The sequence below is a fragment of the Streptomyces sp. NPDC004610 genome (genome assembly GCF_040609715.1).
Lineage (GTDB): Bacteria > Actinomycetota > Actinomycetes > Streptomycetales > Streptomycetaceae > Streptomyces.
Map to the genome: position 1 here is coordinate 163,579 of NZ_JBEXLA010000011.1, position 54,861 is coordinate 218,439.

The following is a 54,861-nucleotide window of genomic DNA, read 5'->3' on the forward strand; positions in this document are numbered from 1 at the left end:
TGGCCGTGGCGGCTGTCGCGGCCGTCGTGTCGCGAGGATGTTGTGCGGCGGCGCGCTGCGTCTGCCGGGCACGCAGGCTGCGGCGCTGCTCACCGCGGTCCCCAGCGCCGTCCGCATCCGTCGCCCGCCCGTGCTCCGCGCCCCCCGGGCCGGACTCCCGGCCCGCCTCCCGCCCGCCGTCGTCCAGGAAGGCGGCCAGTGTCCGCACGGTGGTGTGCTCGAACAGTGCGACTCCGGGAACGGGCCGCCCCAGTGTCTCGCCGAGCATGCGGCGCACCCGGGCGAGCAGCAGCGAATGACCGCCCAGATCGAAGAAGTTGTCGTCCAGCCCCACGACGGGGGCGCCCAGCACCTCACTCCACACCCGGGCGACCAGTCGCTGCGCGGGCCGGGAGAAGGGGTCAGGGTCCCCGGAGGGAGGGGTGGTGACGTCGGCGGGGAGTGGCAGCGCCGCCGCGTCGATCTTGCCGTTCACCGTGACGGGCAGCGCGTCGAGGAACACGAAGTCGCCCGGGATCATCGCCGAGGGCAGCGTTTCGGCCAACTCGGCACGCAGGGCGGCGCCGTCACGCCGGGTGGCGCCACCGGCCGACGCCGGGTACTCCGGCACGACGTAGCCGATCAGCCGGGTGCCCTCGTCGCCGGGGACCGCCCGGACGTGCGCCTGCCGGACGCCCGCGCAGGTGAGCAGCGCACCGGTGACCTCCGACGGCTCCACCCGATGGCCCCGGATCTTGACCTGGTCGTCCACTCGGCCGAGGCAGGTGAGCACCCCGTCGGCGTCGGAGACCACGAGATCCCCCGTGCGGTAGAAGCGTGCTTCGGGGCGGTCCGGGAGGGGGTACACGAACCGTTCGGCGGTGTCCTGCGGCCGGTTGTGGTACCCACGGGCCAACCCGGGGCCACCCAGGAAGAGTTCGCCGGGCACGCCGACGGGCACCGGACGCAGTTCCGCGTCGAGCACCTGGGCTTCGACGCCGGGGAGGGGCTTGCCGATCGGCAATCGCTCGCCCCGCGGGATCTCGGCATCGGCGGTGTAGGTGGCCAGCACCGAAGTGATGGTGGTTTCCGTCAGCCCGTAGGCGTTGATGACGGGGACGCCGCTGTGCCGGCGCCAGCGGGCGAGGGTCCGGGTGTACACCGCGTCGCTGCCCACGACGAGAAGCCTCAGTGAGGCGGGCAACGGCCGGGGATCCGCGTCGAGATCGGCCACCCATTCCTGCCAATAGGAGGCGGGGATGTTGGCCACCGTGACATTCTCCTCGGAGAGGAATTTCTCCAGATCGGCCGGAGTCCGGCGTTCGTCGGGAATCACCACCACACAGGCACCGGAGATCAGCGTCGGGAATATCTCCTCGGCCGCCACGTCAAATCCCGGAGCGGCGAACTGAAGCACCCTGTCATCCGGTCCGAGTCCGAATACGGTCTTCACCGCGCTGGAGTGATACGACAATGCCGCCCGCGTCACCGCAACGGGTTTCGGTCGGCCCGTGGAGCCCGAAGTGAAGAGGACATAGGCGAGGTCGTCCGAGCCGGCGGGCCGGGTTGCCGTGACGCCGGGATACTCGACACCGGTATCCGGCACGGCGAAGTCCAGCACGCCGGAGTCGGGCACGCCGAAGTCCAGCACGCCGGAGTCGGGCGCCCCGGAGTCGGGCACGCCGAAGTCGGGCACATCCATGGCGCGAGCGGCGTCCACGTCTCGTCCACCCGTGCCCCGTGCGTCGATGTCCCGCGCGGAGGAGTCCGCCACCTCGACCTGTTCCGTCCCGACCAGCCGTCCGTGGTTCGAGGTATCCGTGACCACGAGCCGTATCCGCGCCTCGGCCACCATCGAACGCAGCCGTTCCACCGGCAGGGCGGGGTCGAGGGCGAGGTAGCCCGCACCTGTCTTGAGCACCCCCAGCAGCGCTGCCACCAGTCGGCTGCCGCGGTCGGCGAGGACACCCACCACCGTCCCGGGTCCCGCACCCAGAGCGGCGAGGTGACCCGCAAGCCGAGTCGCCGAGGAATTCACCTCGGCGTAACTTACGGATAGCCCGCGATCACTCACAGCAGCCGAGGCCGGGTCGATATGGAGCCGCAGCCCGAAAGCGCTCACTATGTCGCCGCCGCACCGCTCCTCGGCATTCATCGCCGTGCCTGCCTTTCTCCGCGGACGTCAGGAAACCCATGAGACTGCCTGCCGTGCCTGTCCCGGCAGGAGAATCCCCTCGACAGGGAAAAGACGGTTTCCGGAAATGATCCACTTCAGTAAATGCGCTCGCCAGGTTAGCCGGAAAACGGTCGGTGGCGGAATCTGACCCCTGGGTCTACCCGAACGGGCAGGCGCCGGACCGGAGGGGAAATCGCTGGACGGCCCAACTACTGAAGGGGGCGCATCGGGCCGAGTCGGCGGATAGAGGTGAATACGGTCGGATGGGTGACCGGGTGGGCCGACATCACTGCGCGCCTGCCCCGCCCACCCGGCCGCCCATCCCCTCACGTTCGAGATGTCGCAGGTCACCAAGGCTGGGGGAAATCAATGGAGTTCCTGTGGGGTCCCTGGCTGACTCGCCGCCGGCTCCTGCCCTCCAAGAGAGGGCGACGGTATGTCTCCCCATCCGGATCACGTCGACGCGGGAGCGGGCGGGTGGACAGCCGGGCTTCTTGGAGGGAGAACGCGGCTGCCCGTTGATGCAAGTCCGTCAGGCATGCCCTGGCCCTACAACGGTCCTTTCTGCGACGGTTGAGGAGTCTTGGGTGCCTTCGCTCGCCTCTGCGGCGACGGGCCGCGGCGGACAGGATCAGCCGGTCGAAGTCGGCATCGGCGCGATGCCTGGACTCGACCGCGCGCAGTTCCGCCTCTACGACCGACCGGGCCATCTCGGCGGACTCACGTGCCGTGGGCCCGCAGGCGTATGGGTGACTGTGGGGTCCGGCGGCGGCCGGTTCCCATCCCGGGGTGGCGCACCGGAACGGACTCCTGCCGCATCGGCCGGTGCCGGCCGGGGCGCGTGCTGCTGTCCCCGCCTGGTGTTGCCGTGGTAGGTGGGGGAGGTCCGGACGGTTTGCTGGCCATCAACGCGGCGGTGCTGCCCGCGGTCGTCGTGGTCGTGCGGCTGTGGCGGCGTACGCAGGCCCGCAGCCGCTCCGACGCAGTCGGCGGCGGTGCTTGCTGCTGCGGCGGCGGCAGGCGGGACGTCCTGGACACGGCTTCTGAGTACTACAGCCGGCCCCGAGTCGTCTGCTCCGCAGAGTGAGCCGAGCCATACACCGTATCCAGGCCCGCCAGATCTACTCGACGTGCCAGGGCGGGCCGACCTCGCACTACCCCGAAACCGTGGTCGTGCGCTCCTACGAGCCCGGCTCGCGCACCGTCGAAGTGGCCGACGAATCCGGCCGGGACCGTCGCACCTTGGACATCCCCGCGTCCTGCTTCCATGCCACGAACACCACAACTGCGGGCCGCCGCCGGATCACCGACTACTACCTCACGGGCACCCGGCGCCGGTGACCACGGCACCTCAAAAGCACGTCCGGGTGCCCAGCCGATCCGCAGACCGGCCGGATCGGCCCGGTCTCCAGGGCGTGGTCACTGCGAACGCCTTGAGGACCGGCTGATGAGTGAAGAGGCCGAACGGCGCGGCGCCGCGTGCGGCCTGCCTTCGTCGGGGCCGGGCGGCAGTGGCGCCGCCGGGGGGGGACAGGGGACTCGCCGGTACGGGCCCCCTGGTGGTCTCGACCGAGGGAGGCAAGGCGAGCGTCGCCGCAGACCACATCGGGTCTTGCACCATGGACGAGGTCCTGGTGGCTCGGCCCCGAGGACGCCTGCCACCGGACTGAGCTGATCGGGGCTCTCGTGACGAGCCCGGATCCGGGTGTCCCGCACCAGCGGGCCTCGCGCCGACCGGCGGTGGTGCTCCGGGAGGCAATGGACGAGCGGGCAGACCACCGCCCTCACCACAGCGTTGCCCTCACCAACGACCCCGTCGGCTGACCTGGTGAGGACTTCTCAGGGGTGGTGCGGTCCGAAGGAGATGTACAGAACGGCTACGGTCACAGCGGCGACGGCGAGGACGGTCCGGCTGCGGAGGATCGATGTCATGGTGCGTATGCGCCGGTTCGATGCGTAGTTCTGGGAGATTGCCGCGGTGGCCGCGTAGTGCGCGGCGATGCGGGTGGCAGCGAGCCCTGCGGTCAGGGACACGGTGATCAGGATGACGCTGTGCAGCAGTGTGGCGGCCCATCCGCCGAGGGGGCTGATCAGGTAGAGGACTCCGATGAGCATGGAGAGGACCAACCAGCCGAAGCCGGTGGCTCCCATGAACGATTCGATACGGTCCCACTCGTCGCTGGTCTTGGTGGAGAGCCGACCCGGCTTTGCCCTGACGCGCTTCCAGGCAGCCGCGAGTACCTCGGTTCCCGGCTGGTCGGCAGGCTCGTAGAACCTGTCGCCGATACGGTCCAGGAGCCAGGACGCGAATGCATCGGCCGTGGCCGCCAGATCGGGGATGCGTGTCCGTGGGCGGATGGGCATGAGGAGCTCTCTTCTTGGGTTCCGGGTGAGCGGGTGGGGCGGGGCTGCGCGCGCAGCCCCGGCGGGCGCCGGGTCGGCGGGCAGTTCCTCATCTTCGGGGTCGGCGGCGCGGAACCGGGCGTCCTTGAGGGCCTGCGTCTCGGCCTGGTCCAGCATCAGGTGCTGGACAGCCGCCCCGAGTACGGGGTGGGCGGTGAGCTGCACCCACCGCTGGGGGCAGCGGGCCAGCATCGCCCAGCCGACGCGGCAGCCCAGCTCCAGTGACCAATCGGTCGAGCACGGACACCGCCCCCCAGCCCTCTTCGGGCTCCGGGTGGTGCAGCAGGTACGCGGCGAGCGGCGTGGGGCAGGCTTCCAGGACGGCGTCGAACAGCTCTGGCGGCACGGGCAGGGGCGGCGCGGCGGCCTTGGTGCGGGTGTAGGGGTCGGGGTCGCAGTCCCGGACGACCTGCTCCACCTCATGCTGGGGGAGGCGGGGCAGGAGCGCGCTGGCCGCCTCGATCGGGCCGGGGTGCCGTGCCAGTGCGGAGATCAGCCCGGCCCAGGCCCGGCGGTGCTGCAGGATGGCGGGGTACGTCGGCGGCGGTCACGGTGCCGTCGGCCGCCAGGGCGGCCAGCGTCTTCTCGTCGGCGTGCACCAGGAGCCGGCCGCGCAGCCGTCTGGCAGGGGTCCGGGCCAGCAGCGCGGGCAGCGCGTCCTTGAGAGCTTCCTCCCGCCACCGGTCGGCCTGGACATCGAAGCCGTCCGGTGTGGTCGCCGGAGCGCACAGGGCCTCGATCACCGTCTTGAGGGCTTCCTCGGGGAGGTCCTCGCTCATCGCGAGATCCCGCCCCAGCGGATGCGTACGGGCGTTGACCATCCTCGGCATCCCCTCCCACACCTGACCCGGCGTCACCGCCTGGTCGCCATCCGTAGAAGCGACCTTACGGCGCACCCGGCCCGAGCGGGGGGTGATCCACGAAGTCGCCTCGTCGCCGCTCAGGCCCGTGCCGGAGCCGCAGCCACGCAGCCCGAGGGCCAGGTCCCGGCCGCACCGGTGGCCCCGGTCGTGCTGCCCGCGCCCCGACCCGCCGTCGCCCCCGGCCCTCGGCTCGACAGCCCCGCCGGGAGCGGCGGCGGCCACGCGCCCGATCTGACCGTGGCCCGCTGCGCCGCCCCGGCCGGGACCCGCAGCGAGGGGTCGGCGGCGGGTGCTCAGTACAGCTTCTTCACCGCGGTGTTCAGGGTGTTCTTCCACGGGATCACGGGCGGATCGCCCCAGTAGCTCTGCCACAGGACCAGCGTCACCGTGTCGCCGTCGCGGCCCACACCCCACAGGTAGTTGTAGTCGGGGCGCTCGGTGGCGTTGGAGTCGAAGGTGTGCATCCCCTGAAGGGTGGCACCCTCCTCGACGCTGATCACCCCGTGATCGCGGTAGGTCGCGGTCACGCCGGGCCGCTGCGGGGCACGCGCGCAGGCGATGTAGTCCTGCCGGGCCTTGTCCGCGAAGGCGATGGCCTCGGCCTCCGTGCCGAAGACCGCCACCTTCTGCTGGGCGAGCGCGGTCTCCGCGGTGGTGAAGTCCCGGTGCCAGACATTGACTTCGGCCGGCTCGGCGGACCAGCCCACCGCACAGCCGAAATCGTCGCCCCACCCCCGGGCGGTCGGGTTGGCGCGCCACGACTCGGTCTTCGGCAGGTCGGAGATGTACAGGGTCCCCGGCTGCGGACGCCACTGGTCGGCAGCCGCCGCCCGACCCGGAGCCGCCCCGGCCCCCAGGGCCCCGACCGCCAACACCGCGGCCCCCACCGCGACCGCGCCCCCGCGCAGCCTTGCACGTACCCCCATGGCTTCCCTTCCTCCGTGCGCTTCGATCACCCCGTTCCGTCCCGGACCGGGGCGAATTCCCCTCCACGGTAGGGCGTCAGCGCCCGTACGGCAGGGCCTTTCGGCCGAAATGACCGAGAAATCCAAGTGTTCGATGCCCCCCTCCTCCAGCGGTGGCTGCACCGCAGTGGTCCGCTGACCGCCGCGTACGCCGACTCACTTGTCGACGTGATCCTCAGAGAACACGCGCTTAGCGTCACCGGCTGTTCCATTGGTCCCTGCCGCCGGGGCCCCGCCCATAGCGGCTACCGCTGGGTTTCCGTGTGCTCCCGGATCGCTGAGGGGTCAGCCGGAAGGCGGACCGCCTCGGTCGCCGGGTCTCAGCAGTAGGTAGAGGAAGGTCATCACGGCCATGGCGACCAACATGGCATCCGGCCGCAGGGGTTTCGATGGGCAAGTACATCGCCGCACTCATCCGGCGCGACCAGCTCGACCAGAGCAGCCGTCTCGTGTGGGCCAGCGAAGCGTTCAGTGAGCCCCAGGGGGAACTTCCCATGACCGGCTGATCGTCTGAAGAAGCGCCAGAGGGCGCCAAAAAGCCAGGCCGATCAGCCACGACCGATCTGGTCCAGGCTGCCTGAGTCAAAGATCCTTGCGCCACAGAGGGCCCTGTACTGGTGGTCGAATGACGCGGCTCTCCAGATGGCGGTAGGACAGCTGCTGGTCGTACCAGCGCTCATGCTCCGCATCGCAGAAGTTGAGCTTGCACCAGCGGGAGCCCTGATATCCAGGTGCGGCGTGCCAGTAGCCGGCGAGTAGGCAGAGGGTGTTCCACTCTTCACGGAGGCGCTCCAGCCGCTCCTCCCCACGTACCCGCCGTTCTTCCTCGGGGAGCGGCGGAGGCAGTGGAATCCCGACCGGGACGCGGACACGGCCGGGCGTTCCGCCGCTGATGGCCCACTCCAAAGTGACGACCAATGTCACTACCGCTTCGGCGAGTGCCGAGGCGGTGATGCCCTCCTCGCTGTCCACCGGGTGGGTACTTGCCGCTCGCTCCAGTCGAGGGAGAAGGAAGTCGCCGATCTCCCACACCATGTCGGTCGTCAGTTCATCGGCATACCGCGGACCGCTTCCCGCAGGGTTGACACTGCTCGTCAAATTTCCCCCTCCAGTTTGGGCTTCTGCTTGGGCTTGGGCTTCAAAGAAGACCCTCGCCGGTTCACCTCTCGCCCCGTCCACTCTCAGGCGAGCCGCGTGAGTAGCACGAACGCGACGGAGACGAGACCGTCATCTTGCGAAGTCAATGCTCAAGATCGGCGTTCTTCAGCATCCGGTATCAGCGGGCGCAGTTCCTCGGGCAGGTCGGGCGAGTCTCGCCACACAGCCGCGATCGTGAGAAACACTTCCCACGCGGCCTCAGCCGAGGGCCCGGGGTGGCCCTCTTCCAGCTCCGCATACAACTGCATGCTCAAGCGGTGCACCACGTCATACACGGCCTGAGAAACCCGGTGCACCTCTGACATGGCTGAGCCCTCAGGATGAGCGGGCTCCCCTCGGAATCGGATAGCGGCGGAACTGGCGTGGTACGCCCGGCCGTGAACGAAGTCCCGCAAAGCGCACAGTTGGGCAACGGTTGGCAGAGGCGCCGAGGCACCGTCATCAGCAGTCACGCCATCGACCCTACCCACCTGTCATGACCGAACCAGAAACAGGTACTCAGGGCATCGACGTAACCAAGCACGAGCTCCGGTGAATTCCCAATCCGTTCCATTCGACGTCATCCCCCCTGAGCCCATGGCTGAAGGGATTGTTCCATGGGCCGCCGGCGTCTCCACAGGACTGCATCCTGAAACGATCAGTTAGTCGCCCACCATCAGCAAACCAGTGATGATCAGGGCTGCGGATGCTCCGTAGCCGAGGGCGAATCTCAGCGCGATTCCGGACGTCACCGGCTCGGCTACTCGCTGGCTCTTCCTGTCGTAGAAGCCGGCAGCGGCTCCTACGGCAGCCCCTGCCGCAATGAGCCCGATTCCTACGGATTTCATGATGGCATCCTGTCAACTGAGCTGCAATGGAGTCTCGTTGAGGCCCCCTCCTCCCGCCGCTCCCAGCTCGCCGCCGCCCCTGCCGGGGTCCGCATCGAACTGGCGGGACCGGACGACATGAAGCGTCTCATCCGCAGGATCGTGCAGAAGACCGGCCGCGGCGGCGGCACCGACGCCGCGTTCAGCGCCGTGTAGGACCCGGTCTACGGATCAGGCGTGGGCACGGCGGCGGGCCCGCAGCAGGCGGACACCTTTCACCGTGTAGGCGCCGGCCATGACGGCGAAGCCGGTCAGGGCGAGCGGGAACCAGGAGTCCGACACCAGAAGGCTCAGCATGATTCCCGCGAACAGGAGCAGGCTGCCGACGGCGTCCGCCAGATCCAGCCCCGCCGCCGCGCGCCGTGCGGGATCGGCCCCGCGCAGCCGGCGGATGAGAGGCACGAGCGCCAGGGCCTGCAACACGGCCAGAGCGACAACTGTCCAGATGAGCCAGTCGGGTATGTCCACGGCGCACTGTATCGCCCGCGCGCGGCCCACCGGACGCAGAACCCGGAGAAGGGGGCGGTTGTGCCGTTCGACATCCCGACCGAGTGCGGGGTCTCGCTTCGTGTCCCCGGATCTTGTGGGAACCGGCAAGCCTATTTGGTCTGCTGGCCGGCGTTGATGACGATGTGCAGGATGTCGTTGACGAGTTGTTGCGGGTGGGCGTTCTCCAGCGTGGTGCTCAGGGTCTCCCAGCCGCTGAAGACGGTGGTGCCGTCGGGCAGGTTCTGCCCGTCCGATTCCCGGGTGAGTGACCACTCGGATTCGCCGCGGTGGAAGTTGTGCGTTTCGCCGTCACCGGTGAGCGTGATGTCGCACCCGCATCCGAAGCCGTCGTCGGTGTCCTCGTAGGCGCCGTCGAGGTGACGCCGGTTCAGTGTCACCGCCCGGTCGTGCTGCACGGCGGGGAGAGCGGCGACGGCCACCACCGTCTCGTGGACATCGCCCGGCAGGACGACGGTGCCGGGAGCGGAGTCCAGGGCGCGCACGGTGGTGGAGGCGTGCCGGTCGACCAGGCCGTGGACCGTGTCGGACGCCTTCCGCAGTACCGCCAGGGCGTCGGCGAGGTTCGCCGGCTGTCCGGGCCCGGCCGGGGCGGGCAGTTCGGCTCCGCCGCGCTCGGTGATCCGGCCGGCCGAGCACGCGAGCTCGGCGAGGGCGTCGGCGCTGTGGCGGAGCTGGACGAAGAGCGCGGAGGCGACCGCTGCGGCGTCCTGCGGGGTGTAGAGGAACCACTGGCCCGACAGGGGCCGGGCTGAGGCACCGGCCGTCTCCGCAGCCGCGCACGCCATCGCCATCGCCATCGAGTCCTCGGGATCGTGCAGGCCGTACTCGACCGCGCTGCGTACCGCCGAGACGTAGTTAGTCACTGTGCGCGTCGCCGGTCCGCTCGTACAGGGCGATCCAGGGGGTGTCGTCGTCGAGAGCGGTCGCGGGGGCCTGGTTGGTGAATGTAACCGGGTCCTCCCAGAGGCCGGCCCGGCGAAGCGCCGTGCTCACGGCTCGACCGAGCTCGATGAGCGGGCGTGGACTGGGCAACCGCCCCGGACCGTCGGCGGTCCGGGGCTCGCGTGCGCCGGCCGGTTGGGCCTGGTGCGGTACCCCCCGTTGCCCCCCGCCCCGCTGCTGAGCACCGGACCCCGGTCCCCTTGAACCAGGGCCCTGTACTTGTGAAGTTCCGCGAGTGCAGGGCCCTTGCGGCTGCTCCGGGCAGATGTCGGCCCCGCCTCGACCTGCGTGCGGGTCTGCTGGCCCCCGGTTAGAGCAGGCTCTCGAAGGCGTGCTGGAGGGTGCGGGCGGTGGGGCGGCGGGCGGGGTCGGTCTGGAGTCCGCCGGTGATGATCTCCTCGAATGCGGGGTAGGGGCAGGGCCGTGTGGCCGCCCAGGGTTTGACCTGGCCCCGGGCGAGTTCCGCGCGTAGTTCGGGGGTGCTCTGTGTGGTGTCGCGGGTGCTGATCGGGTAGGTGCCGGTCCAGCAGGCGTAGAGGACCGCGCACAGTGACCACACCTCGGAGGCGGTGGTCAGGGGCAGGTCGTCGGCGGGGGTGGTGGTCAGGCGGGCGTGCGCGAGTTCGGGGGACATGAACCAGTCGTAGGCGCCCCGGTAGGTCACGGGTCCGGTGCCCGGGGTGCGGTCGGGGGGTGGGCCATGGCGAAGTCGAGGAGGTGGGCGCGGCGGGTGCTGGTGCTGGTGCTGTCCAGGATGAAGTGGGCTTCCTGGAGGTCGCCGTGGCGCCAGCCGCCCGCGTGGAGGTCGGCAACGGCCTCGGACATCGCCGCCGCGTACGCGGCGGCTGCCGTGCGGTCGGGGCAGGGCCGGAGCTTGGCGAACGCGGTCTCGGCGTCGTCGCCGTCCACCCAGCGCAGGGCCAGCCACGACCCCGCCGCGGGGCCGCCGGGCAGGAGTCCGTGGTCCTGGTAGAGGCCGGGCGGGGCGACGGGCCCCATGGCCGTCAGGAGTCCGGCTTCCACCAGGGCCAGTCGCCCGGAGTCGACGTGTCCCTGCGGGTCGGCGCACGGGACGGTGATCTTCAGCGCGTACGGGCCGGACCGGGCCTGGACGCGCCACAGGCAGGTGCCGCGCCGGTCGGCGACGAGGCGGGCTGTGGCCTCCTCCCCCCACAGGCGGGCGGTCAGGCGGTGTGCGGTGGTGGTGTGGTGGTGGGAGTCGGTCACGGGTGCCCATCCGGCTGGTGTGCTAGCGGTCGTCTGAAGGGTCGAGAGTACGGAGGCCGCGCTCGACCCGGAGCTGCCGGTCGCCCTCGACATGCCCGGCAACGTCGCCGACTACCTCCGCGCGGTCGACCTGGAGCCCGCCGAGCGGGCCGCGCTCGACCAGGGGATGACCGTACGGCGCAGCCAGGGCTACACCCTGCGCGTCAGCGCCGTCCTCGCCGTGCACCACCAGCTCCTCGACCGCTGCCAGCCGCTCGACAGCACTTCGAGGATCCCGGCACGGCGTAAGGCCCGCCGCGATTACGCCAACCGTGTCAACGCCCTTCGGTGCTACCGCCCAACCATGATCGATCTCAGCTCCACCCACGGTTCATTTGATCCCCGGGACAAACCGCTGTACAGGCCTCAAGTCTGCGGCCCAGTCCTATCGTTGGCTGATGCGCGCACACCCTATTGACCGCCCAGCCGACCTCGACGTGGTCCGTGAGTCCTATGACCGCGTGGCCGAGAACTACGCCCACATGGTGGTGACCAGCGGCATGGGCGACATCCGTCGCCATCCCTGGCTCAAGGCGTCGATTGACGCTTTCGCCGACACCGTGGGCGAGCTCGGGCCCGTCCTCGACGTCGGCTGCGGACCCGGCACGGTGACCGGCTACTTGGCCGAACGCGGACTCGACGTATCCGGGGTGGACCTCTCTCCCCGCATGATCGAGAACGCGCGCCGTCTGTATCCGCGATGCCGCTTCAGCGTCGCCTCCGCCACGGAGCTCGACCTCGGTGAAGCCTCCCTCGGCGGCGTGCTGGGGTGGTGGTCACTGTTCAACCTCCCCCGTGATGTCCTTCCCCAGGTCCTCGCCCATTTCGCGCACGCCCTGAAGCCGGGCGGGCACCTCATCGCCGGCACACATGTCGGCGACGAGGACGCGGTGCGCACCGAGGCATACGGAGGAGTGCCCGTTCGTTGGACCACGCACAAGTGGCGGCCGGAGCAGCTCGTGGACCTGATCGAGCAGGCCGGACTGCACCCGGTCGCCGAACTCCGGCTCCCCGCGGATGAGTGGAGCGGGCCGGGTGTGGTTGTCATGGCCAGGCGTCCCGGCTGACGATCAGCGTCGGAAGCGGCACAGGAGGCTCCTGCCGGGCTCCACCTGACGCCTAACGCTAATTTCCGTTCGGTACAGGGGCCGAACCCGTCCGTCTCCCAGGGCTGTCATTGCGCGTGTCTGCGGAGCCGCTTCGACGGATAGCGGGAGTGAGCGGCGCGCCGGCCAAATGTACGGCGGCCAGATAGGCCCGGTGGTGTCAAAGGCCCTTCAGGACACGATCAAGCGCCGACCGGCCTGTGGGTGGCCGATGGGGCGCCGGTGGAGTGGGGACCTGCGTCGGTGCGGCGTACCGTGGTTTCCCGCGAAATCCGGTGGAGTCTCAGCGGCCGGAAATGGTTGGGTCCTGCTCAATGCTTCGCTGACATGGCCGGGCACAGTGCGAGGCGCAAGGTCCGAATCGCAGGCGCGGTCCAGGTCGCGTGTCGTCGAGTGATGGAGGTAGTCGCGGTGGCTGGTTATGGGGCGCTTTCCGACGTGTACGAGTGGCTGATCGGGGACGACAGGTTGACCCCCGCCAAAGCAGCCGCGGTCTACTACAGCGATGTCGTGGGCTCGCTGCCGCCCAACGCGCGCGTCCTCGACTGCGCGTGTGGAACCGGCCAGCTCGCCGTCGGTCTCGCGAGTCTTGGCCTTGACGTGGTCGCCGCGGACGCCAGTGATGGGATGGTTCGCCGGACCGAGAAGGCCGCCGACCAGCAGGGTGTCTCGCTTCGAGCCCTCCGCGCGAGCTGGGCCGAACTGCCCTACCACCTGGAGGACTCCACGTTCGATCTGGTGTTCTGCGTCGGCAACTCGCTCGGGCACGCCGAGGGCGCAGCCGGGCGCCTGACCGCTCTGAAAGCGATGTCGCGGCTGCTGAGTCCGGGCGGTCGCCTCGTGCTGACGTCACGCAACTGGGAACTCGTGCGCTCCGCCGGCTCACGGGTGGACGTCCGCGATCGACTCGTCCGCCGCAACGACCGCGATGCGGTCGTCAGCTACTACTGGCAGATCGAGCAGCGCTGGGAGCAGGAACACTTCCTCGAGATCGTGGTCGCCCAGATCGAGCCGGATGGGGCAGTGCGAGCCTGCTCGGAGCGGTTGTCCATCTGGCCCTACCGGTACGAGGACCTCGTGGCGCAGTTGCGCAGCGTCGGGCTCACAGTGCAGTCCACCACCTTCGCCCCCCGACAGCGATGGATACCTGGTGGTCGCCGGCCGCGACCTGGCGCGAGGCAGGTCTGGGCCGGCGCGCTGATCCGCCTTTGGTCGTTGTCGTTGCCGACCTGGACGGCTCGCTGCGGTCTGGAGCGGGTTCTTCGCGAAGTGTTCAGCGCTTGAAGCGGTTGCTGCAGGTGCGGTCCTCGACGCGCTGGCTTCCGCCCTGCGTCCGCGGCCTGCACCGCCTCCACCAGGGCAATCGTGATCCTGGACGGCACGCTGCTGCCGATCGGCCGAATCGCGGCCGGCGAGCCCTTCTGCTCCGGGAAACATGAGAAGCACACCCATGAACGTGCAGATCATCACCGATCCCGCCGGGCGACTGGTGTGGGCATCGCCTGCCGGGGCGCCGGTCACCAGCCTGTCGAGATGGCCGGACAGACCAGGTGCGGCACTCACGTCGAGAGGGAAGGGGAAGCCGTTCATGAGCACGACTGCGGGCCCGACCCCGGCCAGAGGGGTACCCGGATACCTGGCGACCGCGCTCCACCACCCGCCGTGGACCCGGACCACGCGTTTCACCCGCTGCGCCGCCCAGGAGTCGAACCCCGCCACCGCTCCCACCGCGGCCGGACTTGCCGCCGCGTACTCGGCGGCGTACTTCCCGAGTTTCCCGGAACAGCCCGATCACGACCGAGTCCTGGACCGGGGCGGGCACGGCGAGGTCGGCGAGGTGCTGCTTGCACGGATCGAGGTCGGTGATGCCGTCGTTGTACTCACCCCACAGATACAGCTCGCGGTGCGCATCCCAGGGGCGCCAATCCGCGAGTTCCCGGACGACTTGGTCGGCCAGTTCCTGACGGGCCACGACCGCTTCGTCCCGCGCCGGCGAGGCAGGGGGGCGGGCGCCAGAGGACCGGGCTGCTCCGGCGTACGGCGCTTGCGGCGTCTGGCCATGCCTCCCACCGCGACACCGTCCCCGCCGCAGCGGCAGAGGGCACAAATGCACGAGGCACTCAAGCCCGGGCCGGGTTCGGCGGGGCGATCGGTCCGATGTGGCCGGTTCTGGCTTCGCCGCTGCCGGACGGTGGGTAACTTCCCGCGGTATGAGCCCACACCGAGCATCCCCGGGCGAGCCGTGGCCCGGCTGGTCGACCAGCCGGGCAGCCCAGGCCGTGTACGGCAGGCACCTGGTCCGCATCGGCGAACTCATCCCGGTCCTGCTGTACACCCACGCCCTTGACCGCGGCAGCCTGGCGGCCGCGCACGCCGCCGGTCACCAGGACTCCGTCACCTCCCAGGTCGACGGTCTGGCCCTGGAATGCCGGGACGACCTGCTGGAGACCGCCGCGGTCCTGGACGCTCGCCCTGTGCCACGGACATGGCGGCTACCTGCCACGCCCGTACTACGAGGACTCCCACAGCCCGGTACCGAAGGACGTCGAACTGCGCACCGACGCCTCCGACATCGCCGACGAACTCGTCAGCCACGACCACCGGCACGGGACCAGCACCACCGGTGACATCCCGCCAGCCCTTGAAGACGGCTGTACCGATGCCGAACGCGACGCCGTCCGCGCCTACGCCCGCAGGGAATGGATCACCGCCCAGGAGAAACGGCCGGGCATCTGACCGCAACCCATGAGCGGGCCAGTCTGGGCTCTGCAGATCGTCGTGCGTGCCTAGCGGCACGCCGTCGGTGCTCCGATCGAGCCGTCGTCGGTCCATCGCCCGCACGCCCAGCGCGTCAGGAATCACGAGTACTAGCGTTCTCGGTTCCGATGCTTCAGGAAATCAACCAGAGAAACCAGGGCGAGTTCGAATTCTCTCCTATCCAGCATGCACGTCTCGAACTGCCGATATAGATCTCCGATCTCGACCAGGTCACCACCAACTGCCCGAGCGGTCGCGGCAGCCGTCCCGAGCACAAATCCGCCCGAAGTATCCTGCTGGATTTTTCGCCACTCCCGAAGGAAAATCTCTACAATTTGCGCTTGAGTCCCGAACGGGATGACGAGAGTCTCAAAGGCAAGTCTGACATTTTCGTCCGTCCCGGTCGGGCCCTCAGGGATCACAAGACCGTCCTGATCAACGGTGAAGGACCATGTGGCATCGTCCATCGTCACACCTACTGCCCAACCGGGAAAGGCTTGATGGTGTAGGTGCCATCCGCCTTCTTTTGAAGGAAACCAATCATCCTGACTCCACGAAATGCGCTGACAACCATGATTCTCCCACGCCTGCGTGCACCATCGTCGAACAAGTTCTGACCTTGACATTTAACATCCGGCGTCGAGCAGGTGGGACCTGGAGTGGCAGGCTGGGGACGTGAAGACCCCGAGGAACGACCAGCCAAGGCCTCTGTCGACGCGCTGGCTCTACTGAATGGCAGTACCGACCGGGGACCAAGCGCTCCCGCTACGGAGCGGCGCAGGCGTACTACTTCGGTACACAGATCGACGGCTCGGCCTGGCTGATTGCGGAGAACGGGGTCGTGGTGCGGCGGTACTGCGAGACCGGTGAGGTCGAGGACGGACTCCTCACGCTGGGACAACCCCTTGTGCAGGAACAGGCAGAGCGGGAGCGGATCGGCCTGCCACCCGCCTGGAACGACAGCGAGCGCCACGATGAGGCCGAGGAAGAGTGGAAGTGGCGGGCCTTCGACATGGCTCCCGAGATTGCCTCGGCCCTGGGTATCAGTCCGCTCGCGCTGACCGCAGCGATGCGAGTACGCGGCGTCGGCGTTCTTGCGGAGACACCTGTTCCGGTGGGCTGAGCAGTGCGCTCAGCTCTCCGTAGCGGTCCTTCTCGGTTTGGTCCCCTTCTTGTGGTGGGCGGGCGTGAGTTTGTTCGACGGGGTCGGCTTCTCCCAGGGTCTCCGGAGGTCGGTGGCCAGCGGGCGGGCCAGCCGGAGCTGGGCATACGCCGCGATCACCAGCCACGTCCACCGGTCAGCTGCTTCCGAGCTGCGAAGCCGGGGCTTGGTCCAGCCGAGTGTCTGCTTGAACAGGCGAAACGTGTGCTCCACGTCGAAGCGGCGAAGGAATGACTGCCAGCAGCGATCCACATCGTCGGGGGTGGCTCCGGTCTGTGATCACCACAGCCAGACCGGCTTGTTCACCCCGCCGCTGGGCAGTTCCTCGACGGTCAGGCGGCTGACGGTGCTCCCGATGATGGGCAGCGGTCCGTCGTGGTCGAGCCAGGCCGCCCGGCGAGTCAGCCGCGGATGCGGCCGGTCCCATGCCTGCGCGGTCGCCTTCCCTCAGAGGCGGGTATCGGTGGCGGTCATGGCTTGTTCGGCGCCCCAGGTGTCGGGGTCGCGCCGAAGACGAACTCGTCGCCGTGCTGGGCGGGCCGGCCGCGAAGGCCATTCCGCGGTGGTGCCGACCGCTGCATGACGCGGTTGGATCGGAGCCGTCCGAGGATCTGCATGGGCAGACCCTCCAGCAGGTGGGCGATGCGGGGTGAGTCATATCTGGCGGCCTGCACCACCAAGCCCTCAGGATCACTCTCCTGCTACTGGCCAGCGGTGATGAGCCGCTCGATGACCTCGCGGATCTGGACCGCGGTGATCGCGGCGGCATCGGCGCCGGGCTCCAGGCGGGCCGCATCCAGCACCGCGGTCCAGGAGGTGCGTCCGGTCTCCAGCGCGGCGACGATCGAGTACGGCCAGCCCGGGACCATCTGGTGCTTGCCCTCGCCGCGGCCGAACGTGTGGCAAAAGGAACGATCAGCGCATGTGTTGGCATCCGGCCGCAGCCACGGCGAGACGTCCACGGCCAGCACGAGCCGGCCGTCCGTCCGCCACCCGCGGCAGCGGCCATCCTGCCAGGGCCCGGCGCAGCCGGGCAACGTCGATCTGCCCCTGGTTGAGCCCGCCGTGAAGGGCTCCGTGACCGTGACGGTACTCGGGCGCGAGCGCGAGATCGACCAATGTTCGAACCGGCCCGTCGGTGCACAACAGCGCGCCGCACAACTCGAACAACGCGTCGGTGCGGGCCCCGTGGCGCAAGACCAGCACCGCCCGGCAGCTGCACGACGCTCCGCTTGCCGCCCGGCCCGAGGTACGCGCCACGCTGCTGGTCGACCAGGAGCACCTCAAGGGCCTACGCCCTGTACGAGTCGTGAGGTCGGCGCACGCTGGGAGACCTACGCCCGCGCATTCCCGACGCGGCTGTGTTCCACGCCATGCTTCTGCTGGACCCCCGTGAGGCGCGTGGGTTCAGGGAGAGCGAAGTCTGTTCAGCGGGAACTCGTGGGTCGGTCCGTGTGTATCAGCTGGGTGAATCCGTGGGTCCGGCGGGAATTGTGGGGTGGGCTGCGAGGCGGCGGGCTTCGGCGGTGATCTCGGCACCGAGCTGGCCCTCTGTGCTGCCGCCGTCCGCGAGGACGTCGTACTCATCGTCGAGTTCGGCGAGCCGCTCGGTCAGGGGCAGCTCATGTCCGTAGCGCTGGTGAATCCGGGAGGTGAACTCCCGGGGCGTGAGCTCGCCGGCGAGCATGCGGCGGGCGAGGGCTCGGGCGGAGGCCTCCTGACAGGCTCCGCTGCCGACCGGACAGAAAGTGAGGCCGAGTTCGTCGAGTGCTGCGGGAAGCAGGTCGTGGATGTCGTAGTCCGCCTCGGCGCGCGTGCAGGCGGCGAGCATTCGGAGGCCGGGAGCGTCGAGTCCGGCGACGAGCGCATCACATGCGGCAATCACCACGTCGCTCGCTCGGATTTCCCCCATGCTCCAGAGAGCGGCATGGTCCTGTAGAGCGATTGCTGCTGCTTCGGTCGACGTCACTCGGCCATGATTTCCTTCACGGTGCGTCCTGGTCGAGCAGATTTCATCGAAGATGCTGTTCAGCGGCCAGTTCCAGCAGGGCTCGGATGCGTAGTGCCGCTATCACCGCACCTGATACGCCCCCCGTCTCGCGGCCCGAACCGCACCCGGCCGACTGGCGGGTACACGCGATGGGCTGCAGTGCGGCGCTCGGCGAGCCAGCTGCCCGGGCTCGGCGTGGGAGCTACTGGGCCGCTGGCGCGCTGCGGAACGGCGGGCTGGCCATCGCTCTCCTATGGCCAGCCGTGATCCCGGGCCTCTCCAACTGGTCAGCCCGCCAGTCCGTCGGGCCGTGTTGCCTGGGGTCTGGTTGCCGGTGGTTCGTCGGCGGTGAGGTCCAGGAGTTGGCCGGAGATCGGGGCCGGCCTCGCCGCCGCCGAGCAGTAGCTCGCCGCCATGCGCGACCTCGCGGTCCGGCACACCACCGTCCACCCGGGCATGCCCTGATCCCGGTGCGTCGTCGTGCGCCCCGACTCCGGGCAGCGGAACGAGGATGCGAAGGGGTGGTCCTGAGCACTACAACGAGGGGATGACCGCCTTCCTCTGTTCCAGGTGCGGCACCGCGATCACGCTGGAGCTGGCCGAGGTTGCCGCCGTCCCTGAGGTCTCGGACGGCGAGCGCGACCAGGAGACACGCCGGGCCCCTTCCACGGTTCCGCGGGGCCACTACGCGATCGATCCCGAGCCCTGGGGACCTCCCTACGTCGTGCAGGACGATCAGGAGGATCCGAAGCCGGCTCAGTCGCGCGGACCCGTGGTCTGTGGTGAAGAAGGTTTCGTCATCTCGGCCGGCAGTCGGCACACGGTGCTGGTGCACGCTGATGACGCCGCCGGTCTTCAGCCACTGCCCAACTGGGAGAACAGCAGTGGGTGCTGCGGACCGAGAGGCGACGAGGGACTCAACCGGGCCTGCCCCTGCGGCGCTCCGGTCGCGACCCTCGCAGCAGACTGTTCCGGGCCCTTCGAACTGCACCTCGACCCCGTCCGGACCAACGCGTTCTCCCTGTAAGAACGCGAAGCGCGTGCGGACGACATACCCGACACGCCCGACGGAACTCCCGGTACATCGACGCCGCCGTCGCCCGGCTGTCCCGCTGAAGCTCAAGAACCTCGACGTCCCGGGCGGCTACAGCGTCACCGCCACCCAGCCGGCGGGCGGCAACCTGCACCCGCTGCGTGCCCCGGACGCGGCCCGGCTCGACGACGAGGACGGCACGGAGGCCTGACGGTGCTAGGTACCGGCCGGGGCGCCGATCAGCTTCTGGACCACCGCCTTGGTGAGCCGCTTCGCGGCCGTGGCGGCTTTCTCCCGGGGCCGAAATAGCATCGGCCGTTCGACTGCGGTCCGCCAGGATGTCTTCCTGTGAACCATGTACTGTGCGGCCTCGCCGTCAATGAGGCTCTGCCCTTCGAACTGGTCGGGCGTCTGATCGAGGTCGCGGACGAGGACATCGCCCATGGCCTCGCCGGCCGCGCGGACCTCACCCGCGAGCAGGCGGTCGACCTGGCCGCGCGGTTCGAGGAGAGCACTGTGCGACTCGCGTACGAGGGCCGGCTGGCAGCTGCGGACATCAACCCCCTCACACAGCCGCAAGCCGCGCTCGCCCTGCTGGACGAGGCTGGAGGCGACCCGGAGTGGGCGCGGCTCTTCGCCCGGGACCCCGACGCCGATCGCCGGGTGAAGCTGGCCGCCTGTCCCGGGCTTCCGGCCGATGTGAGGGAGACGCTCGCCGCCGACCCGGACGTACAGGTCGTCGCGGAACTCGCGTTGTGGACCACGGCGGACCTGGCCGCCCGTCTCGCGCGCCACCCGCATGCCGAGGTCCGCCGCGCGGTGGCGGCCAACGAGGCGACACCACCGCAGGTCCTGGCCATGCTGATCACCGGCGAGGGGCTGCCGCCGGCAGAACGGTGCCTGGTCTGCGAGGGCGAGGAGACTCCGTACCGGCACGATCCGTACTGTCCGCGGCCCGAATGCGACCTGCGGTCGGGTGCCTCGTGCGCCGGCTCGCACGAGTCCGCCCTCCACGAGCTGGCGGAGCAGGCACTGCGGAACCCCGCCACACCGGTCGGTGCTCTCCTCGGGTTCACCGACCACCCCTCGTCGCTGCTGCGCTGCCGGCTCGCCGCCCGCCCCGACCTGCCGCCGGAGTCAGCGGCGCGGCTCAGCGGTGACCCCGTTCCGGGCGTTCGGGCTGAACTCGCGGAGAACCCGGCGATCGGCGACGCCCTGATCCGTGTGCTGGCCGTCGACCGGGGCCACGACGTACAGCGCAGACTGGCGCACAACCCCCGTGTGCCGCTCGACGTACTCTCCGGCCTGGCCGCCGCCGCCAAGATCGGCCCGTCCCTGCTGCCGCGGATCGCCGCCGCTTCTCCCTCAGAGATCGAGGACCTGTCCAGGTCGTCGAATCCGGTGATGCGCATGCTCCTGGCCGAACGGCGCGATCTGCCGGCCGAGATCCGCAACGTGCTGGCCGACGACCCCGACGCGAAGGTGGTCAGGTCCATCGCGGCCCACCCCGGCCTCCCGGAGACTCAGCTGCGGTCCATCGTCGAACGCCACGGAGTCCGGGTCGTCGCCAAGGTGGCGGCCAACCCGGAGACCCCGCCCGCCCTGCTGGAGGACCTGACCAGACACACACCGCCTGTTCAGAAGGCACTGCGTGAGATCGCCCGGCACCCCAACGCGACCGGCCCGGCACTGCTCGCCTGTTTGACGGACAGGAAGGCGCGACGGGTAGCGGCAGGCCACCCGGCCCTGCCGCCGGAGGCCATCATCGAACTGCTCGCCGACCACGACTGGCACGTGGTGGAGGCCGCTGCCGCCAACCCGTCCCTGCCACCGGCCGTAATGGCGGAGCTGGCACCTGAACCCGGGCGACCGCCACCCCGGTGACGATCTCCATGGGCCCGTGGACGCCTTCACCGACGACGCCTCCACGGTCCGGGGAACCCCTTTCCACTCCCTCCAAGGCGGCCGAGGATCGCAATTTCGCGACGCGGGCGGCGGCCTCCCGCGACCACTCTGGTGACGGTCGCCCTCCGGGACGGGCCGCGGATCGCAGCTCCAAGGCGATCGATCTAGTGCGCGCGGATCCCGGCAGTGGCGGTCGTCCTGCGCGGCGGCCGGTCGGCCTCACGCTGCGGGGTTGGTGTTCCCGCCATGGGTGCGGTGGGCGTTGTGGTCGGCCCCGCTACTGCGGGGGTGTTCCGATCGGCTCGGCGGCCAACGCGCGTACGCGTACGTCGGTCGGTGACCGGTCTTCAGCAGAGATCGTCAGCAGTGACGACGGCGTCAGTACGCGCCCGGGAGCTTGCCGGACACGTCGTGCCGGTCGGATTCGCCCCGGACAACGGTCGGCTCACCGTATGCCCGAAGTCGGCTGGCTGCGACGAGGGCTCGGCTGGAGCAAACCCGGATCGTCACGGCCGCCAATGAATCGGCCGGCCGGGCCTTGCACGTCCTGTCCGGTACGGGGAACGAGCGGGCTGGGGCCGGCCGATCGTCAGCATCCCCGCAGCTGCCGAAGAAACTCCGCCCACTCGGCGGTCACCGCATCGACCGCGGGCCGCTCAGCGGGGGTAAGGCTCTTGCGCCGTGCCGCACACCGGCGCTGTTCAGCGATCAGCCTCCCGACAAGCCCGTTGTCGGCGGCCGACCTTGACGTCGTCGCTCGGTGTTCGCGAGCGCGGGCCCTCTTCGGCCTCGGGGATCAATCGGGTAGCGGTGGCGGTGGGGCCCGCTCCCTGGCTTCGGGGTCAGGGGACGGTGGCCCTGGCAGTGAGGCGAGCGGTGAAGACCTGGTGGGCCTTGCCGCGCCGCGGGTCCGGCAGATTCGGCGGCCAGGTTTGCGCTCTGCTGGAGAGCGGCGTCGTGGAGTTCGAGCGGGGCGATGAGGCGAACCGAGTAGCGCGTGCCGCGGGCCAACGACGAAGGCGGGCCAGGCGGCGGTCTGCTGCCCACTCCAGGAGTCGAGTGGGGCGGAATGTCGGACCGGATTAGGATGGATCGGCGGGCTGTTACCGCAGGTGGGCAGGCCGTGCCGATTGGATTGGCGAATGGGGGCGGAATCGACCGGCCGCTGACGGGGTCCCGGAGTCGGCTCTTGGGGACCTTGGCGACTCTCCCTCACCCCGTTGCGGCCTCGATGGTAGGTCTCTGCGACTCTCCCGGACTGGACGCGGCAGGCATCTCCCTGGCTCGGCTCCGCACACGCGGCAGGGCCGCGCTTCGAAGGGGGGCGGCCTCACGCTCCCTTCCGGCCTCCAGCGCCGCGAAGTATGCCCGGTCAGCGGTTCCGGAGCGGATGTGGAGTGCGGCCAGCAGTCTCGCGCGATCCTCGACCGTGTAGGTGTCGGCCCGGTCTTGGCGGGACCGGAGAGCAAGGAGCACGTCCTGGAGTTCCAGGACGGCGAGCACGGCCTGCTTCTCGGGCTGCAGTCTCGTCTGGGCAATGACGCCGTCGGTACCAATGCGGATCAGGGTCACCGCCTTGCCCGCGAGGGGCAGCTCCGGCTCGGTCTCGGCCTTGGGCACAGCTCGGGTGCCGAAGTACACCGCCCGAACGTACTGCGCGGCCCAGTCAGATTCCGAGAAGGACCAGAATCGCCATGACCTGGTGTGTTGTCTCTGTACCGACAAGGGCTCAATTCCGCCCCCAGGGGTCGATCGAACCGCCCTGGAAGTCTTGCCGGGAGGATTCCGAGGCTGGGATCGTGGGCCCATGGTCGACACCCACTCGCGTGGCTACGAGAGCGTGGCGCGCTGGCTGTTCTACGCCGGGCCAGCTCTCTTCCTCCTCGGTCTGGTCGTGGGCTGGAGTGTGAAGCGCCACCGTGACAATGCGTGGATATGCCGGGAGACATGCGAGCCCGGGATGAGTCCGGCGTGGCAGGCCATCGAGATCGTGACCCTCGTCATCCTCGTGCTTGGGCCCGTGCTCGCGTCGACCGGACTACTGATGGCCACGCTCCGCAAGCCGAAGGCCCGGCCGCCGCGGAGCAATGGCGAGTAGGACCGATTACGCCCCCCCCCTGGTCTTATGGACCTGAGCGCAGCCAAGTCGAGGACAAGGCGACTGTTGCGGGAGCAGGAGTGCCGACGACCGCGAGCAGCCCACTCGGAACTGGATCCGTCACACTCCCGAAGTGAAGCGTGCTGCCGGAGAACACCGCGCTGCTGAAATCCACCGTGCCGCTGGGGAATTCGGCACCGACGAATTCCACCGTGCCTCCGGAGAGCACCACTCTGCTGAAGTGCACTGTGCTGCCGGTGAACACCGCGCCGCTGTAGTCCATGGGGCCGTCGATGAACGTGTCGCGGGCGTCGGTCTTGGCCTCGCCCGGGTAGAGGTCGGCGATCCGCCGCATCGTCAGTCCGGGCAGAAAGGCCACCCGGCAGCCCATGTCCCGCGCGAGTGCGAGGGGCAGGGCGCCGATCGACGCGGGCTGGTCGACCACGACGAGCACGGGCCCGTGTTTGGCCTGGAGTTTCGCGAAGACCTCGCGCAGTTTCGGTTCGCTGTTGGGCAGGCGCTTGTCGAACGCCTTCTTCCCGGCCGGGGTGACGGCGGTGGCGTGGTGTTCGCCCCTGCCGACGTCCAGGCCGAGGTAGACGTCGATGTCGCCGGTGTCGATCACGTGCGTCCTTCGGTCGTGCCCGCCCGGTGTACCGCCTCGCCGAGATGCGGGAGAGGGCCGGGGACCAGGCGGAGGCAGGCGCCCTGGCCCGTCGGGCCGCCGATCACGGCGACACCATCGCCCTCCGCCACCTATCCCTTTTGCTGGAGGAGGCCGGGGACCGGGCAGAGGCAGGTGCCCTGGCCCGGCTGGCCGCCGACCACGGCGACGCCGAGGCCCTGTACCGTCTGGCCGCGATGCGGGCGAAGGCCGGGGACCGGACAGAGGCAGACGCTCTGGCCCGGCGAGCCGCCGACCACGGCGACAACCACGCCCTGTTCCTCTTGGCCGAGATGCTGGAGGAGGCCGGGGACCCAGCGGAGGCTGAGGCCCTGATCCGCCGGGCCGTCGACCACGGCGACCTCAACACCCTGCTGCCCCGCCTGGCCCGGGGAAGGGAGGAGACTCTCCGCAAGCGGTGGTCCTACGGGCTGAACGCAGACGGCACCAACATCTCCACGGGAACCGTCCGTGTCCACACCGCTCAACCGACACGTACCGCCGGGCACGCACTAGGGGACGTCGCCTGCGGCTGGTGGCAGAGTTCCTGGAGGGCGTTTTGACCCGTTGTTTCATCCCGTTCCGCGCAGTTGATGGGTTTCATGACAGATCCCGCCAACGGCAGTCGGCCCCGCGCTGCGAGGTCTGCTGGGGTCCCGTACTGGCGAGCGATCCACTCAGCCGACCCGGTGGCAGACCGGCGAGATACTCATCCCGGTCGCGTACGGAGTGGCGTTGCAGATGCCGGTCCGATGCGAGAGGAACCCACCTGCCTCCGAGCGGAACCGCGGAACCGAAGTATGCGCTCGCTGGAGGGGGCCGGGTCGCTGGTTGTCGGGTTCTTCCTGGTCGTCTTCTCGGTGGGGGGAGCGGTGATCTTCCGTCCGTGGTCCGGGTGGGCGATCCGCTAGAGATCGTCTACAACCCGGCCGCTCTGCGGGACGTACGCAACGCCGAGCAGTTCAACGCCGATCAGCGATTTCCACTGAACCCCCTCATGGTTCCGGGAGCGGTGTTCCTGGCGTTCGCGGTCGTCCTGGCGGTCTACGACGGCTGGATCTGAGTCGCTTCCTTACCTGCGGCGTTCGGCTCCCGCCCAGCGCGCACTGCGGTCCGGGGCTCGTGGAGCAGGGGCGGGCCTCCCACCGGCAGGCGGCAGGGCCTCCACGGCACGGGCAGCGCACTCTGACCTGACGGCGACCAGCGCAGACGCTGCCCTGCACGCGCGAAGACCCCGGGCTCGCGCCCTAACCGGCGGCCAGCGGAGCGGTGCCACGGCGGGTTCGTGCCGACCATCCGCTGTGCGTCCTACTGCGCCGCAGCGTCGGCCCGCCCCTCCTCGACACTCGGCCCGGCTGCCTCCGGCAACGCAGCCACCTGCTCGCGTCCAGTGCCGGTGAACCAGTCCATGAACGGCACCGGGCGGCAGCGCCGCCAGCCCGACGCGGTCGGTCGCCGTGTCGGCCCGGGGCTGTCAGCTCGTTGTGCGAGGGCCCCTCCCCTGGGCGAAACGCTGGGGCCGAATCGGTGACGCCCGCCGAACGTCGCTCCCGCCGGGGGTGATCGTTGGGCGGCCCAAAGAGGCGTCGCGGCGGGGAGAGCCCATGACGTACGAAGTGGTCACGGAGGGTTTCCGGACGGATCTTGATGCCCGGTGGTCGGTGTTCTTCGACGTCGCGGATCTGCCCTGGGTTTACGAGCCCCGCTCTTTCCGGACCGCTGACGGCTCGCTGTGCACGCTGGCGTTCTGGCTACCGCGTGCACGGATCTGGTTCACCGCCGACCCGAAGAGCACACCTGCGTGGTGGGGCCGATCACCGCCGCTGTGATCGGCAGCGACGAGGTGTGGGAGCCGTGAACGACGACGGGGAGGAACCCGCCGAGGACCCCCGGGTCGAGGTCGGCGGGGAGTGGCACGGGCAGGTGCTGCTGTGTCTGGGAGGGTTCCCGGACGGCCGGACCCGGTTCCGTGACAGGAAGGAATATCCCCTCAGTGTCATACGGAGGGTGACGGGGTGAGGGGCGGGCGCGGCTCGCTGCCACCGCGCGTGAGCCGTCCGGTCGGCCTCGCCCCCAGGCGGTGTCACCGGCGTCGCAGCCGCGACCACGGCCGCAGCGACCGGTGCCTCACCACCCGCCCGTCACCCGTCGCCGCCCGAAGCAGCGCCCGCGCCGCCCCCACCCGGGCCAGCCGGACGGCCGTGGGTGTGCGGTGCGGGCGGCCGATCCCCGCCTGGGCGGAGAAGGACCAGCTGAAGCGGGTACGGACCTGGAACCTCGGCATGCCCCCTGCCTACTCGTCCCACGCCTGGATCAGGGTCTGCCGGGCGATCCGGCCGTCCCGCAGGGTCAGCATCGACTCGGCCAGCACTCGCATCCCGTCCGCGTACCGGCAGGACTCGGTGAACGCCGCCCGGTCGCCCTGGACCACGCAGTCGTCCAGCCGGTGGGTCATGTCCCGGCTGTAGATGTCGTCCAGCATCGCGCTGATCTCGTCCCGCCCGTGCAGCACCTTGGGGCTGCTGGGGCGGCTGACCTGGTCCACCACCCGTATCTCGGCGTCGTCGGCGTACAGGGCCAGGAGTGTGTTCGGATTGCCCTCGATGCCCCGGCGCAGTGTGTCCGCGTCGAAGACCGGGCTCGCCACAGTGCCCATCATGACCTCCTCGGAGGACGTGACCCGCCCGGAGCGGAAAGAGAGGCAGAGGACAGGGATGGCGGGCCACGGGGCTCTCTCCTACGAGCCTCCCCCGCACCGGCCGACTCGGCAAACGCGGCCATGGGGACGTGCGACCGCCAGGTGCGCCTGTCGGGTGAGGGCGCCGCGTCGGCCGTGTCCGGCACGGGTCGCGCGCGTTGCTGAAGACATGATCTCAACTCGTCGTATTCTCGCCGCCGCCTGTCTCGCCGTCGGGGCCGCCGGTCTCGCCGTGCCGCAGGCGGGCGCGGCCGAGGCGGACGCCGCCGGTGAGGGCAAGCTGAACCCGGTCGCCGTGCTGGACTCGCTGACCGTCTCCGACATCCCCGCCGAGCACAAGGCCGCCGTTCCCCGCCCCTCCGAGGGCCTCGCCGAACTCAACAATGTGAACGGCCTCCAGCAGCTCAGCGAACTGCACCAGGTCACCGACCTGGTCGCCCCGGTCACCGGGCTGCTGCCCGCCGTCCAGTACTGATACCGCCCCCCTCGCCCCGGCCCCTCACCCGGCCGAGGCCAGGAACTGTGTGGCCGCCAGCTCCGCGTACAGCGGATCGGCGGCCACCAGTTCTTGATGGGTGCCCACCGCGCGGACCCGGCCCGCGTCCATCACCACGATCCGGTCCGCCATCGTCACCGTCGACAGCCGGTGCGCGACCACCAGCACGGTCGTCGACCGCGCCACATCCGCCACCGTGTCCCGCAGCGCCGCCTCGTTCACCGCGTCCAGCTGCGAGGTCGCCTCGTCCAGGAGCAGCAGCCGGGGTCTGCGCAGCAGCGCGCGGGCGATCGCCACCCGCTGGCGCTCCCCGCCGGACAGCTTGGTGCCGCGATGCCCGACCAGGGTGTCCAGCCCCTCCGGCAGCCGCTCCACCAGCCCGTCCAGCCGGGTCGTCTTCACCACCCGCGCCACCTGGCCGTCGTCCGCCTCCGGGCTGCCCAGCCGCAGATTGTCCCGCAGCGAACCCGACAGCACCGGCGCGTCCTGCTCCACATACCCGATCGCCGCGCGCAGTCTCGGCAGATCCCACTCCCCGATCTCCCGGCCGTCCACCGTGATGGTCCCCGACTCCGGGTCGTAGAACCGCTCGATCAGCGAGAACACCGTCGTCTTGCCCGCGCCCGACGGCCCCACGAACGCCGTCATGCCCTGCGGCGGCACCTCGAAGCTCACCCCGTGGTGCACATACGGCAGATCGTCGGCGTAGCGGAAGCGGACGTCATGGAAGGTGACGGCGGCCGGGCGGGCGTCGGGGGCGGGCAGCTCCGCGCCGCCGGCGCGCGGCTCGGCGGGCAGGGCCAGCGCCTCCTGGATCCGGCTCAGCGCCGCCGCGCCCGTCTGGTACTGGGTGATCGCGCCGACCACCTGCTGGATCGGCGCCATCAGATAGAAGACGTACAGCAGGAACGCGACGAGCGTGCCCACATCCACCGCGCCCGTCGCCACCCGCGCGCCGCCCACCGCGAGCACCGTGATGAACGCGATCTGCATCGCCAGCCCGGCCGTATTGCCCGCCGCCGCCGACCACTTGGCCGCGCGCACGCTCTGCCGCCACGACTCCTCGGCCGCCTTGTGCAGGGTCTGCTCCTCGCGGTGCTCCGCGCCGGACGCCTTCACCGTGCGCAGCGCGCCCAGCACCCGCTCCAGGGAGGCGCCCATCACCCCCACCGCCATCTGGGCCCGCTTGCTGGCCCGGTTGATACGCGGCACGATCAGCCCCAGCACCAGCCCGGCGCCGAGGATCACCGCCAGCGTGACCCCGAGCAGCACCGGATCGACCACGCCCATCATCACCACCGTCGCCACCAGCGTCAGCCCGCCCGTGCCCAGGCCCACCAGGGTCTGGGTGGTGACCTGGCTCAGCAGGGTGGTGTCCGAGGTGATCCGCGCCATCAGGTCGCCCGGCTCGCTGCGGTCCACCGCCGGTATGCGCAGCCGCAGCAGATACGACGACAGCGTCCGCCGCGCGCCCAGCACCACCGACTCCGCGGTGCGCTCCAGCACATAGCCGCCCACCGCGCCCACCACCGCGTTGCCCACGACCAGCGCCGACATCGCCAGCAGCGCGCCCGTGATCGCCCGGTCGTGCTCCAGGTCGTCGATCAGGCCCCGCGCCACCAGCGGCAGCAGCAGCCCCGTGGCACCGGTGACCAGCGACAGCAATGCCCCGGTCAGCAACGCCCAGCGGTGCGGCCGTACATAGCCGAGGAGCATGCGCCACGGGGGCATGGCGGCTTCCGTCTGTGCGGTGGTCACGGGGCTCCTTCGGCGGGTTCGTACGGCAGGTCCGGGCCGTACGAGCCAGGTTACGGCGACCCACTGACAACCGGCCCCGCCGCCCGGCGCCTACCGCGCCGCCCGTGCCTGAAGTTCGGCGAGGGTCGCCTCGAAGTCGGCGGGGCGCGGCCGGTTGTGCGGCAGCCGGGCCAGCAGCGCGGCCATCCCGCAGGTCCCGCTGAGCGCCGAGAAGACCAGCCCGCCCGCGATCCCGGCGGACATCAACTGCCAGGCGGGGTGCAGGAGTCCGAGGCCCAGACCGGTCAGGACGAGGGCCCCGGCGGTGAAGCGGACCTGGCGGTCCATGGACCAGGTCCGCCGCCCGCCGGACGCCGGGCGGCCCAGGGCGTGCCCGAGCCGCGACCAGCCGTCGGTGCCGCCGGTCAGGGTCATGGCCTCGACGCCCTCCCGAGCGAGCAGCGCGCAGGCGTTCGCCGAGCGGGCCCCGGAGGCGCAGACCACGAGCAGGGCGCCGCTCAACCGGCGCAGCGCGGGCAGGGCGGGACCGAGCCGGTCCAGCGGGATGTTCAGGGCGCCGGGCAGATGCCCGGAGGCGTACTCACCGGGCGTACGGACATCGACGACGGTCAGTTCGCCGAGCCGGGCACGGGCCTGATCGGCGTCGAGAGCGAGGGGGGTGGTCATGAAGGGGACTTCCTGTCTGATCTGAAGTGCGGTGTGCGGTGTGCGGTGCGTGACGCGCGGTGCGCTGTGCGCGGTGCGCTGTCTTGACGGTCCGAGGGGAGGTAAAATACCCCCAAGGGTATGTGGTGGAGTGAACTGGAGGAGAGGTCTCGTGGAGCTTCGGTTCGAGGGCGATGATCTGAAGTCGGTGCTCAACCGGCTGCGTCGGGCGCAGGGGCAGATCTCCGGGGTGATCCGGATGATCGAGGAGGGGCGCGACTGCGAGGACGTGGTGACCCAGCTCGCCGCCGCCTCCCGGGCCCTGGACCGGGCCGGGTTCGCGATCATCGCGACCGGGCTCCAGCAGTGCGTGACCGATCTGGAGCAGGGCCGCAGCGACGGTGAGTCGGCGCAGGAGATGAAGGCCCGCCTGGAGCGGCTGTTCCTCTCCCTGGCCTGAGCGCGCCCCAGGTCCGGGGGACGGGTTCCGGCGTTCACAGCAGGCCGTCCACGAGCATGAACGCCGCCACCCCCAGCAGCGCCCACGCGAACACCCGCTGGAGCGTGCCGGACGACACCTTCGCCGCCAGCCGCCGCCCGTCCCAGGCGCCGAGCACCGCCGCCGCCGCGAACGGGGCCACCCGCGCCCAGTCGACCGGGACGGTGGCGCCGGTCCTGGCGGCCAGGGCGACGACCGAGTTGACGGTGATGACCAGCAGACTCGTCCCCACGGCGAGCCGCATCCGCAGCCCCACCACCTTCACCAGCGCCGGTACGGCGAGAAACCCGCCGCCCACCCCCAGCACCCCGGTGACCGCCCCCAGCCCGGCCCCGGCCCCCAGTACCCGCCCCCGGCGGCGGACCGGCGCATCGCCCGTCGTCCCCCCGCCCCCGAACCGGCCCAGCATCCCCACCGCCGCCACCCCCGCGAGCACCGCGAAGGCGACCGTGAGGACCCCGGCGGGCAACCGGGACGACAGCAGCCCGCCCACCCCCGCCGGAAGGAGACCGGCGAGGGCGAAGAGCGTGCCGCGCCGCCAGTCGACCGTGCCCCCGCGCGCGTGCGCGGCCAGTGCGGTCACCGAGGTGATCGTCACGACGACCAGACTCGCGGTCGTCGCCGCGGCCGGGCCGAAGTCCAGCAGATAGATCAGCGCGGGCACGGCCAGCACACTGCCGCCGCCGCCCAGCGCCCCGAGCGCGAGCCCGGTCAGCGCGCCCGCGACCAGGGCCAGGACCAGCGTGCTCACGGCAGCGCTGCCGCCACGGTCAGCCCCGCCGCCCGAGCCGCGTCGAAACCGTCGTCCACCGCGACCACGGCGATCCCGGCCGCGTCCAGGATCGAGGCGGCGATGGCCGCCCGCGCCCCTCCCGCGCAGTGCACCCACACCACCGTGCCGTCCGTCGGCAGCTCCGCCAGCCGCTCGCGCAGCCGGTGCAGCGGGATGTGCAGGGAGCCCGGTATGTGCTCGGCGGCCCGTTCCCGGTCCCGGCGGACATCGAGGACCACGCCGTCCGCGCGGGCCGCGAGGCCGGCGAACGTGGCGCGCGGGAAGGAGCGGGGCGTTTCTCCGGGGACCAGCCAGTCGCCGGGGCCGCCGGTGGCCGCGGCGGCCGGCCGGTCGATGCCGACGCGGGCCAGTTCCCGCTGGGCGGCGCCGAGCTGCTCCGCCGATTCCGCGAGCAGCGTGACCGGCCTGCCCCAGGGCAGCAGCCAGGCCAGCTGGACGGCGAACTGCCCGGCCGACTCGAAGTTCAGCGCCCCGGTGACATGGCCGCGCGCGAACGCGACCCGGCTCCTGAGGTCCACCACCCACTCCCCGGCCGCCAGCCGGGCCGAGATCTCCCCGGCGTCCGCGCGGCGCGGCGGCGTCAGATCCACCGGCGCCGGACCCTCGGCGTTGAGCGGGCCCATCTGGGCGTAGTAGGCGGGGATGTCGTCGAGCCCGGCCAGCAGCTCGGCGACGAACGTGTCGGCGTCCGTGACCAGGGCGGTGTTGGTCCGCCGTTCCTGCCCGATGGTGCTCGGGCCGGTGTCCCCGCCGGAGGGTGTGGCCGCGCAGAGGCTGCCGAAGCCGTGGGTGGGCAGGACCCGGGTGTCGTCCGGCAGCTCGGCCGCCAGCCGGTGCGCCGAGTCGTACTGGGCCCGCGCGAGGTGCCGGGTGAGCCGCGGCTCCACCAGATCGGGCCGCCCGGCCGTGCCGATCAGCAGCGAGCCGCCGGTGAACACGGCCACCTCGGCACCGCCGTCGACCAGGACGTACGAGGTGTGGTGCGGGGTGTGGCCGGGGGTGGCCAGGGCACGCAGCTCCAGACCGGTGCCGAGCGCCACCCGGTCCCCGTCGCCGACCGGCACGCGGTCGTACCCGACCCGGGCCTGCGCGGGCACCAGATAGGCGGCGCCGGTGAGCCGGGCCAGCTCCGGACCGCCGGAGACGTAGTCGTTGTGGACATGGGTCTCGGCGACATGGGTGATCCGCACACCCCGGCGCGCGGCGGCGGCGATCACCCGGTCCGGTTCGCGCGGCGGGTCGATCACCACGGCGGTGTCGGCCCCGCCCGCCAGATAGCCGCGGTTGCCCAGTCCGGGCACGTCGATGACCTCGACGAAGTGCACGGCGACGCTCCTTCCGTCTGTTCCTACCCCACATCTCCCATTACCCCCGGGGGTATCTTTCGGCCACCGTAGCAGAGTACCCCCGGGGGTATGCCAGGGCGGTGGGAGGTGGGGAGGGTCACGTACTCCCAGGGGTATATCAGAGCGGAGTCATATACCCCTCATGGGTATATGGCGCCCAGGGTTCCGGGAGAGGCCACGCCCCCCTGATCAGCGGTGACGCGGACACGGCGACCACCTCCCCGGGGGGTATCGGCCGGGGCCGTCGGGAAGAAGCCGTCCTTGACGCGTAGGGTCGGCGGCGGGACGTTGAGCGTCTTGATCGTCGACGAGGAGGGTCAGCACATGGCGCAGGAAGTGCGCGGAGTCATCGCACCGGGCAAGGACGAACCGGTCAGGGTGGAGACGATCGTGGTGCCGGACCCCGGCCCCGGTGAGGCCGTCGTACAGATCCAGGCGTGCGGGGTCTGTCATACCGATCTGCACTACAAGCAGGGCGGTATCAACGACGAGTTCCCCTTCCTGCTCGGCCATGAGGCGGCCGGGGTGGTCGAGTCGGTCGGCCCCGGTGTCACCGATGTGGCGCCCGGCGACTTCGTGATCCTGAACTGGCGTGCGGTGTGCGGGCACTGCCGGGCCTGTCTGCGCGGGCGCCCCTGGTACTGCTTCGACACCCACAACGCCGAGCAGCGGATGACGCTCACCGATGGCACCGAGCTGTCCCCGGCGCTGGGGATCGGTGCGTTCGCGGAGAAGACGCTGGTCGCGGCCGGGCAGTGCACCAAGGTGGACCCCGCCGTGTCCCCGGCGGTGGCCGGGCTGCTGGGCTGCGGGGTGATGGCGGGCATCGGCGCCGCGATCAACACCGGCAACGTCGGGCGCGGCGACACCGTGGCCGTCATCGGCTGCGGCGGGGTCGGGGACGCGGCCGTCGCCGGGTCCCGGCTGGCCGGGGCGGCGCGGATCATCGCCGTCGACATCGACGACCGCAAGCTGGAGAAGGCCCGCTCCATGGGCGCCACCCACACCGTCAACTCCCGGGACACCGATCCGGTCGAGGCGATCCGTGAGCTGACCGGCGGTTTCGGCGCGGATGTGGTGATCGAGGCGGTGGGCCGTCCGGAGACCTACCGGCAGGCGTTCTACGCCCGGGACCTGGCGGGGACGGTCGTCCTGGTCGGCGTACCGACCCCGGAGATGAAGCTGGAGCTGCCGCTGCTGGATGTCTTCGGGCGCGGCGGGGCCCTCAAGTCCTCCTGGTACGGCGACTGTCTGCCCTCCCGCGACTTCCCCATGCTGATCGACCTGCATCTCCAGGGGCGGCTCGACCTGGACGCGTTCGTCACCGAGACCATCGCGCTCGACCAGGTGGAGCAGGCGTTCGCGCGGATGCACCAGGGCGATGTGCTGCGCTCGGTGGTGGTGCTGTGACGACCGCCCGTATCGAACGCCTGATCACCTCCGGCCAGTTCACCCTGGACGGCGGCACCTGGGACGTCGACAACAACGTCTGGCTGGTCGGCGACGACCATGAGGTCCTGGTCATCGACCCGGCCCATGACGCCGACGCCATCGCCGAGGCCGTCGGAGACCGGCGGCTGACCGCGATCGTCTGCACCCACGCCCACAACGACCATGTCAACGCCGCCCCCGCGCTCGCCGACCGCACCGGCGCCGCCATCTGGCTGCACCCCGACGACCTCCCCCTGTGGCGGCTCACCCACCCCGGCCGCGAACCCGACGAGCATCTCGCCGACGGCCAGGTCATCGAGTCCGCGGGCGCCGATCTGCGGGTCCTGCACACCCCGGGCCACGCCCCCGGCGCGGTCTGCCTCCACGACCCCGCCCTCGGCACGGTCTTCACCGGCGACACCCTGTTCGCCGGGGGTCCGGGCGCCACCGGACGCTCGTACTCCGACTTCCCGACCATCATCGACTCCGTCCGCGACAAGCTCCTCACGCTGCCGCCGGAGACGATCGTGCGCACCGGGCACGGCGACTCCACCACCATCGGCGCCGAGGCCCCGCATCTGGAGGAGTGGATCGCACGCGGCCACTGAGCCACCGGGGGCCACTGAGCCACCGGGGGCCACTGAGCCGCCCGGGACCACTGAGCCACCGGGGCCACTGAGCCACCGGGCGGGCGCCCGCGCGGGCCAACCATCCAGACCCCACCCGACCGAACTCCGACTCGCTCTCCGACCTGAACTTCGGCCCGCACTCCGACCTGAACTTCGGCCCGCACTCCGCTCCGAACCCCGACCCGAACTCCGCCCCGGACCCCCGGGCGCGCGCCCGCCCGGGTGAGCCGTCGGCCGCCACGGAGGGCCGTCCCGGGGAACCGGCGGCAATACCGACAGAAGATGTCCGGCTTTCCGGCGAGACTCTCCGCCGGATCACCCAGAGAACACAACTGGGGGATCCGGCGGAAGAACCATCCATGGGAGGCCGGACATGTCATCAGGATCGTCATCAGGACCGCTGCACGACAAGGTGGCGCTGGTCGCCGGGGCGACCCGGGGCGCCGGGCGCGGGATCGCCGTCGAACTGGGCGCGGCGGGAGCCACCGTCTACGTCACCGGCCGCAGCACCCGCGCCCACCGCTCGGAGTACGACCGCCCCGAGACCGTCGAGGACACCGCCGACCTGGTCACCGCGGCCGGCGGCCGGGGGATCGCCGTCCCCACCGACCATCTGGACCCGGCGCAGGTCGAGGCGCTCATCGGCCGTATCGCCGACACGCACGGACGGCTGGACGTCCTGGTCAACGACATCTGGGGCGGTGAGAAGCTCTTCGAGTGGGACACCCCGATGTGGGAGCACGACCTCGACAACGGGCTGCGGCTGCTCCGCCTCGCCCTCGACACCCACGCCATCACCAGCCACCATGCCCTGCCGCTGCTGCTGCGCCGCCCCGGTGGGCTGGTCGTGGAGATGACCGACGGCACCCTCGCCTACAACGCGGCCAACTACCGCGTGAACTACTTCTACGACCTCGCCAAGACGGCCGTGCTGCGGATGGGCTTCGCCCTCGGCCATGAACTGGGCCCGCGCGGTGCCACCGCCGTCGTCCTCACCCCGGGCTGGCTGCGCTCGGAGATGATGCTGGAGGGCTTCGGGGTGACCGAGGACACCTGGCGCGACGCCCTGACCGAGGTGCCGCACTTCGCGATCTCCGAGTCCCCGCGCTATGTGGGCCGCGCGGTCGCCGCGCTCGCCGCCGACCCGGAGGTGAGCCGCTTCAACGGGCAGTCGCTGTCCAGCGGCGGCCTCGCCCAGGAGTACGGCTTCACCGACCTGGACGGCAGTCGCCCCGACGCCTGGCGCTATCTGGTCGAGGTCCAGGACCCGGGGAAGCCCGCCGACACCACCGGCTACCGCTGAGGCCCGGCGGCGCCGTCGTCGCCGCCCCGCGTGGTCCGGGGCGCGGGGAGCGCCCAGCGCCCGCCGTGCCCCGGCGGCAGTGCCAGATCCCCGCGCACCGCCGCGTAGTACGCCTCCCGCGCGGCCCGCTGCCGCTCCAGCAGCGCCTGCCACGCCTGCGGGTCCCGCGTCCCGGCCCGCAGGAACGCCTCCATCTCCATCACCGCCACCACCCAGGTCCGGGCCCGGTCCACCACCTCCGGGCTGCCCAGCAGGAGCAGCGCCTCGCCCGACGGGTCCCGGGCCACGGTCGCCTCCGCGAGCAGCGGCTCGGCCTCCTCGGGGGTGAGGGGGTGGGGATGGGGGTCGTTCCCGAAGTGCGCGGCCACGCGGTAGGCCAGCGTGACGGACGCCTTCAGCGTCCGCGCGTAGTCCGCGTACACCCCGAGCAGCCGCTCCTCCCACCGGGCGGCCTGCTCCCGGCGGAAGCGGACCTGCTCGCCCCGCATCACCACCGCATAGGAACCCAGCGCGCCGACCACCACACCTATCAGGGCGGGGAGTTGCCCCCAGAACTCAGACATGGGCGCACGCTATCTGCCGCGATGATCTCCGGGGCAGTAGGTTCCCCTCATGGCTGACAGCACACGCTTCGAGGGGTACGGGGTTCTGGTCACCGGCGCGGCCCGCGGCATCGGTGCCGCCACCGTCCGCCGGTTCGCCGAGGAGGGGGCCCGGGTCCTGGTCACCGACGTCGATCCGGGCGCGGCCGAGGACACCGCCGGTGCCCTGCGCGAGCGGGGGCTGACCGCCGAGGCATACGGCTGCGATGTCACCGACCGGGCGTCGGTCGAGGCGGCCGTCGACCGTGCCGTCAGCGTCTTCGGGTCGCTGGACGTGCTGGTCAACAACGCCTACCACTGCTCGCCCGACACCCCCCGCTTCGAGGACGAGCCGGACGACGACTGGGCGCGAGACCTCGATGTCACCCTGACCGGCGCCTACCGGTGCAGCCGCGCCGCGCTGCCCCGTCTCGCCGCCTCCGGACGCGGGGCGATCGTCTCCATCGGGTCCGTGAACGGGCTGCGCGACTTCGGCAACCACGCCTACAGCGCCGCCAAGGCCGGGCTCGGCTCGCTGACCCGCACCCTCGCCGGGCATGCCGCCGGGCGCGGGGTCCGGGTCAACCTGGTCGCCCCGGGCACGGTCCGGACCACCGCCTGGGAGGGCCGCGACGACATCCTGGACGCGGTCCGGGACCTCTATCCGCTCGGCCGGGTCGGCGAACCGGAGGACATCGCCGCCGCCGTCGCCTTCCTAGCCTCCCGCGACGCCGCCTGGATCACCGGTACGACCCTGGTCGTCGACGGTGGGCTGACCGCCGTCGACTCGGGCTTCCGGGCGGTACTGCGCGGACCGGAGGGCGGGCCCGACGCCTGACCGGCGAACGGGCAGAGAGCGCCGATACCGGCGGTCCGTTCCCGGCCCCCTGTCTCAAATGTCACCGTTCCGTACCGGTCGCCGCGCTGCTACAACCGATGCGGCCCGGCTCCGGTCTAGCTGGGCGGAACCGCGCGAAGGGCGTGCGGCGCAGGCGAGCCGGGACAGGCAGCAGTGCGGGCAGCAGTGAAGGGGACGGGCATGGGGGACATACGCAGGCGAGGAGCCGTGGTCGCGGGGGCCACCGCGCTGGTGGCGCCGCTCGTGGTGGGGCTGGGCGCGGCACCCGCGCAGGCCGCGAGCTGTACGACACAGGCGGGGCCGCATCAGAAGCAGGTCGAGAAGTTCCTCGGGCGCCCGGTCGACGGCAAGCAGTCCACCGCCGACTGCAAGGCGATCCAGGCGTTCCAGAACAAGCACGGAATCAAGCCGAACATCGGCTACGCGGGGTCGGTCACCTGGGGCGTGATGGACCTCATGAACAAGCAGAAGGCCGTCGGCAAGAAGCCCAACAAGGACGGCAAGTGCCCGGTCAACAAGGGCCGGATCGCCTGTGTGAACCTCACCCTCCAGATCAGCTGGATCCAGGACGGCAGCCGTCTCGTGTACGGCCCGGTCCCGGTCCGCACCGGCCGTGACGGCTATGAGACCCGCACCGGCCTGAAGAAGATCTACTGGCGCAACATCGACCATGTCTCCTCCATCTACGACGTGCCGATGCCCTACGCCCAGTTCTTCGACGGCGGCCAGGCGTTCCACCAGGCCGATGTCAGCATGTGGAACCCGCCGGGCTCGCGCGGCTGCGTCAACCTGACCAAGACCGACGCCAAGAAGTACTGGTCCCTGCTGAAGAACGGCGACGACGTGTACGTGTACGGCCGCAAGCCGGGCACCTGATCCCCTCCGCCGTGAGCGCCGGACCCGGACCCTTCCCAGGGTTCGGGTCCTGCTGTTCCGGGCCGTCGAACACTGAACATTCCATGGCTCAGATGGTTGAACTCCGCATGACTTTTTGCTAGATGGACGTGATCAGCAACACGGTCCGTTTTGTCCGAATGATGTTTGATTACTCACCGCGCCTTCACCTCCGGCGCCGTATGCTTCACACCATGTCCACCACTGTTGAACCCGACTCCGAGCGATCGGCTGCCGAGGTCAACGAGGAGATCCGGGCCCTGTGGCGCCGGTCGGGCGGGACACTGACCGTCGAGCAGCGCGAGCAGTACCAGCGCCTCGTGCTGGAGTGGGCCTCCGCGGCCCCGCAGCCGTCGAGAGCGGCCTGAGCGCCGACTCGCCGGGCCGGTCAGGGAGCGGGTCCCACCCCGCCGATCCGGCACCCGCCCGGGTTCCCCACGGGGGAGCCCGTTCTTCGAAGACCTCGGCCCATCCGAGCCCGCCGAGCAAGCCGCCCCTCAGGCCGCGCCCCGCACCGGGGAGCGGCCTCCTCTCTTGCCGCTCATCCCCAGGTCGCCGAGCAGCGATCGCCGTCGCCGAATAGCGATCGCCGTCGCCGAGCAGCCATCGCCGCTCATCCCCACGTCGCTGAGTAGCGATGGCGGTACGCCCGACGGTCCTGCTCCGCGCGGATGAACCGGGTGGCGACCAGCGCGACCACACTCCCCGCGATGATCAGCAGCCCCGGTCCCGCGTTCTCCCGGTCCGTCAGCCACGCCCGCACAGCCGCCACGCCCCCGCCGACGACCGGCGCCCTGGAACCGGGCGAGGCCGCACCCGGCGCCACCGCCGCCGGTGACGGCTCCCCGGCACCTGGCTGGGGCGCCGCCGCGATCAGCCGCATCCCCAGCTCCTCCAGCGTTGTCGTCACCGGCTCGAAGAACGTCGTACCGCCCGTCGCGCAGTCGCCGTCGCCGCCCGAAGTGATGCCGAGGGCGATGCCCTCCGAGAACAGCGGGCCGCCGCTGTCCCCGGGCTCCGCGCACACATCGGTCTCGATCAGCCCGGTGACCGTGCCCTCCGGATAGTTCACCGTCGCGTCCAGCGCCGTCACCCGGCCGTCGCGCAGCCCGCTGGTGCTGCCGCTGCGGAACACCCGCTGCCCCACCGACGCGTCGTCCACGCCGGTGATCCGCACCCCCTGGCCGTCGCCGATCGCCACCACCTCCGCGCCCTCGCCGGCCCGGCCCGCCGCGTACTGGACCAGCGAGTAGTCGTCGCCCGGGAAGCTGCCGCGCACGGTCCGGCCGATCTGCTCGGTGCCCCGGCCGTCGGCGAACCACACCGACCCGAGCGGCCCGCAGTGCCCGGCGGTCAGAATGTAGTCCCGGGTGCCGTCCGTGACGTTGAACCCCGCCGAGCACCGCCCGGCCGTCGACAGGATCGGCAGGGCCCCGTTCAGCCGGGCCGTGAAGGTGCCCTCGGTGCGCTCCATCCGGACGAAGCCGCCGAGGCCCTCGGCGATCCCCGTCAGCCGGGACCAGTCGGCCCGCGAGACGGTCCGGTCACCCCGGACGACCACCTCGTTGGACTTGTAGTCCACCGCCCAGGACGTGCCCGCCACGCGGGGCTGCTCGCCCAGCGCCGCCGTCGCCGTCCGCAGATCGCTCATGCTGTGCCGGACCTCCCGGGGCTCGGCGCCCGCCCGGCGCACCTCGGACGCCGCGTCCGCGTCGGTGACCGCGACGACCGTCCGCCCGTCCGCCCCGATCCAGCTGCCCGCCGTACGCGAGCCGCCCAGGCGGTCCACCAGGGCCGTGCCCGTGTCCGCCGCCGAGGGGGCCGCGCCGCGGGGCAGGGCGGCGGTGCCCGGGGGTTCGCCCGCCACCGCCTGGGTGACCATCCCCGCCCCGAGGAGCAGCCCGCCGGCCGCCATCAGCCGTGTCACCCGGCGGACGATCCGTCGTCGTGCGTGCCTCATCCCTGGCTCCCGAACCCCGACCGCGCGCGGCGCCAACACCGCGGGACCCTCCGGCAGTTGAGCGCCCACCCTCAGTACGGGGCCCGGGGCGGGAACGTTCACCGGGGGAGGGCCGCCCGGACGGAGGGCATGCCTTTCCTCGGCGTTCGTCCCGTTCCGGGGCGCCCGGGTGCCGCTTATGTTGGGTTCATGACCACCGACCCGCACGCACCGTCCGTCCCCTCCGGCGACGGCGAACCCGACCCGTTGCGCGCGCTCACCCTCGACCGGCTCCGATGTCGGACCAGCATGAAGTGGCGGACCTACCCCGAGGACGTGCTGCCGCTGTGGGTGGCCGAGATGGACGTCCCGCTCGCCGCCCCCGTCCGCCGGGCCCTGGACGAGGCCCTCGACCTCGGCGACACCGGCTACCCGGCCGGAACCGGCTACGCCGAGGCCCTCGCGGCGTTCGCCGGGAAGCGGTGGGGCTGGCACGGGCTCGCGGTGGAGCACAGCGCGATCGTGCCCGATGTGATGCTGGGGGTGGTCGAGATGCTCCGGCTGGTGACCGGGCCCGGCGACCCGGTCGTGGTGAACCCGCCCGTCTATCCGCCCTTCTATCTGTTCGTCACCCATATGGACCGGCGGGTGGTGGAGGCACCGCTCGGGCCGGACCTCCGCCTCGACCTCGACGCCCTGGAACGGGCCTTCCAACGGGCCGTGCGGGACGGCGGACGCGCCGCGTATCTGCTGTGCAGCCCGCACAACCCGACCGGGACCGTGCACAGCGCCGCCGAACTCACCGCCGTCGCCGCCCTCGCCGAGCGGTACGGGGTGCGGGTGGTCGCCGACGAGATCCACGCCCCGCTCGTCGCCCACGGCACGGACTTCGTGCCCTATCTGAACGTGCCCGGCGCCGAGCGCGGGCTGTCGCTGCTGTCCGCCTCCAAGGCGTGGAACCTCGCCGGGCTCAAGGCGGCCCTCGCCGTCGCCGGTCCGGGCGCCGCCGCCGATCTCGCCCGGATGCCCGAGGAGGTCGGGCACGGCCCCAGCCATCTCGGTGTCATCGCCCACAGCGCCGCGCTGCGCGACGGCACCCCCTGGCTGGACGCCCTGCTCACCGGCCTCGACGAGAACCGGCGGCTGCTCGCCGCGCTGCTGGCCGAGCGGCTGCCGGGGGTGCGGTACCGGCCGGGTCCGGCCACCTGTCTGGCCTGGCTGGACTGCCGTGCGCTCGGGCTCGGCGACGATCCGGCGGAGGTCTTCCTGGAACGCGGCCGGGTGGCCCTCAGCGCGGGCCCGCCCTTCGGTACGGGCGGGGCGGGGCATGCCCGGCTGAACCTGGCGACCACGCCGGAACTGCTGACGGAGGCGGTGCGACGGATGGCTTCGGCGGTGGGGTGAGGGGCGGGGTGGGGTGGGGTGGCGGGACGGGCGCGGGCGGTGGTGATCGGAGGGAGAGGGCCGGACGAGAGAGGCGCGTGCGAGGCAGGCGTCGGCGGCCGGAGGCCAGGCGCGTGTGCCCGTGTCGTCCGGCGTCGGGGCGCGTCTACACTGCCCGGCATGGACACCGCGACGGCCCGGCTCGCCGAGGGCAAGTATCTGCTGGTCACCAGTTACCGCAAGAACGGCACCCCGGTCGCCACGCCGGTCTGGGTGGTGGGCGACGGTGACGCCCTCGGGGTCTGGACCGTCAGCGACTCATGGAAGGTGAAGCGGATCCGCAACCGGCCCGAGGTGCTGGTCGGGCCCTGCGATGTGCGCGGCAGGCCGAACGGTGAGTCCGTGCCCGCCACGGCGGAGATCTGCGATCCGGAGACCACCGCCCGCTATCGGCACCTGCTGATGCGCAAGTACGGGATCCTCGGTCGGCTCACCCTGTGGGGCAGCCGGGTGCGGCGGGGTCTCGACGGGACGACCGGCATCAGGATCACACTGACGCCGAGCGGATGACGGAACCGATGGAGAAGCGGCTGACGACCGGTCAGGTCCAGGCCCGGTAGGGCTCGTCGACCAGCTGGAACACGGGCTCGCCGCGGACCGGGTCCTTCGCCGTGGACAGTCGTACCCGGTCGCCGCCGTGGATGCCGATCAGCGGGCCCATGACCCGGCCGCGGACCACGAAGCCCTCCGCCATCTCCACCAGCGACACATTGCGGGCCGCCGGGGTGTTGCGGTGCACGACCGTGGTGTGCCGGACCGTGCCGGTGCCCGCGCTGCGCTCGGTGCGCAGTTCGCTGCCCTGACAGACCGGGCAGAGCAGCCGGTGGTACATCGCCGTGCCGCACCAGTCGCAGCGCTGGAAGAGGATCGCCTCCTCCCGTGCGGGCGGAAGGTCGAGAGTGCCCGCCGAGAGGCCGGCTCCCTGCTGGAAGACGCTGATCGAGGGGTGGTACACGCTGGTCAACTCCCTGCACACTCGGCCGGACAACCCGCGTGCGCGGCTCACCGTGCACGCCGTGCGCGGTACGTGCCCCGTGCACGATCACACACTATGGCACTCAGTGTCAGTGGTAAAGGCACCGCGTACCCCCAATTTCAGGAGAATTTCCGGCCCGGAATGCGCGGGGTACGGAATGCGCGACGGAGCCGGAATCCGGCCACGCCGAGGCACCCGGCCACGCCGAGGGATCCGGCCGCGACCGAGGCACCCGGCCGCGACCGAGGGACCCGATCCCGCGCGGGAGCCATCCGTCCCCGGGGCGGGAGCCTCAGTCCCGCGTGAGGGTCGTCTCGATCTCCTGCACCACCCGCCACAGCGGCGCCCCGCGCCGGGACACCACGACCACCACGTCCTCCGGTGTCTCGTCCACCAGCGTGTGCCCGCGCCCGGACGCCCCGAACGACAGGTTCACCAGTCCCAGGGCGTGGTCCACGGCGGCGTCCGCGTCGGTCTGCCCGCCCGAACGCAACCAGGCCCGCAGGGCGTTGTTGTGCGCGGCGACCACCGCCGCCGCGATCACATCGGCCCGCAGGATGCCGTCCGGCCGGGCCGCGTACCGTCGGCGCAGATAGTCGGCGAGGGCCCGCTCGTAGCGCCACACCACGGAGAGCTCATGGGTGCGCAGGCCGGGCACCTGTTTGGTGAGCCGGTAGCGCTGCACGGAGAACGTCGGGTTCTCCGCGTACATGCGCAGCACCATCCGGGCGGCGTCGCACACCCGCCGCACCGGGTCGTCGTCCGGGGCGCTCTCGGCGAGGAACTCCGTCATGTCCGCGAGGCAGCGGTCGTGGTCGGGGAAGACCACGTCCAGTTTGGACGGGAAGTAGCGGAAGAAGGAGCGCCGTCCGACCCCGGCGAGCGCCACGATGTCGTCGACGGTGGTCTCCTCGTAGCCGCGCTCCAGGAAGAGCTGGAAGGCCGCCGCGATCAGGGCGTCGCGCATCGGGGGCTTCGGGGCCGGGCCCGGTGTCCCGTCGTGCTCGGCGCCGCTGGAGTTCCTGGAGGTCCGGGAGGTCATGGACGGGAACGTAGCACCCCTTCCCTTGGAATGGCACTCAGTGCTGTCGTAGGAGGGAACTGAGTGCAGTCAGGGGCGGGGACGGCGGCTAGTCTGGCCCTTTCCGGAGGGTGAAGCCCCAGGTAGAGGCCGAGGAGCCGCCGTATGACCCGCGTCCGACCGCGACTGCTGTACGTGACCGATCTGGCCTACGAGGCGCGCGGACGGCGCTACGGCGACGAGGACGTCCGGCTCGCCGACCGGCTGCGCGAGGACGCCGACCTGGCCCTGTGCAACCCGCGGGACGCCGCCGCCCTGATGGACGCCTTCGACGCCGTGATCGTCCGCAACAGCGGCCCGGTCCTTACGTACCGGACGGAGTACGAGGCATTCCGGGACCGCGCCCGGGAGACCGGGGCCCTGGTCTACAACCCGCTCACCGGGCGGGCGGACATGGCCGGCAAGGGCTATCTGCCGGAGCTGAGCGCGGCCGGGTTCCCGGTCGTCCCCACCGTCGTCCGCGCCGCCGACCTCGGGCTCCTCCCGGCGGTCGACCGCTATGTGGTCAAGCCCCTGCTCGGCGCCGACTCCATCGGACTGCGGGTGATCGGCCCCGGCGAACTCCCCGCCGCCGCCGACGGCACGGTCCTGGTCCAGCCGTACATCGACTTCGCCTACGAGGTGTCCTTCTACTTCGTCGACCACGGCTTCCAGTACGCGCTGTACGCCCCCGACCCCGGCCGCCGCTGGCGGCTGGAGCCCTATGAACCGACCCCGGACGACCTGGACTTCGCCCAGCGCTTCATTCACTGGAACACCCTGGAGCACGGTATCCAGCGGGTCGACGCCTGCCGCGCCCCCGACGGCCGGTTGCTGCTGGTCGAGTTGGAGGACCTCAACCCGTATCTCTCCCTCGACGCGCTCCCGGACGAGCGGCGGGAGGCGTTCGTGGCGGCGCTGCGGGCGTCCCTGCGCGGGTTCGTCACCGGCTGACCGCGCGGACGCGACCCCGCTCAGGCCGCCCGGCGCAGATTGCGGTCCGCCAGTGCCTGGCTCACCGCGCGGACACTGCGTGCGATGTGCTGGAGCTGGAGCACCTCGGCCGCGTACAGCTTGATGGTGTGCTCGATCACCGACTCCGGCAGACCGAGCCGCGGCAGATCGGCGCGGGCCGTCTGGAGCGCCGTCCGCGCCACCCGGATCTCCTGCTGGACCTGGATCTCCGCGTGCCGGGCGAGCAGCACCGGATGCCGGATCAGCGTCGGATACCCGGCGTACCGGGCCGGGACCAGCTCGCGCAGCCATTTGGCGGCCGACCGCTCCCAGTCGTAGCTGCCGGGGATCTTGACCTGGCACGGCCAGTCCGGGTTGGTGCGCTGGTGCGGATACGTCAGGGACATGGGCATCGCTTCCGGGAGGACGGCGAGGTCAACTGGGACAACGACGGTGGGGCGGTCCCGGCCTAGGGGATGGCCGGGACCGCCATGGGCGCTCGCGCAGGCGATGCCCGACCGAACACTCCGGAACTGAGCCGTGGGTAGGGAACGGCGGCCCCGGGTGTCCGAACTGGAGCCCTCGAAGGGCAGGCGCGGCCCGCGCGTCGGTACGGCTGCTGCTGTGCGCATGGGCGGAACGTCGGCTCTCTGCGGGCGGTGCGGGATCCGTCACGGGATCTGGCAAGGGATCCGTTACGAGATCCGCTACGGGATCCGGTGGGGGATCCGGTATGGGATCTGCAAGAAGTATTTATATATGCCGATCGGTTTTCAAGCAGTATGAAAACATTCATGCGTGCTCTGTATGGACTGTGCCGGGATGTGAGGGCCGGGGCACCGGGGACGCACGACGCCCCAAGGGGCGGGGGAGGTCAGTCCCGCAGGAAGAACTGGTGCTGCTCCGAGATCTGCTCGTACTCCTCCAGGCGGCCCTGGGTGCGCTCCGGATCGGCGTCCGTCATCGCCTGGAGCAGCGCGGCGGCCATCAGCCCGGGGGCCGCGTACGAGTCGAAGACCAGCCGTGATCCGGTGCCCGTGGCGAAGGTGACATCCGCCGCGTCGGCCACCGCGCCCAGTGCCAGATCGGTGATCAGCACGACCCGCAGCCCGGCGTCCCGCGCCACCTTCACCGCCGCCAGGGTCTCCTGGGCGTGCCGGGGCATCGAGAAGGCCAGCACCCAGGTGCCGCCCGCCTCGCGCGACTGGAGCAGCGCGTCGTAGGCGATGCTGCCGCCCCGGGTCACCAGCCGGACATCCGGGTGGATCCGGCGGGCGGCGTAGGCGAAGTACTCGGCCAGCGAGGCGGAGATCCGCAGCCCGAGCACGGTGAGCGGGGTGGACCCGGCCAGTTCCCGCCCCGCCGCGATGACCTGGTCCGGGTCGGCGAAGTCGCGCCGCAGGTTCTCCAGGTTCTCGATCTCGGCGTCCACCGCCGACTGGAGTTCATTGCCCCGGTTCTCGTCGGCGGCGGCGGAGAAGGTGCCCAGCGCGATCGACTGGAGCTTCTCCCGTAGCGCCGGGTAACCGCTGAAGCCCATCGCGGCGGCGAACCGGGTCACCGAGGGCTGGCTGACCCCGACCCGGTCGGCGATCTCGGTGACCGACAGAAACGCCGCCTCGGGCAGGTGCTCGATCAGATACTGGGCGATCCGGCGGTGTCCCGGGGACATCCGGGGCCGGTCGAAAAGGCTTCTGATCTGGGAGACCGGGGCCGCCTCGGCCTCCGGCGCCGCTTTCCCCGAGGTGATCGCGGATGCCTGTGCGCGGGCCTGCTGGGGCGTGGGCACCGGTACGCCTCCTTCGTTTCCCGAGGACGTTCAACATAGCTCACTGAACGTGTCGGCCAGGGGGCGCGGTGGGCTCCCCCGGACCTGCCGCACGGGCCACCCGGGGGAGGGCGCGGGCGGTCGCGGGCCGGGGTGGAGCGGGGACGTATGAGGGCTCGGGGATCCGCCTCAGGCCAGGAAGCCGCCGTCCACCGCGAGATGCGCGCCGGTGATGTAGGAGGCGTCGTCGGAGAGGAGGAAGGCGATGGCCGTGGCGATCTCCTCGCCGCGTCCGATCCGGCCCAGCGGCACGCCCCGCTCGGCGACCTCCCGGGTGCCGTCCGGGTTGGACCGGGTCATCTCCGAGTCGATGACCCCGGGCTGGAGTTCGTTGATCCGCACCCCCCGGGCCCCGTACTCCTTGGCGGCGGTGCGGGTCAGGCCCCGGATGCCGTGTTTGGCGGAGGAGTACTCGACGGTCGGTCCGCCCCGGTCGGCGAACACGCTGGAGACATTGACGATCGCGCCGCCGCCGCTCGCGATGATCGCCGGGATCTGGTACTTCAGGCCGAAGAACAGACCGTCCAGGTTGATGCCGATGACCTTGCGCCAGTACTCCAGCGGCATCTCGGCGGTGGGGATGAAGTTGCCGGTCACCCCGGCGTTGTTGACGCCGTAGTGCAGGGCGCCGAAGGTCTCGACGGTCGCGCGGACCGCCTGCTCGACATCGGCGGCGGCACTGACATCACCGGGGACGGCGAGGGCCCGGCCACCGGCGTCCTTGATCCGCCGGGCGACCTCCTCCAGCTTCTCCGGGCGCCGCCCGACGAGGGCGACGGCCGCGCCGCGCTCCGCGAGCAGCACCGCCGTCGCCGCGCCCATCCCGCTGCCGGCCCCGGTGATGAGCGCGACCTTGTCCGTGAACTGTGCCATGGTCCTGGTTCCTTGAGGTGAGTGACGTGGGGTGAGTGCCGTGAGGCCGGTGCCGCGAGGGGTGTGAGGGGCGTGAGGGGCGTGAGCGGCGCGGGTGTCAGCGCCGGTCGGTGCCGGGCAGTTCGACCGGGTAGTCCTGGTCGAAGTCGGCGGAGGCGCTGACCGGCTCCCAGGCGGCGGCCTCCTCGATCTGGCCGCGCGCGTAGTCCTGCGCCATCCCGACGGCACCGGCGCCGAGGAGCAGATGGGTCGGCGGCTGCGGATGCTTGACCACCCGGACGAGGATCTCGCCGGCCCGCGTCGGGTCGCCCTGCGCGGCCACCGCTCCGCCGAGCAGCCGGACCATCGCCCCGACCGTCGGCTCGTACTCCGGGGGCACCTCGGGGATCCGCATCGAGGAGCCCGCCCAGTCGGTGGCGAAGCCGCCCGGCTCCACGACCAGGCAGGTGATGCCGAACGGGGCGGTCTCGGCCGCCAGCACCCGGGTGAAGCCGTCCACGGCGAACTTGGCCGCCTGGTAGGAGCCGAGCCCGGGGGTCGCGCCGACCCGGCCGCCGACCGAGGAGAACTGCACGATCGTGCCGCCGCCCTGTGCGCGCAGGACCGGGAGCGCGGCGGTGGAGACGTGGTAGACGCCCCAGAAGTTGGTCTCGAACTGGCGCCGGAAGTCGTCCTCGGGCGTGCTCTCGATCGCGGCGAGATCGGCGTATCCGGCGTTGTTGACGACGACGTCCAGCCGCCCGAACCGGTCGACCGCCGCCCGTACGGCGGCCTCGGCGGCCGTCCGGTCGGTGACATCGAGCGGCACCGGAAGCACCCGGTCGCCGTACTTCTCCACGAGGTCGCTCTGTTGCTCGGGCCGCCGGGCGGTGGCCACGACCTGGTCGCCCGCCTCCAGGGCGGCGACGGCCAGTTCGCGGCCGAAGCCCCGGGACGAACCGGTGATGAGCCAGGTCTGGGTCCGCTGTGTGTGCGTTTCCTTCGTATCCATGCCTCTAGCGAAACATGGTTGCATTATTAGTGCAACCCAGTTGCGCTAAGTTGAAGGGTGTGACGACCGGGGGTACCCTGCGCAGCCGCCCGGCGGCCCCCGTTCCGTGGAGGCCCTCGTTCCGTGGAATTCGCCTTCCGTGAAGTTCGCCGCACCCGCCCGTGCCGCGCCCGTTCGCGCGGCGCGGCGGGGGACCATGGGGGACATGACGGACCTGGGTCTTCCCGCAACCATCCTGGCCTGCCTCTTCGACCTCGACGGCGTCGTCACCAGAACGGCGGCCGTGCACGCCGCCGCCTGGAAGGAGACCTTCGACGCCTTTCTGCGCGAGCGCGACGGCGACGCCTTCCGCCCCTTCGACGCCCACGCCGACTACGGCCAGTACGTGGACGGCCTCCCGCGCGCCGACGGCGTCCGCTCCTTCCTCGCCTCGCGCGGCATCGACCTGCCCGACGGCGACCCCGGCGACCCGCCCGAGGCGCTCACCATCAACGGCCTGGGCAACCGCAAGAACGAACGCGTCCTGGAGAAGATCCGCAGCGGCGGCGTCGAGGCGTACGAGGGCACGATCCGCTATGTCACCGCCGCCCGCGCGCAGGGCCTGCGCACCGCGCTCGTCTCCTCCAGCGCCAACGCCCGTGACGTCCTGCGCGCCATCGACGCCGAGGCCCTCTTCGACGTCCGGATCGACGGGGTGGTCGCCGCCGAACGGGGCCTGCCGGGCAAACCGCGCCCGGACACCTTCCTCGCCGCCGCCGCAGACCTGGACGTCGAGGCCAAACAGGCGGCCGTCTTCGAGGACGCCCTCGCCGGTATGGACGCGGGCCGCTCCGGCCACTTCGGCTACGTGGTCGGCCTGGACCGGGTCGGCCAGGGCGACGCCCTCTACGCCCACGGCGCCGACATCGTCGTACGGGATCTCGCCGAACTCGGCGGGGGCGGGCGGGGGGAGCGGGCGTGATCGGCGAACGGGCGTACACCGTCGAGCCGTGGACCGTGCGCGAGACCTCGCTGTCCCTCGACGTACTGGCGCAGAGCGAGTCCGTGTTCGCGCTGTCCAACGGCCATGTCGGCTGGCGCGGCAACCTCGACGAGGGCGAGCCGCACGGCCTGCCCGGCTCCTACCTCAACGGCGTCCACGAGACCCACCCGCTGCCCTACGCCGAGGCCGGCTACGGCTACCCGGAGTCCGGCCAGACCGTCATCAACGTCACCAACGGCAAGGTCGTCCGGCTGCTGGTGGACGACGAGCCGTTCGATCTGCGTTACGGCACCCTCGTCCGGCACGAACGCACCCTCGATCTGCGCCGGGGCGTCCTCGAACGGGTCTGCGACTGGACCAGCCCCGCCGGGACCACCGTCCGGGTGCGCTCCACCCGGCTGGTCTCCCTGACCCAGCGGGCCGTCGCCGCCGTCGCCTACGAGGTGGAGCCGCTGGACGGGCGGACCCGGGTGGTGATCCAGTCCGACCTGGTCACCAATGAGTCGCTGCCCGGGACGGACGGCGACCCGCGCGCCGCCCGCACCCTGAAGTCACCGCTGGAGCAGGAGGAGCACCACGCCGACGGCACCCGGCTGCGCCTGGTCCACCGCACCCGCAACAGCGGTCTGCGGGTCGCGGTCGCCGCCGACCATGTCGTCACCGGCCCCGAGGGCACCCTCTCCGGCTGCGAGAGCGGTGTCGACCTGGCCCGGCTCACCGTCACCGCCGTACTGGAGCCGGGCGAGCGGCTGCGGCTGGAGAAGACCGTCGCCCACGGCTGGTCCGGCACCCGGTCGCGGCCCGCGATGAGCGGCCAGGTCGAGGCCGCCCTCGCCGCCGCCGCGCACAGCGGCTGGCCCGGCCTCCTCGCCGAACAGCGCGCCTACCTGGACGACTTCTGGGCCCGCGCCGATGTCGAGGTCGACGGCGACGAGGAGATCCAGCAGGCCGTGCGCTTCGCCCTCTTCCATGTCCTCCAGGCCGGGGCCCGCGCCGAGCGGCGCGCGATACCCGCCAAGGGCCTGACCGGCTCCGGCTACGACGGACACGCCTTCTGGGACACCGAGACCTTCGTCCTGCCCCTGCTCACCTACACCGAGCCGGGCGCGGTCGCCGAGGCCCTGCGCTGGCGCCAGAGCACCCTCCCGGCCGCCCGGGACCGCGCCGTCCAGCTCGGTCTGCGCGGCGCCGCCTTCCCCTGGCGGACCATCGAGGGCTCCGAGGGCTCCGCGTACTGGCCCGCCGGGACCGCCGCCTTCCATGTCAACGCGGACATCGCCGACGCCGTGACCCGGTACGTGGCGGCCACCGGCGACACCGCCTTCGAGCGGGACACCGGGGTGGAACTCCTGGTGGAGACCGCCCGGCTGTGGCGCTCGCTGGGCCACCACGACGCCCACGGCGCCTTCCATCTGGACGGGGTCACCGGCCCCGACGAGTACAGCGCCGTCGCCGACGACAACACGTACACCAATCTGATGGCCGCCGCGAACCTGCGGGCCGCCGCCGACGCCGTGGAACGCCATCCACCGGTCGCGCACGCGCTGGGCGTCGACGCCGAGGAGTCCGCCGCCTGGCGCGACGCCGCCGAGGCCGTGCACATCCCGTACAACCACGCCCTCGGGGTGCACGAGCAGCACGCGGGCTTCACCCGCTACCAGCGCTGGGACTTCGACGCCACCGACCCGGACAGGTACCCGCTGCTGCTGCACTTCCCCTACTTCGACCTCTACCGCAAACAGGTCGTCAAACAGGCCGACCTGGTCCTCGCCCTCTACATCTGCGACGACTACTTCGACGAGGAGCACATCGCCCGCAACTTCGCCTACTACGAGCCGCTGACCGTCCGCGACTCCTCGCTGTCCGCCTGCTGCCAGGCCGTCGTCGCCGCCCGCACCGGCCATCTCGCCCTCGCCTACGACTACACCGGCGAGGCCGCGCTGATGGATCTGCACGACCTGGAGCACAACACCCGCGACGGACTGCACATCGCCTCGCTGGCCGGCACCTGGATGGCCCTGGTCGCCGGGTTCGGCGGACTGCGCGCCGACCGGAGCGGCACCCTGCGGTTCGCGCCCCGGCTGCCGGAGAAGCTCAGCCGCCTCGCCTTCAGCCTCCAGGTGCGCGGCCGACGGCTCCGGGTGGAGATCACCCACGACAAGGCGAGCTACGTCCTGCTGTCCGGGGAGCCGCTGCGGATCGCCCATCACGGCGAGGCGCTCAGCGTCTCCGCCGACGGCCCCACCGTCCGCCCGGTCCCGGCCCCGGAGAACCCCCCGGCCCCCACCCAGCCCCGGCACCGCGCGCCGATCCGGCGCTGACCGGCCCCTTCCACCGTCCCGGTCCGCCCCTCCGCCCCTCCGCCCGCCTCCGTCCGCCGACTCGCTCGAACGGCGGTGCGGACGGCGGCCGGGGCCTGCGCGACGCGCCGCCGTGGGTTAGTTTTTGCTTGTTTTCCCGGTTTTACGTGTATCCCGGATTTACTTGTCACCCGGTTTTGCCTGCTTCCTGGTTTGGTCTGTTTCTTCCTGGATTTACCTGGTTCCTGGATTTCCGCAGTGATCGGAGAGGGCGGCACCGATGACGACGCCCGAGCCGACCACCATCGCACCGGAACCCGAACCCGAACCAAACCCCGAACCTCTCGCCGCCGTACCCGCCGCCCGGCGCCGGATCCGCTGGCACACCGTGCTGAGCCTCGCCGTGGCCCTCGGTGTGCTCGGGTTGGCCTGGCGGCACTGGCCGACCCTGGAGCGCGGGGTGCTGCGCCTCGCGGTCGCCGACCAGGGCTGGCTGCTGGTCGGCGCGGCGGCCACGGTCGCCACCTGGATGTGCTCGGCGCTCGCCCAGCAGGGCGCGGTCCACCAGACCCTGCCCGCCCGGCGCCTGGTGGCCACCCAGTTCGCCGCCTCCGCCGCCAACCAGGTACTGCCCGCCGGACTCGGCGCGGGCGCGGTGAATCTGCGCTTCCTGATGCGCTGCGGGCTGCCCGCCACCCGCTCGGCGACCGCGCTGGCCGTCAAGGCGACCGCCGGCGGCGTCGGACGCGGCGCCCTGATCGCCGTACTCGCCCCCGTCTGCCCCGGGGTGTTACGGGTGCCGCATGTGCCGCGCCCGGTCGTCGCCCTGGTGCTCGGGGTGACCGCGCTGCTCGCCGCCGTGCCCTTCACACCGCTGTGGGCGCGCTGCCGCCGGGTGCTGGGGGCGGTCGCCGCCGACATCCGGGCCGTGCACACCCGGCCGCAGCGGGCGGCGGCCCTGTGGGGCGGGTCGGTGACGTTCGCGGCGCTGCACGCGCTGGTGCTCGTCGCCGTCGGCCAGGCCGTCGCCCTGCCCCTGCCGCCGGAGCGGGTCGCGCTGCTCTATCTCGCCGCCAGCACCGCCGCCGCCCTGCTGCCCACCCCGGGCGGCCTCGGTTCACTGGACGCGGCCCTGATCCTCGCCCTCACCCTCGCCGGGGCGCCCGCCGCGCTCGCCGCCTCCGCGGTCATCGGCTACCGGCTGCTCACGGTGTGGCTGCCGCTGATCCCGGGACTGATGACCTTGGGCTGGCTGGTGCGTCGCAAGACCCTCTGAGCGCCGGGCCGGACACGAACGGGTGTTTCCTCCCCCATGACACCTGGTAGGACTCGGGTGTCGTGCGCACCCGCGGGGGGCGCCGCGGACGGAGGGGGACTGCCATGAGGGGCATGGGCAACAAGGGAACAGATGGCGGGGGGCGGCTCGGGGACGAGTTCTTCACTCCGGGATCGTCGTCGTTCACCGCGTTCCTCGCCGCGCACCGGCCCGGTCTGCTGCCCACCCGGCCACCGCTCCCGGACGGCGCCCGCGCCGCCCCCGGCACCTTTCCGCACGGCACGACCATCCTGGCCCTGACCTTCGCCGACGGCGTCCTCGTCGCCGGTGACCGCCGGGCCACCATGGGCAACCTCATCGCCCAGCGCGATCTGGAGAAGGTGCAGCCGGCCGACGACCACACCGCCATCGCCTTCGCCGGAACGGTGGGCCTCGCCGCCGACATGGTCCGGCTCTACCAGTCCGAACTCGCCCACTTCGAGAAGGTCGAGGGCATCCCGATGACCCTGGGCGCCAAGGTGACCCGGTTGTCCGCGATGCTCCGCCAGAACCTGGACCAGGCCATGCAGGGCCTCGCCGTCGTCCCCCTCCTCGCCGGCTACGACCCCCGCGCACCCGAGGGCCGGCGCGGCCGGATCTTCGGCTTCGATGTCGCCGGGGGCGTCTACGAGAAGACCGGCTTCTACGCCGAGGGCTCCGGGTCGCCCTATGCGCGCGGGTCCCTGAAGAAGCTGTTCCGCCCCGGACTGCCCCGGCGCGAGGCGGTGCTGACCGCGCTGCACGCCCTCTACGACGCCGCCGACGACGACTCGGCGACCGGCGGCCCGGACCTCAACCGCCGGATCTACCCGGTCGTCTCCCTGATCACCGAGGACGGCTACGAACGGCTCCCGGAGACCGAGACGGCCGACCTCAGCCGGACCATGGTCGAACAGCGCCGGACCAGCCCGGACGGCCCGACCGCGACCCCTTAGCCAACTACCATGCCGCCATGGCCGAACAGTACCTCTCGGCGTTCGCCGTCGACGCCGACGCCCTCGACCGCGCGGTCGGCTCCCGGGACGAGGGTGTCGTACGGGCCGCCCTCGCCGTGCTCCCCGAACTCGCGTCGGCCGAACGGCTGTTGCGCGCGACGGACGCGGGCGAGGTGGAGGCGGCCCTGACGGAGATCGTCACCGGCCGCCTCGACGCGGGGCGCCCCGGCGGCTACACCTGGCTGCTGGAACTCCTCGGCCCCGCGCTCGGCACCCCGCTCGGCGCGGCGGTCCTGCCGGGCCGCGGCTGGCACCGCCTCGACACCGCGTTCCGCGCCTGGGACCTCCCCACCCTCGCCACCCTGTGGGGCCGCCCCTGGCCCTTCCCCTGGGGCGGGACCGCCCCCGACCCCTTCCCCTGGCCGTTCCCCGCCCTGGCCCCGCCGTCCGAACTCGACCGGCTCCGCGCCGAACTCGCCGCCTTCGACACCGACCGCGTCGACCAGGACCACGCCCTGCTGCCCCACGGCGACGAGGACGACGCCGAGGAGGTCGTCTGGCTCCTAGACGACCTCCTCCCGGCCTGGACCGAAGGCGCCCGCACCGCGGGCACGGCCTTGCTGCTGCTCCGCGATGGCGGCCAGTAGGCCCGTCCGCGCGGCTGCTCCACGACGGAGGCCAGCAGCCCGGCCGCGTGCTGCTGCTCCGCGACGGCGGCCAATAACGTCCGTGCGGCTGCTCCGCATGGCGGCCAAGAGGCCCGTCTGTGCCGCTGATCCGCGAGTGGCCAATAGGCATATTCGCACCGGTGATCCGCGACGGTGGCCAATGGGCCCGTCCGCGCCGCTGCTCCGCGATGGAGGCCGAGAGGCTCGCCCCCCGTCGGCGCGTCCGCCCGCTCACAGCCGCAGATGCTTGCGCCACTTCACGATCTCGGCCGTCGGATCACCGGTGTACGACCAGGGCGTCCGGGTGGCCCGGCGGCCCATCATGCGCAGCAGCGCCACCGCGATCTCCGGCGTCCCCGCCAGACAGGCCGCGTGGGCCAGATAGTTGAGGTCCCGCAGCTCGCTCGGGGCGACGGTGTTGTCGGTACGGCCCAGGATCCAGCGGTGCCAGGTGCGGCGTATGTCGCTCACCGCGCCGTCGTGGTCCCAGTGCTGGCCGAGCCCGATCGACGCGTGCCGCCCCTGGGCCGCGTCCAGGACGTACCGGAACTCCTCCACCCGCGCGTACTGCACCAGCACCGGCAGCGCGCAGCCCGGCGGCGCCACCCCCGCCGCGTCCCGGGCGAAGTCGTACATCAGCCCATGGGTGCCGTGCCAGCGGGACGAGTAGTAGTGGAGCACCTGGAGATGGCCCTCCACGCTGTACGGGTCGCGCCGGTGCAACTCGTCCCACCAGCGGGCCAGTTCCCGGCGCCGCACGCCGCTCGGGTAGAGCCGGGCCACCGAGATCAGCGAGATCCACGGCGTGGGATCCTGCGGATA

60 protein-coding genes and 4 pseudogenes (1 of these 64 only partly in view) are annotated in these 54,861 nt (G+C 71.5%); 33 read left to right on the forward strand and 31 right to left on the reverse strand.

What is annotated here, in order from left to right; all coding sequences use genetic code 11:
- On the reverse strand, positions 1-1,468 hold a 1,468-nt coding region (locus ABZX40_RS14980; RefSeq protein ID WP_356008990.1), incomplete at its 3' end, for a non-ribosomal peptide synthetase.
- The gene (locus ABZX40_RS14985) at positions 1,401-2,036 is read right to left on the reverse strand and encodes a pentapeptide repeat-containing protein (protein WP_355738366.1); all 636 of its coding nucleotides are present in this window, start codon (positions 2,034-2,036) and stop codon (positions 1,401-1,403) included. The genes ABZX40_RS14980 and ABZX40_RS14985, both read right to left, overlap by 68 nt.
- A 1,014-nt stretch (positions 2,037-3,050) precedes the next feature.
- On the opposite strand from ABZX40_RS14985, the gene ABZX40_RS14990 reads away from it, so the two are divergent.
- Positions 3,051-3,242, forward strand: a complete 192-nt coding sequence (locus ABZX40_RS14990) for a hypothetical protein (protein WP_355738158.1) — start codon at positions 3,051-3,053, stop codon at positions 3,240-3,242.
- Entirely contained in the window at positions 3,239-3,496 is a 258-nt protein-coding gene (locus tag ABZX40_RS14995; RefSeq protein WP_355738161.1) for a hypothetical protein, read from the forward strand. Before ABZX40_RS14990 ends, ABZX40_RS14995 begins: the two co-directional genes overlap by 4 nt.
- Before the next feature lie 498 nt (positions 3,497-3,994).
- Here the strand turns inward: ABZX40_RS14995 and ABZX40_RS15000 are convergent, their stop codons facing one another.
- Complete coding sequence (locus tag ABZX40_RS15000; protein ID WP_355738164.1) at positions 3,995-4,519, reverse strand: hypothetical protein; 525 nt, start codon at positions 4,517-4,519, stop codon at positions 3,995-3,997.
- Between the two features lie 33 nt (positions 4,520-4,552).
- Between ABZX40_RS15000 and ABZX40_RS15005 the strand changes: the two genes are divergently transcribed.
- Positions 4,553-4,783: a hypothetical protein gene (locus ABZX40_RS15005; protein ID WP_355738167.1), complete on the forward strand. Its 231-nt coding sequence runs from the start codon at positions 4,553-4,555 to the stop codon at positions 4,781-4,783.
- A 194-nt stretch (positions 4,784-4,977) separates the two neighbouring features.
- On the opposite strand, the gene ABZX40_RS15010 is transcribed toward ABZX40_RS15005, so the two are convergent.
- The 8 genes from ABZX40_RS15010 to ABZX40_RS15045 form a co-directional block, all read right to left on the reverse strand.
- Positions 4,978-5,643: a hypothetical protein gene (locus ABZX40_RS15010; RefSeq protein WP_355738170.1), complete on the reverse strand. Its 666-nt coding sequence runs from the start codon at positions 5,641-5,643 to the stop codon at positions 4,978-4,980.
- A gap of 71 nt (positions 5,644-5,714) precedes the next feature.
- Positions 5,715-6,347, reverse strand: coding sequence for a hypothetical protein (locus tag ABZX40_RS15015; protein ID WP_355738172.1), 633 nt, complete (start codon positions 6,345-6,347; stop codon positions 5,715-5,717).
- Between the two features lie 621 nt (positions 6,348-6,968).
- Entirely contained in the window at positions 6,969-7,484 is a 516-nt protein-coding gene (locus ABZX40_RS15020) for a hypothetical protein (protein WP_355738175.1), read from the reverse strand.
- A 149-nt stretch (positions 7,485-7,633) separates the two neighbouring features.
- Entirely contained in the window at positions 7,634-7,849 is a 216-nt protein-coding gene (locus tag ABZX40_RS15025) for a hypothetical protein (RefSeq protein WP_355738178.1), read from the reverse strand.
- Positions 7,850-8,581: 732 nt separating this feature from the next.
- The gene (locus ABZX40_RS15030) at positions 8,582-8,878 is read right to left on the reverse strand and encodes a hypothetical protein (RefSeq protein ID WP_355738181.1); all 297 of its coding nucleotides are present in this window, start codon (positions 8,876-8,878) and stop codon (positions 8,582-8,584) included.
- A gap of 131 nt (positions 8,879-9,009) precedes the next feature.
- Positions 9,010-9,783, reverse strand: coding sequence for a hypothetical protein (locus ABZX40_RS15035; protein WP_355738184.1), 774 nt, complete (start codon positions 9,781-9,783; stop codon positions 9,010-9,012).
- 389 nt (positions 9,784-10,172) lie between these two features.
- On the reverse strand, positions 10,173-10,526 hold the full coding sequence (locus ABZX40_RS15040; protein WP_355738187.1) for a hypothetical protein: 354 nt from the start codon (positions 10,524-10,526) through the stop codon (positions 10,173-10,175).
- Positions 10,523-11,089 (reverse strand): lipopolysaccharide kinase InaA family protein, encoded by a 567-nt coding sequence (locus ABZX40_RS15045; RefSeq protein ID WP_355738190.1) that lies wholly within the window; start codon positions 11,087-11,089, stop codon positions 10,523-10,525. Before ABZX40_RS15045 ends, ABZX40_RS15040 begins: the two co-directional genes overlap by 4 nt.
- Positions 11,090-11,180: 91 nt before the next feature.
- On the opposite strand from ABZX40_RS15045, the gene ABZX40_RS15050 reads away from it, so the two are divergent.
- The 5 genes and pseudogenes from ABZX40_RS15050 (at position 11,181) to ABZX40_RS15070 (ending at position 14,970) form a co-directional block, all read left to right on the forward strand.
- The gene (locus ABZX40_RS15050) at positions 11,181-11,546 is read left to right on the forward strand and encodes a hypothetical protein (RefSeq protein WP_355738193.1); all 366 of its coding nucleotides are present in this window, start codon (positions 11,181-11,183) and stop codon (positions 11,544-11,546) included.
- On the forward strand, positions 11,527-12,195 hold the full coding sequence (locus ABZX40_RS15055; protein WP_355738195.1) for a class I SAM-dependent methyltransferase: 669 nt from the start codon (positions 11,527-11,529) through the stop codon (positions 12,193-12,195). The genes ABZX40_RS15050 and ABZX40_RS15055 overlap by 20 nt, the downstream gene beginning before the upstream one ends.
- A 435-nt stretch (positions 12,196-12,630) precedes the next feature.
- A pseudogene (locus tag ABZX40_RS15060) lies at positions 12,631-13,435 on the forward strand (class I SAM-dependent methyltransferase).
- Between the two features lie 146 nt (positions 13,436-13,581).
- Positions 13,582-13,741 (forward strand): annotated as a pseudogene (locus tag ABZX40_RS15065) (IS5/IS1182 family transposase); the annotation flags it as partial.
- Between the two features lie 836 nt (positions 13,742-14,577).
- A complete protein-coding gene (locus tag ABZX40_RS15070; protein WP_355738198.1) occupies positions 14,578-14,970 on the forward strand; it encodes a hypothetical protein in 393 nt (130 codons plus the stop codon).
- 131 nt (positions 14,971-15,101) lie between these two features.
- On the opposite strand, the gene ABZX40_RS15075 is transcribed toward ABZX40_RS15070, so the two are convergent.
- Complete coding sequence (locus ABZX40_RS15075; protein WP_355738201.1) at positions 15,102-15,458, reverse strand: hypothetical protein; 357 nt, start codon at positions 15,456-15,458, stop codon at positions 15,102-15,104.
- Between the two features lie 374 nt (positions 15,459-15,832).
- Here ABZX40_RS15075 and ABZX40_RS15080 point away from each other — a divergent pair, with 374 nt between their 5' ends.
- Positions 15,833-16,114, forward strand: a complete 282-nt coding sequence (locus ABZX40_RS15080; protein ID WP_355738204.1) for a hypothetical protein — start codon at positions 15,833-15,835, stop codon at positions 16,112-16,114.
- 45 nt (positions 16,115-16,159) lie between these two features.
- Here the strand turns inward: ABZX40_RS15080 and ABZX40_RS15085 are convergent.
- Together ABZX40_RS15085 and ABZX40_RS15090 are read right to left on the reverse strand one after the other, a co-directional pair.
- A pseudogene (locus ABZX40_RS15085) lies at positions 16,160-17,338 on the reverse strand (NF041680 family putative transposase); the annotation flags it as partial.
- 274 nt (positions 17,339-17,612) lie between these two features.
- Positions 17,613-18,122 (reverse strand): hypothetical protein, encoded by a 510-nt coding sequence (locus ABZX40_RS15090; RefSeq protein ID WP_355738207.1) that lies wholly within the window; start codon positions 18,120-18,122, stop codon positions 17,613-17,615.
- Positions 18,123-18,690: 568 nt separating this feature from the next.
- Between ABZX40_RS15090 and ABZX40_RS15095 the strand changes: the two genes are divergently transcribed.
- From ABZX40_RS15095 to ABZX40_RS15105, 3 genes are all read left to right on the forward strand, one after another.
- Positions 18,691-19,170 carry a hypothetical protein gene (locus tag ABZX40_RS15095; RefSeq protein ID WP_355738210.1) on the forward strand — a complete coding sequence of 160 codons (480 nt, stop codon included), beginning with the start codon at positions 18,691-18,693 and terminating at the stop codon, positions 19,168-19,170.
- Between the two features lie 13 nt (positions 19,171-19,183).
- Positions 19,184-19,387, forward strand: coding sequence for a hypothetical protein (locus tag ABZX40_RS15100; RefSeq protein WP_355738213.1), 204 nt, complete (start codon positions 19,184-19,186; stop codon positions 19,385-19,387).
- A 137-nt stretch (positions 19,388-19,524) separates the two neighbouring features.
- Positions 19,525-21,060, forward strand: a complete 1,536-nt coding sequence (locus ABZX40_RS15105; protein WP_355738215.1) for a hypothetical protein — start codon at positions 19,525-19,527, stop codon at positions 21,058-21,060.
- Between the two features lie 1,233 nt (positions 21,061-22,293).
- On the opposite strand, the gene ABZX40_RS15110 is transcribed toward ABZX40_RS15105, so the two are convergent.
- The gene (locus tag ABZX40_RS15110; protein WP_355738218.1) at positions 22,294-22,722 is read right to left on the reverse strand and encodes a hypothetical protein; all 429 of its coding nucleotides are present in this window, start codon (positions 22,720-22,722) and stop codon (positions 22,294-22,296) included.
- Between the two features lie 166 nt (positions 22,723-22,888).
- Between ABZX40_RS15110 and ABZX40_RS15115 the strand changes: the two genes are divergently transcribed.
- On the forward strand, positions 22,889-23,179 hold the full coding sequence (locus tag ABZX40_RS15115; protein WP_355738220.1) for a hypothetical protein: 291 nt from the start codon (positions 22,889-22,891) through the stop codon (positions 23,177-23,179).
- A gap of 292 nt (positions 23,180-23,471) precedes the next feature.
- Here the strand turns inward: ABZX40_RS15115 and ABZX40_RS15120 are convergent.
- A pseudogene (locus ABZX40_RS15120) lies at positions 23,472-23,801 on the reverse strand (IS110 family transposase); the annotation flags it as partial.
- Positions 23,802-23,848: 47 nt separating this feature from the next.
- On the opposite strand from ABZX40_RS15120, the gene ABZX40_RS15125 reads away from it, so the two are divergent.
- The 4 genes from ABZX40_RS15125 to ABZX40_RS15140 all read left to right on the forward strand — a co-directional run bounded on the left by ABZX40_RS15125 (position 23,849) and on the right by ABZX40_RS15140 (position 25,862).
- Complete coding sequence (locus tag ABZX40_RS15125; RefSeq protein WP_356008988.1) at positions 23,849-24,406, forward strand: hypothetical protein; 558 nt, start codon at positions 23,849-23,851, stop codon at positions 24,404-24,406.
- A gap of 332 nt (positions 24,407-24,738) precedes the next feature.
- The gene (locus ABZX40_RS15130; RefSeq protein WP_355738225.1) at positions 24,739-24,906 is read left to right on the forward strand and encodes a hypothetical protein; all 168 of its coding nucleotides are present in this window, start codon (positions 24,739-24,741) and stop codon (positions 24,904-24,906) included.
- A gap of 541 nt (positions 24,907-25,447) precedes the next feature.
- Positions 25,448-25,672 (forward strand): hypothetical protein, encoded by a 225-nt coding sequence (locus tag ABZX40_RS15135; RefSeq protein ID WP_355738227.1) that lies wholly within the window; start codon positions 25,448-25,450, stop codon positions 25,670-25,672.
- 25 nt (positions 25,673-25,697) lie between these two features.
- A complete protein-coding gene (locus tag ABZX40_RS15140; protein ID WP_355738230.1) occupies positions 25,698-25,862 on the forward strand; it encodes a hypothetical protein in 165 nt (54 codons plus the stop codon).
- Between the two features lie 64 nt (positions 25,863-25,926).
- Here ABZX40_RS15140 and ABZX40_RS15145 read toward each other — a convergent pair whose 3' ends face one another.
- Together ABZX40_RS15145 and ABZX40_RS15150 are read right to left on the reverse strand one after the other, a co-directional pair.
- Entirely contained in the window at positions 25,927-26,127 is a 201-nt protein-coding gene (locus ABZX40_RS15145) for a hypothetical protein (RefSeq protein ID WP_355738233.1), read from the reverse strand.
- A gap of 9 nt (positions 26,128-26,136) precedes the next feature.
- Complete coding sequence (locus tag ABZX40_RS15150) at positions 26,137-26,499, reverse strand: nuclear transport factor 2 family protein (protein ID WP_355738369.1); 363 nt, start codon at positions 26,497-26,499, stop codon at positions 26,137-26,139.
- A gap of 211 nt (positions 26,500-26,710) precedes the next feature.
- On the opposite strand from ABZX40_RS15150, the gene ABZX40_RS15155 reads away from it, so the two are divergent.
- Positions 26,711-27,016 (forward strand): hypothetical protein, encoded by a 306-nt coding sequence (locus ABZX40_RS15155; protein ID WP_355738236.1) that lies wholly within the window; start codon positions 26,711-26,713, stop codon positions 27,014-27,016.
- Between the two features lie 24 nt (positions 27,017-27,040).
- Here ABZX40_RS15155 and ABZX40_RS15160 read toward each other — a convergent pair whose 3' ends face one another.
- Positions 27,041-28,795: an ABC transporter ATP-binding protein gene (locus ABZX40_RS15160; RefSeq protein WP_355738239.1), complete on the reverse strand. Its 1,755-nt coding sequence runs from the start codon at positions 28,793-28,795 to the stop codon at positions 27,041-27,043.
- 90 nt (positions 28,796-28,885) lie between these two features.
- On the reverse strand, positions 28,886-29,461 hold the full coding sequence (locus ABZX40_RS15165; protein WP_355738242.1) for a rhodanese-like domain-containing protein: 576 nt from the start codon (positions 29,459-29,461) through the stop codon (positions 28,886-28,888).
- 151 nt (positions 29,462-29,612) lie between these two features.
- Here ABZX40_RS15165 and ABZX40_RS15170 point away from each other — a divergent pair, with 151 nt between their 5' ends.
- Complete coding sequence (locus tag ABZX40_RS15170) at positions 29,613-29,900, forward strand: metal-sensitive transcriptional regulator (RefSeq protein WP_355738244.1); 288 nt, start codon at positions 29,613-29,615, stop codon at positions 29,898-29,900.
- Between the two features lie 34 nt (positions 29,901-29,934).
- Here ABZX40_RS15170 and ABZX40_RS15175 read toward each other — a convergent pair whose 3' ends face one another.
- Together ABZX40_RS15175 and ABZX40_RS15180 are read right to left on the reverse strand one after the other, a co-directional pair.
- Positions 29,935-30,690, reverse strand: a complete 756-nt coding sequence (locus tag ABZX40_RS15175) for a sulfite exporter TauE/SafE family protein (RefSeq protein ID WP_355738246.1) — start codon at positions 30,688-30,690, stop codon at positions 29,935-29,937.
- Positions 30,687-32,057 carry an MBL fold metallo-hydrolase gene (locus ABZX40_RS15180; RefSeq protein WP_355738249.1) on the reverse strand — a complete coding sequence of 457 codons (1,371 nt, stop codon included), beginning with the start codon at positions 32,055-32,057 and terminating at the stop codon, positions 30,687-30,689. The genes ABZX40_RS15175 and ABZX40_RS15180 overlap by 4 nt, the downstream gene beginning before the upstream one ends.
- A 345-nt stretch (positions 32,058-32,402) precedes the next feature.
- Between ABZX40_RS15180 and ABZX40_RS15185 the strand changes: the two genes are divergently transcribed.
- The 3 genes from ABZX40_RS15185 to ABZX40_RS15195 all read left to right on the forward strand — a co-directional run bounded on the left by ABZX40_RS15185 (position 32,403) and on the right by ABZX40_RS15195 (position 35,441).
- Complete coding sequence (locus ABZX40_RS15185) at positions 32,403-33,488, forward strand: S-(hydroxymethyl)mycothiol dehydrogenase (RefSeq protein ID WP_355738372.1); 1,086 nt, start codon at positions 32,403-32,405, stop codon at positions 33,486-33,488.
- Entirely contained in the window at positions 33,485-34,117 is a 633-nt protein-coding gene (locus ABZX40_RS15190) for an MBL fold metallo-hydrolase (protein WP_355738251.1), read from the forward strand. Before ABZX40_RS15185 ends, ABZX40_RS15190 begins: the two co-directional genes overlap by 4 nt.
- A 394-nt stretch (positions 34,118-34,511) precedes the next feature.
- Positions 34,512-35,441, forward strand: a complete 930-nt coding sequence (locus ABZX40_RS15195; protein WP_355738254.1) for an SDR family oxidoreductase — start codon at positions 34,512-34,514, stop codon at positions 35,439-35,441.
- Here ABZX40_RS15195 and ABZX40_RS15200 read toward each other — a convergent pair.
- The gene (locus ABZX40_RS15200) at positions 35,432-36,004 is read right to left on the reverse strand and encodes a hypothetical protein (RefSeq protein ID WP_355738257.1); all 573 of its coding nucleotides are present in this window, start codon (positions 36,002-36,004) and stop codon (positions 35,432-35,434) included. The two genes, ABZX40_RS15195 and ABZX40_RS15200, sit on opposite strands and share 10 nt — an antisense overlap.
- A gap of 49 nt (positions 36,005-36,053) precedes the next feature.
- On the opposite strand from ABZX40_RS15200, the gene ABZX40_RS15205 reads away from it, so the two are divergent.
- From ABZX40_RS15205 to ABZX40_RS15215, 3 genes are all read left to right on the forward strand, one after another.
- Complete coding sequence (locus ABZX40_RS15205; RefSeq protein ID WP_355738259.1) at positions 36,054-36,860, forward strand: SDR family NAD(P)-dependent oxidoreductase; 807 nt, start codon at positions 36,054-36,056, stop codon at positions 36,858-36,860.
- Between the two features lie 201 nt (positions 36,861-37,061).
- Complete coding sequence (locus ABZX40_RS15210) at positions 37,062-37,757, forward strand: L,D-transpeptidase (RefSeq protein WP_355738262.1); 696 nt, start codon at positions 37,062-37,064, stop codon at positions 37,755-37,757.
- Positions 37,758-37,957: 200 nt separating this feature from the next.
- Positions 37,958-38,143: a hypothetical protein gene (locus ABZX40_RS15215; protein WP_355738265.1), complete on the forward strand. Its 186-nt coding sequence runs from the start codon at positions 37,958-37,960 to the stop codon at positions 38,141-38,143.
- 245 nt (positions 38,144-38,388) lie between these two features.
- Here ABZX40_RS15215 and ABZX40_RS15220 read toward each other — a convergent pair whose 3' ends face one another.
- Entirely contained in the window at positions 38,389-39,735 is a 1,347-nt protein-coding gene (locus ABZX40_RS15220) for a S1 family peptidase (RefSeq protein ID WP_355738267.1), read from the reverse strand.
- Positions 39,736-39,924: 189 nt separating this feature from the next.
- Here ABZX40_RS15220 and ABZX40_RS15225 point away from each other — a divergent pair, with 189 nt between their 5' ends.
- Positions 39,925-41,118 (forward strand): aminotransferase class I/II-fold pyridoxal phosphate-dependent enzyme, encoded by a 1,194-nt coding sequence (locus tag ABZX40_RS15225; protein ID WP_355738269.1) that lies wholly within the window; start codon positions 39,925-39,927, stop codon positions 41,116-41,118.
- A gap of 159 nt (positions 41,119-41,277) precedes the next feature.
- Positions 41,278-41,667: a PPOX class F420-dependent oxidoreductase gene (locus ABZX40_RS15230; RefSeq protein ID WP_355738271.1), complete on the forward strand. Its 390-nt coding sequence runs from the start codon at positions 41,278-41,280 to the stop codon at positions 41,665-41,667.
- Between the two features lie 31 nt (positions 41,668-41,698).
- On the opposite strand, the gene ABZX40_RS15235 is transcribed toward ABZX40_RS15230, so the two are convergent.
- On the reverse strand, positions 41,699-42,112 hold the full coding sequence (locus tag ABZX40_RS15235; protein ID WP_355738274.1) for a zinc ribbon domain-containing protein: 414 nt from the start codon (positions 42,110-42,112) through the stop codon (positions 41,699-41,701).
- 313 nt (positions 42,113-42,425) lie between these two features.
- Positions 42,426-43,100: a TetR family transcriptional regulator gene (locus ABZX40_RS15240; RefSeq protein ID WP_355738375.1), complete on the reverse strand. Its 675-nt coding sequence runs from the start codon at positions 43,098-43,100 to the stop codon at positions 42,426-42,428.
- A gap of 219 nt (positions 43,101-43,319) precedes the next feature.
- Here ABZX40_RS15240 and ABZX40_RS15245 point away from each other — a divergent pair, with 219 nt between their 5' ends.
- Positions 43,320-44,147, forward strand: a complete 828-nt coding sequence (locus ABZX40_RS15245) for a hypothetical protein (protein ID WP_355738277.1) — start codon at positions 43,320-43,322, stop codon at positions 44,145-44,147.
- A 20-nt stretch (positions 44,148-44,167) separates the two neighbouring features.
- Here ABZX40_RS15245 and ABZX40_RS15250 read toward each other — a convergent pair whose 3' ends face one another.
- The 4 genes from ABZX40_RS15250 to ABZX40_RS15265 all read right to left on the reverse strand — a co-directional run bounded on the left by ABZX40_RS15250 (position 44,168) and on the right by ABZX40_RS15265 (position 47,839).
- The gene (locus ABZX40_RS15250; RefSeq protein WP_355738279.1) at positions 44,168-44,560 is read right to left on the reverse strand and encodes a hypothetical protein; all 393 of its coding nucleotides are present in this window, start codon (positions 44,558-44,560) and stop codon (positions 44,168-44,170) included.
- Positions 44,561-45,021: 461 nt separating this feature from the next.
- Positions 45,022-45,936 carry a MurR/RpiR family transcriptional regulator gene (locus ABZX40_RS15255; RefSeq protein ID WP_355738282.1) on the reverse strand — a complete coding sequence of 305 codons (915 nt, stop codon included), beginning with the start codon at positions 45,934-45,936 and terminating at the stop codon, positions 45,022-45,024.
- 168 nt (positions 45,937-46,104) lie between these two features.
- On the reverse strand, positions 46,105-46,848 hold the full coding sequence (locus tag ABZX40_RS15260; RefSeq protein WP_355738285.1) for an SDR family NAD(P)-dependent oxidoreductase: 744 nt from the start codon (positions 46,846-46,848) through the stop codon (positions 46,105-46,107).
- A 97-nt stretch (positions 46,849-46,945) separates the two neighbouring features.
- Positions 46,946-47,839, reverse strand: coding sequence for an SDR family NAD(P)-dependent oxidoreductase (locus tag ABZX40_RS15265; RefSeq protein ID WP_355738288.1), 894 nt, complete (start codon positions 47,837-47,839; stop codon positions 46,946-46,948).
- A gap of 205 nt (positions 47,840-48,044) precedes the next feature.
- Between ABZX40_RS15265 and ABZX40_RS15270 the strand changes: the two genes are divergently transcribed.
- From ABZX40_RS15270 to ABZX40_RS15290, 5 genes are all read left to right on the forward strand, one after another.
- Positions 48,045-48,800 (forward strand): HAD-IA family hydrolase, encoded by a 756-nt coding sequence (locus ABZX40_RS15270; RefSeq protein ID WP_355738291.1) that lies wholly within the window; start codon positions 48,045-48,047, stop codon positions 48,798-48,800.
- A complete protein-coding gene (locus ABZX40_RS15275; RefSeq protein WP_355738294.1) occupies positions 48,797-51,142 on the forward strand; it encodes a glycosyl hydrolase family 65 protein in 2,346 nt (781 codons plus the stop codon). Before ABZX40_RS15270 ends, ABZX40_RS15275 begins: the two co-directional genes overlap by 4 nt.
- Positions 51,143-51,401: 259 nt before the next feature.
- Positions 51,402-52,397 (forward strand): lysylphosphatidylglycerol synthase domain-containing protein, encoded by a 996-nt coding sequence (locus ABZX40_RS15280; protein ID WP_355738297.1) that lies wholly within the window; start codon positions 51,402-51,404, stop codon positions 52,395-52,397.
- A 113-nt stretch (positions 52,398-52,510) separates the two neighbouring features.
- Positions 52,511-53,371: a proteasome subunit beta gene (gene prcB / locus ABZX40_RS15285; protein ID WP_355738300.1), complete on the forward strand. Its 861-nt coding sequence runs from the start codon at positions 52,511-52,513 to the stop codon at positions 53,369-53,371.
- Between the two features lie 17 nt (positions 53,372-53,388).
- Complete coding sequence (locus ABZX40_RS15290; RefSeq protein ID WP_355738303.1) at positions 53,389-54,018, forward strand: hypothetical protein; 630 nt, start codon at positions 53,389-53,391, stop codon at positions 54,016-54,018.
- Between the two features lie 252 nt (positions 54,019-54,270).
- Here the strand turns inward: ABZX40_RS15290 and ABZX40_RS15295 are convergent, their stop codons facing one another.
- Positions 54,271-54,861, reverse strand: partial view of a hypothetical protein gene (locus ABZX40_RS15295; protein WP_355738306.1) — the 3' portion only. Its footprint extends 363 nt past the window's final position; 591 of the gene's 954 nt are visible here — the last part of the coding sequence; its start codon lies beyond the right edge, outside the window — the gene reads right to left on this strand; the stop codon is at positions 54,271-54,273.

What these genes read in the sequence shown, in the direction of transcription:
- ABZX40_RS15000 (WP_355738164.1), bottom strand. Translation starts at nt 4,519, where the DNA reads ATGCCCATCCGCCCACGGACACGCATCCCCGATCTGGCGGCCACGGCC.
- ABZX40_RS15015 (WP_355738172.1), bottom strand. Translation starts at nt 6,347, where the DNA reads ATGGGGGTACGTGCAAGGCTGCGCGGGGGCGCGGTCGCGGTGGGGGCC.
- ABZX40_RS15025 (WP_355738178.1), bottom strand. Translation starts at nt 7,849, where the DNA reads ATGTCAGAGGTGCACCGGGTTTCTCAGGCCGTGTATGACGTGGTGCAC.
- ABZX40_RS15050 (WP_355738193.1), top strand. Translation starts at nt 11,181, where the DNA reads ATGCCCGGCAACGTCGCCGACTACCTCCGCGCGGTCGACCTGGAGCCC.
- ABZX40_RS15055 (WP_355738195.1), top strand. Translation starts at nt 11,527, where the DNA reads ATGCGCGCACACCCTATTGACCGCCCAGCCGACCTCGACGTGGTCCGT.
- ABZX40_RS15075 (WP_355738201.1), bottom strand. Translation starts at nt 15,458, where the DNA reads ATGGACGATGCCACATGGTCCTTCACCGTTGATCAGGACGGTCTTGTG.
- ABZX40_RS15095 (WP_355738210.1), top strand. Translation starts at nt 18,691, where the DNA reads ATGACCGCCTTCCTCTGTTCCAGGTGCGGCACCGCGATCACGCTGGAG.
- ABZX40_RS15115 (WP_355738220.1), top strand. Translation starts at nt 22,889, where the DNA reads ATGGTCGACACCCACTCGCGTGGCTACGAGAGCGTGGCGCGCTGGCTG.
- ABZX40_RS15125 (WP_356008988.1), top strand. Translation starts at nt 23,849, where the DNA reads ATGCGGGAGAGGGCCGGGGACCAGGCGGAGGCAGGCGCCCTGGCCCGT.
- ABZX40_RS15135 (WP_355738227.1), top strand. Translation starts at nt 25,448, where the DNA reads ATGACGTACGAAGTGGTCACGGAGGGTTTCCGGACGGATCTTGATGCC.
- ABZX40_RS15145 (WP_355738233.1), bottom strand. Translation starts at nt 26,127, where the DNA reads ATGCCGAGGTTCCAGGTCCGTACCCGCTTCAGCTGGTCCTTCTCCGCC.
- ABZX40_RS15150 (WP_355738369.1), bottom strand. Translation starts at nt 26,499, where the DNA reads ATGGGCACTGTGGCGAGCCCGGTCTTCGACGCGGACACACTGCGCCGG.
- ABZX40_RS15155 (WP_355738236.1), top strand. Translation starts at nt 26,711, where the DNA reads ATGATCTCAACTCGTCGTATTCTCGCCGCCGCCTGTCTCGCCGTCGGG.
- ABZX40_RS15165 (WP_355738242.1), bottom strand. Translation starts at nt 29,461, where the DNA reads ATGACCACCCCCCTCGCTCTCGACGCCGATCAGGCCCGTGCCCGGCTC.
- ABZX40_RS15185 (WP_355738372.1), top strand. Translation starts at nt 32,403, where the DNA reads ATGGCGCAGGAAGTGCGCGGAGTCATCGCACCGGGCAAGGACGAACCG.
- ABZX40_RS15195 (WP_355738254.1), top strand. Translation starts at nt 34,512, where the DNA reads ATGTCATCAGGATCGTCATCAGGACCGCTGCACGACAAGGTGGCGCTG.
- ABZX40_RS15200 (WP_355738257.1), bottom strand. Translation starts at nt 36,004, where the DNA reads ATGTCTGAGTTCTGGGGGCAACTCCCCGCCCTGATAGGTGTGGTGGTC.
- ABZX40_RS15205 (WP_355738259.1), top strand. Translation starts at nt 36,054, where the DNA reads ATGGCTGACAGCACACGCTTCGAGGGGTACGGGGTTCTGGTCACCGGC.
- ABZX40_RS15210 (WP_355738262.1), top strand. Translation starts at nt 37,062, where the DNA reads ATGGGGGACATACGCAGGCGAGGAGCCGTGGTCGCGGGGGCCACCGCG.
- ABZX40_RS15215 (WP_355738265.1), top strand. Translation starts at nt 37,958, where the DNA reads ATGCTTCACACCATGTCCACCACTGTTGAACCCGACTCCGAGCGATCG.
- ABZX40_RS15220 (WP_355738267.1), bottom strand. Translation starts at nt 39,735, where the DNA reads ATGAGGCACGCACGACGACGGATCGTCCGCCGGGTGACACGGCTGATG.
- ABZX40_RS15225 (WP_355738269.1), top strand. Translation starts at nt 39,925, where the DNA reads ATGACCACCGACCCGCACGCACCGTCCGTCCCCTCCGGCGACGGCGAA.
- ABZX40_RS15230 (WP_355738271.1), top strand. Translation starts at nt 41,278, where the DNA reads ATGGACACCGCGACGGCCCGGCTCGCCGAGGGCAAGTATCTGCTGGTC.
- ABZX40_RS15240 (WP_355738375.1), bottom strand. Translation starts at nt 43,100, where the DNA reads ATGCGCGACGCCCTGATCGCGGCGGCCTTCCAGCTCTTCCTGGAGCGC.
- ABZX40_RS15245 (WP_355738277.1), top strand. Translation starts at nt 43,320, where the DNA reads ATGACCCGCGTCCGACCGCGACTGCTGTACGTGACCGATCTGGCCTAC.
- ABZX40_RS15250 (WP_355738279.1), bottom strand. Translation starts at nt 44,560, where the DNA reads ATGCCCATGTCCCTGACGTATCCGCACCAGCGCACCAACCCGGACTGG.
- ABZX40_RS15260 (WP_355738285.1), bottom strand. Translation starts at nt 46,848, where the DNA reads ATGGCACAGTTCACGGACAAGGTCGCGCTCATCACCGGGGCCGGCAGC.
- ABZX40_RS15265 (WP_355738288.1), bottom strand. Translation starts at nt 47,839, where the DNA reads ATGGATACGAAGGAAACGCACACACAGCGGACCCAGACCTGGCTCATC.
- ABZX40_RS15270 (WP_355738291.1), top strand. Translation starts at nt 48,045, where the DNA reads ATGACGGACCTGGGTCTTCCCGCAACCATCCTGGCCTGCCTCTTCGAC.
- ABZX40_RS15280 (WP_355738297.1), top strand. Translation starts at nt 51,402, where the DNA reads ATGACGACGCCCGAGCCGACCACCATCGCACCGGAACCCGAACCCGAA.
- prcB (WP_355738300.1), top strand. Translation starts at nt 52,511, where the DNA reads ATGGGCAACAAGGGAACAGATGGCGGGGGGCGGCTCGGGGACGAGTTC.
- ABZX40_RS15290 (WP_355738303.1), top strand. Translation starts at nt 53,389, where the DNA reads ATGGCCGAACAGTACCTCTCGGCGTTCGCCGTCGACGCCGACGCCCTC.